The sequence below is a fragment of the Nitrosomonas sp. Nm33 genome, assembly GCF_900107265.1.
Lineage (GTDB): Bacteria > Pseudomonadota > Gammaproteobacteria > Burkholderiales > Nitrosomonadaceae > Nitrosomonas.
Genome location: NZ_FNPJ01000022.1, coordinates 1 through 41,628, shown reverse-complemented (window position 1 = coordinate 41,628; position 41,628 = coordinate 1). Strand labels below are relative to the sequence as shown.

The 41,628-nt window shown below is 44.8% G+C and carries 38 protein-coding genes; 12 read left to right on the top strand and 26 right to left on the bottom strand.

Features of this window, described 5'->3' with window-relative positions:
* Positions 1–447: 447 nt before the first annotated feature.
* Positions 448–849 carry a hypothetical protein gene (locus tag BLV54_RS06650; protein ID WP_090569556.1) on the top strand — a complete coding sequence of 134 codons (402 nt, stop codon included), beginning with the start codon at positions 448–450 and terminating at the stop codon, positions 847–849.
* 348 nt (positions 850–1,197) lie between these two features.
* Here BLV54_RS06650 and BLV54_RS06645 read toward each other — a convergent pair whose 3' ends face one another.
* Both BLV54_RS06645 and BLV54_RS06640 read right to left on the bottom strand, forming a co-directional pair.
* Positions 1,198–1,434: a hypothetical protein gene (locus BLV54_RS06645; RefSeq protein WP_090569553.1), complete on the bottom strand. Its 237-nt coding sequence runs from the start codon at positions 1,432–1,434 to the stop codon at positions 1,198–1,200.
* Positions 1,435–1,681: 247 nt separating this feature from the next.
* A complete protein-coding gene (locus BLV54_RS06640; protein ID WP_090569550.1) occupies positions 1,682–1,909 on the bottom strand; it encodes a hypothetical protein in 228 nt (75 codons plus the stop codon).
* Between the two features lie 305 nt (positions 1,910–2,214).
* On the opposite strand from BLV54_RS06640, the gene BLV54_RS06635 reads away from it, so the two are divergent.
* A complete protein-coding gene (locus BLV54_RS06635; protein ID WP_090569546.1) occupies positions 2,215–2,523 on the top strand; it encodes a hypothetical protein in 309 nt (102 codons plus the stop codon).
* Positions 2,524–2,840: 317 nt separating this feature from the next.
* Here the strand turns inward: BLV54_RS06635 and BLV54_RS06630 are convergent, their stop codons facing one another.
* The gene (locus tag BLV54_RS06630) at positions 2,841–3,374 is read right to left on the bottom strand and encodes a YaeQ family protein (RefSeq protein ID WP_090569543.1); all 534 of its coding nucleotides are present in this window, start codon (positions 3,372–3,374) and stop codon (positions 2,841–2,843) included.
* A gap of 85 nt (positions 3,375–3,459) precedes the next feature.
* Positions 3,460–5,064 carry an ABC-F family ATPase gene (locus tag BLV54_RS06625; protein ID WP_090569540.1) on the bottom strand — a complete coding sequence of 535 codons (1,605 nt, stop codon included), beginning with the start codon at positions 5,062–5,064 and terminating at the stop codon, positions 3,460–3,462.
* Positions 5,065–5,371: 307 nt separating this feature from the next.
* Here BLV54_RS06625 and BLV54_RS06620 point away from each other — a divergent pair, with 307 nt between their 5' ends.
* From BLV54_RS06620 to BLV54_RS06610, 3 genes are all read left to right on the top strand, one after another.
* Positions 5,372–5,620: a hypothetical protein gene (locus BLV54_RS06620; protein WP_143032438.1), complete on the top strand. Its 249-nt coding sequence runs from the start codon at positions 5,372–5,374 to the stop codon at positions 5,618–5,620.
* A gap of 283 nt (positions 5,621–5,903) precedes the next feature.
* Entirely contained in the window at positions 5,904–6,125 is a 222-nt protein-coding gene (locus tag BLV54_RS06615) for a type II toxin-antitoxin system HicB family antitoxin (protein ID WP_090569535.1), read from the top strand.
* Positions 6,118–6,291, top strand: coding sequence for a type II toxin-antitoxin system HicA family toxin (locus BLV54_RS06610; RefSeq protein WP_090569532.1), 174 nt, complete (start codon positions 6,118–6,120; stop codon positions 6,289–6,291). Before BLV54_RS06615 ends, BLV54_RS06610 begins: the two co-directional genes overlap by 8 nt.
* Positions 6,292–6,474: 183 nt before the next feature.
* Here the strand turns inward: BLV54_RS06610 and BLV54_RS06605 are convergent, their stop codons facing one another.
* On the bottom strand, positions 6,475–7,305 hold the full coding sequence (locus tag BLV54_RS06605; RefSeq protein WP_090569529.1) for a posphoenolpyruvate synthetase regulatory kinase/phosphorylase PpsR: 831 nt from the start codon (positions 7,303–7,305) through the stop codon (positions 6,475–6,477).
* Positions 7,302–9,674 carry a phosphoenolpyruvate synthase gene (gene ppsA, locus BLV54_RS06600; RefSeq protein ID WP_090569526.1) on the bottom strand — a complete coding sequence of 791 codons (2,373 nt, stop codon included), beginning with the start codon at positions 9,672–9,674 and terminating at the stop codon, positions 7,302–7,304. Before ppsA ends, BLV54_RS06605 begins: the two co-directional genes overlap by 4 nt.
* Positions 9,675–10,059: 385 nt before the next feature.
* Here ppsA and BLV54_RS16755 point away from each other — a divergent pair, with 385 nt between their 5' ends.
* Positions 10,060–10,188, top strand: a complete 129-nt coding sequence (locus BLV54_RS16755; protein ID WP_256329225.1) for a hypothetical protein — start codon at positions 10,060–10,062, stop codon at positions 10,186–10,188.
* 336 nt (positions 10,189–10,524) lie between these two features.
* Here BLV54_RS16755 and BLV54_RS06595 read toward each other — a convergent pair whose 3' ends face one another.
* The 9 genes from BLV54_RS06595 to BLV54_RS06560 all read right to left on the bottom strand — a co-directional run bounded on the left by BLV54_RS06595 (position 10,525) and on the right by BLV54_RS06560 (position 21,155).
* Positions 10,525–11,088: a hypothetical protein gene (locus BLV54_RS06595; RefSeq protein WP_256329223.1), complete on the bottom strand. Its 564-nt coding sequence runs from the start codon at positions 11,086–11,088 to the stop codon at positions 10,525–10,527.
* A 320-nt stretch (positions 11,089–11,408) separates the two neighbouring features.
* Positions 11,409–13,985 carry a cyanophycin synthetase gene (cphA, locus tag BLV54_RS06590; protein ID WP_090569521.1) on the bottom strand — a complete coding sequence of 859 codons (2,577 nt, stop codon included), beginning with the start codon at positions 13,983–13,985 and terminating at the stop codon, positions 11,409–11,411.
* Positions 13,986–14,005: 20 nt separating this feature from the next.
* Positions 14,006–16,309 (bottom strand): cyanophycin synthetase, encoded by a 2,304-nt coding sequence (gene cphA / locus BLV54_RS06585; protein ID WP_090569518.1) that lies wholly within the window; start codon positions 16,307–16,309, stop codon positions 14,006–14,008.
* 329 nt (positions 16,310–16,638) lie between these two features.
* The gene (locus BLV54_RS06580; protein ID WP_090569514.1) at positions 16,639–17,109 is read right to left on the bottom strand and encodes a cyanophycin metabolism-associated DUF1854 family protein; all 471 of its coding nucleotides are present in this window, start codon (positions 17,107–17,109) and stop codon (positions 16,639–16,641) included.
* On the bottom strand, positions 17,106–19,409 hold the full coding sequence (locus BLV54_RS06575) for a cyanophycin metabolism-associated ABC transporter (protein WP_090569509.1): 2,304 nt from the start codon (positions 19,407–19,409) through the stop codon (positions 17,106–17,108). Before BLV54_RS06575 ends, BLV54_RS06580 begins: the two co-directional genes overlap by 4 nt.
* Positions 19,410–19,539: 130 nt before the next feature.
* On the bottom strand, positions 19,540–19,734 hold the full coding sequence (locus BLV54_RS15480) for a hypothetical protein (RefSeq protein WP_143032437.1): 195 nt from the start codon (positions 19,732–19,734) through the stop codon (positions 19,540–19,542).
* Positions 19,735–19,834: 100 nt separating this feature from the next.
* Positions 19,835–20,161: a DUF3106 domain-containing protein gene (locus BLV54_RS06570; protein ID WP_256329219.1), complete on the bottom strand. Its 327-nt coding sequence runs from the start codon at positions 20,159–20,161 to the stop codon at positions 19,835–19,837.
* A gap of 38 nt (positions 20,162–20,199) precedes the next feature.
* Positions 20,200–20,577, bottom strand: coding sequence for a DUF3619 family protein (locus BLV54_RS06565; RefSeq protein WP_090569504.1), 378 nt, complete (start codon positions 20,575–20,577; stop codon positions 20,200–20,202).
* Positions 20,574–21,155: an RNA polymerase sigma factor gene (locus BLV54_RS06560; protein WP_090569501.1), complete on the bottom strand. Its 582-nt coding sequence runs from the start codon at positions 21,153–21,155 to the stop codon at positions 20,574–20,576. Before BLV54_RS06560 ends, BLV54_RS06565 begins: the two co-directional genes overlap by 4 nt.
* Before the next feature lie 459 nt (positions 21,156–21,614).
* Here BLV54_RS06560 and BLV54_RS06555 point away from each other — a divergent pair, with 459 nt between their 5' ends.
* Together BLV54_RS06555 and BLV54_RS06545 are read left to right on the top strand one after the other, a co-directional pair.
* Positions 21,615–22,169 carry an acyltransferase family protein gene (locus BLV54_RS06555; protein WP_256329218.1) on the top strand — a complete coding sequence of 185 codons (555 nt, stop codon included), beginning with the start codon at positions 21,615–21,617 and terminating at the stop codon, positions 22,167–22,169.
* A 1,127-nt stretch (positions 22,170–23,296) separates the two neighbouring features.
* On the top strand, positions 23,297–24,307 hold the full coding sequence (locus BLV54_RS06545) for a magnesium transporter (protein ID WP_090569491.1): 1,011 nt from the start codon (positions 23,297–23,299) through the stop codon (positions 24,305–24,307).
* Positions 24,308–24,527: 220 nt separating this feature from the next.
* On the opposite strand, the gene BLV54_RS06540 is transcribed toward BLV54_RS06545, so the two are convergent.
* Positions 24,528–25,547: a sodium:calcium antiporter gene (locus BLV54_RS06540; protein ID WP_090569488.1), complete on the bottom strand. Its 1,020-nt coding sequence runs from the start codon at positions 25,545–25,547 to the stop codon at positions 24,528–24,530.
* Positions 25,548–25,819: 272 nt separating this feature from the next.
* Here BLV54_RS06540 and BLV54_RS06535 point away from each other — a divergent pair, with 272 nt between their 5' ends.
* The 3 genes from BLV54_RS06535 (at position 25,820) to BLV54_RS06525 (ending at position 27,142) form a co-directional block, all read left to right on the top strand.
* Entirely contained in the window at positions 25,820–26,110 is a 291-nt protein-coding gene (locus BLV54_RS06535; protein WP_090569485.1) for an HMA2 domain-containing protein, read from the top strand.
* 170 nt (positions 26,111–26,280) lie between these two features.
* Entirely contained in the window at positions 26,281–26,637 is a 357-nt protein-coding gene (locus tag BLV54_RS06530) for a DUF5132 domain-containing protein (RefSeq protein WP_090569482.1), read from the top strand.
* Between the two features lie 4 nt (positions 26,638–26,641).
* Complete coding sequence (locus BLV54_RS06525; protein WP_090569480.1) at positions 26,642–27,142, top strand: HMA2 domain-containing protein; 501 nt, start codon at positions 26,642–26,644, stop codon at positions 27,140–27,142.
* Positions 27,143–27,247: 105 nt separating this feature from the next.
* Here the strand turns inward: BLV54_RS06525 and metK are convergent, their stop codons facing one another.
* The 10 genes from metK to BLV54_RS06475 all read right to left on the bottom strand — a co-directional run bounded on the left by metK (position 27,248) and on the right by BLV54_RS06475 (position 39,782).
* Positions 27,248–28,435 (bottom strand): methionine adenosyltransferase, encoded by a 1,188-nt coding sequence (gene metK, locus BLV54_RS06520; protein WP_090569477.1) that lies wholly within the window; start codon positions 28,433–28,435, stop codon positions 27,248–27,250.
* The gene (locus BLV54_RS06515) at positions 28,432–31,593 is read right to left on the bottom strand and encodes a cation-translocating P-type ATPase (RefSeq protein ID WP_090569475.1); all 3,162 of its coding nucleotides are present in this window, start codon (positions 31,591–31,593) and stop codon (positions 28,432–28,434) included. Before BLV54_RS06515 ends, metK begins: the two co-directional genes overlap by 4 nt.
* An 85-nt stretch (positions 31,594–31,678) precedes the next feature.
* Entirely contained in the window at positions 31,679–32,158 is a 480-nt protein-coding gene (locus tag BLV54_RS06510; protein WP_090569472.1) for an HMA2 domain-containing protein, read from the bottom strand.
* A gap of 276 nt (positions 32,159–32,434) precedes the next feature.
* Positions 32,435–33,271, bottom strand: a complete 837-nt coding sequence (locus tag BLV54_RS06505) for an EcsC family protein (RefSeq protein WP_090569469.1) — start codon at positions 33,269–33,271, stop codon at positions 32,435–32,437.
* 174 nt (positions 33,272–33,445) lie between these two features.
* Positions 33,446–34,147: a phosphate signaling complex protein PhoU gene (gene phoU, locus BLV54_RS06500; protein ID WP_176969698.1), complete on the bottom strand. Its 702-nt coding sequence runs from the start codon at positions 34,145–34,147 to the stop codon at positions 33,446–33,448.
* Between the two features lie 29 nt (positions 34,148–34,176).
* Entirely contained in the window at positions 34,177–35,076 is a 900-nt protein-coding gene (gene pstB, locus BLV54_RS06495) for a phosphate ABC transporter ATP-binding protein PstB (RefSeq protein ID WP_090569463.1), read from the bottom strand.
* A gap of 23 nt (positions 35,077–35,099) precedes the next feature.
* Positions 35,100–36,398 (bottom strand): phosphate ABC transporter permease PstA, encoded by a 1,299-nt coding sequence (pstA, locus tag BLV54_RS06490; protein ID WP_090569460.1) that lies wholly within the window; start codon positions 36,396–36,398, stop codon positions 35,100–35,102.
* Positions 36,391–37,773, bottom strand: a complete 1,383-nt coding sequence (gene pstC / locus BLV54_RS06485; RefSeq protein WP_090569457.1) for a phosphate ABC transporter permease subunit PstC — start codon at positions 37,771–37,773, stop codon at positions 36,391–36,393. The genes pstA and pstC overlap by 8 nt, the downstream gene beginning before the upstream one ends.
* Positions 37,774–37,845: 72 nt before the next feature.
* Positions 37,846–38,883 carry a PstS family phosphate ABC transporter substrate-binding protein gene (locus BLV54_RS06480; protein ID WP_218132333.1) on the bottom strand — a complete coding sequence of 346 codons (1,038 nt, stop codon included), beginning with the start codon at positions 38,881–38,883 and terminating at the stop codon, positions 37,846–37,848.
* A gap of 365 nt (positions 38,884–39,248) precedes the next feature.
* Positions 39,249–39,782: an Hsp20/alpha crystallin family protein gene (locus BLV54_RS06475; RefSeq protein ID WP_090569455.1), complete on the bottom strand. Its 534-nt coding sequence runs from the start codon at positions 39,780–39,782 to the stop codon at positions 39,249–39,251.
* A gap of 1,643 nt (positions 39,783–41,425) precedes the next feature.
* Here BLV54_RS06475 and BLV54_RS06465 point away from each other — a divergent pair.
* A complete protein-coding gene (locus BLV54_RS06465) occupies positions 41,426–41,536 on the top strand; it encodes a PIN domain-containing protein (RefSeq protein ID WP_218132332.1) in 111 nt (36 codons plus the stop codon).
* Positions 41,537–41,628 lie beyond the last annotated feature (92 nt).

The following is a 41,628-nucleotide window of genomic DNA, read 5'->3' as shown; positions in this document are numbered from 1 at the left end:
GCTTACACGTTCCGCGAGAAGAAACCTTCACTTAATATCAGATTCACTCAAGCTCTTCCACTTGTAGGGTTGTGATTCTTATGTCGAACTCACGTTAAATAATTTCAGGCGAAGAATTACTCCTTACTTAAAACCAGATATAGGAATTCTTTGTAACGTTTATCCTTCAGAAGACGGAGGAGCTATTCTCGAATTTATTATCGGCTTAAATATCGAAAATGATGATATCTACCAAGAACAAAGCAAATCGTTGGGTTCTGCTCTATCAAAGATCAAACAACATGCATTTGGCGGGAACTTAGAGGGATTTTCCTTTGGAGGAACAAACACAATTCTTGAAGATAATCGCATAATTTATATCAAGGAGAGCAACCCTAAACAGTGGAGTGATTCCGCCGCAGAAAAAGACGTATCAGATCTTCTTCCCAACTCGGGGAGAGCCTCAAAATGAAAATAGGGCCAGTTGAAGGAACGCCCGAAGAAGTAAATAATTTTTTCCAAAACAATGGACTTAATCCTTTAGATTACTTTCAGAAGCCAGAACCTGCCCTGCAAAAGCGCTGGCTTATTATTCCGTCTGTATTGTTTGTAGTTTCATTTACAGTTTTAGTGTTTGTTACAGATGAGCATACAAAAATAAGAATAATGCTATTTTTATTCGGATTTTGCTCTAGTTTATGGCTGGCTGTGAGTATTCATATTAGGTTTAAGTCTGCTTGGGGTTCTGGCTCAATCATCTTGGCCGGCCTGCTCATAATGCTTGTGGCATTGGGTGTGCTGAAGCCAGAGCAGATACCAAGTTTCTATCAAGGAGAAGCGCATAACAAACAGGTCAAGCCAACGCATTAAACTACGCGGCTTACCCAATGAGGGTGGTCAGGTCTTGCATTACAACAGGTATTGAATTACTCTTTGGCTCGTAGAAATTAAGGAATCTACTATGACGAGACCACTAAGAGCAGATCGCGGATGAATTTAGATCGCATTACGTTACTGTCACTCGGATCGTTAAAAAGTAGAGAAAGTTAGGTGTTGCATCGCAAGATTTGATCCCATTATTTCTAATTTTTAAACTCAAAATTTAATCTCTTCGGGTTTAATTCCCCGCTCCCTTGGGGCGTTAAAAACATCAAAGGCGGTCGCCCCGTAGGGAAAAGCGGCGTAATTCCCCGTTGCTTGCAGCGGAGATAATTGTTTTTAGGTCGCCGCAATTTTATTCCTGTTTTTGCTACTTTTTTGCAATTTCGTAATTATCACCCTTGTTTCTACAGCTGCATTTGCCCGCGCAAGTGCACGAGTAGCAGCATCACGAGCTACTTCTTCCACTATGCAGTCCATGCCACCGGCATCTGCAATTCTTCGATTTCTAGCAGCACCACCAGATATTTTACGGCCATTAGGCAACCGAAGAGACTCACACCATGAATCAACCATTTTCAGATCCTTTAAAAATTAAAATTTGATAATTTTTGACACCATTGCTTGTGCACACAGAGGTGTCAAGTCTTGCAATGCAATACTCTCCCTTTTTGCATTTGTTGCAATACAAGACTTGAACACTTTGTGCTTTTTGTTGCTGTTAATTCCAAAAGTATGGAAGATATATAAAAATTATGGAATCGCTCGTTATAGCAACTAGAAGCAAGGCATTAATAGCGGAGGACTTTCATCCTTCACCCTGTTATTTCGTTTTGATTTTTGAATAAATTGTGCTTTTAGGAACTCCAGTCATTGTGGATAATTTTTCCACAGACATTCCATTGTTATAAGCATTTTGAAGAATTTGATTCTGAATATCAGGCGGTTGAGAATCGTAAAGCGCCCGATTGTATTTGTTCTGCGATGACTCAAGGGCGTTTGCTAAACTCTGTACCGCCTCTTGAATCGGTGACCGTGTCTCTTCTGCCATAATAAAGCCTTGTTTTTGTATATGGTGGTTTTTGCTGCTATCGTACAGTTAGCAATGGCGTCATTCTATGCTAGACATTCCTGTATGTCAATAAATTAATATTTTCATTTAAATCAATAGATTAAAATAAATCAATTTTACATATATACATTTTGTTCAAAAAAACCATATATTTATAAATTCTAATAATTATTGCTGCTAGGCGTAGGGCAAAATGCTATAACGAGTAAAGTTAGGTCGTGCTAGCATAAAATAGGGCTTACCATTGTATTTTGAAGTAAGAGGTATCAGTCATTGCATAGTGCATGCAGGAAACAAAAGGTATCAGTCATTGCATAGTGCAACAAACCTATTTAGGCGATAATGCTTTTATTGGTGAAGTACAAAAACATATTAGCTTGAAACAAAGTGATAGTATTCATATTACAAAGCGATCGAAGAAATCGCCCAAGAAACCAATGGACGAAATTGTTGCTGACATTACTGACAGAGGAGAGGCAATGAATGCGATATACAAAACGGGACATTACACAATGTTTGAAATTGCAGTGTATTTTAATGTTCATTACAGTACTGTTAGTCGGTCAATTCGTTCATTTTGCAAGATACAATGACTGACACCTTTTCATGTTAGTCCGGCAACGGCTGAATTCCCTGTAGAGGTTGCTGGTGGTTCATGGTAACTTGCCCACAACCCATCCATCAAGCGGGACGCGCTAAAGCGCGCCCCTTATGTCAAACGTTAGGCGCTTCTAGCCACACCTGAAATATGAAGCACGACGTTCGACATCACTCGCATTGGAAGCGCAAGGTAACTCACAGACAATGGGGTCAGGTCGCTAATCAAGAAAATGAGTGAGCACTGGAACCAGGGGCAAAACCCAGAATTCAGCACAAAAAATACACACACCACTAGATTCCACAAAAATCACTAACCCTTCAACGTCACCCAGCTCACTTCACACTCCCCCGATTCCGCGGCCACATAAGCCGATTCCTCAGTAATCGTGACGGAAATATCCATCGTGCGTTGCATCAGTTTTGCCAATGTCTGGATATTTGACCATTGAAACTGAAAAATAGCCGCGGTCAGTGGGGCGAATTTTGCTTGTTCTTGCATCCACCAGACATTCGATTTGGAATTGAAACTATACACTTTGACGGTTTGTGCGACCCGAGTGGCTTTCTTGATTCGATCCGGGGCGGGCTCTCCGACATCGATCCATAAGGCAATCCGACCATCCGGGGTATGTGCCCATAGGTCAGGTTCTTCTACGGTACTCAATCCTTTGGTGAGCGCCAGAGATTCCTGTGCATTGATACAAAATGCGAGCATGCGCACCATCATGCGCTCAAGCGTTTCGGATGGATGCTGGGCAATGGTCAGGTTGAGCGTATCGTAATAATTGCGATTGAGGTCGGTCAGCGCAATTTTGAATTTATAAATGGTTGGTTTTAATGCCACGGGCTCATCCACGGGTTCATAAGCAAAGCCGGTACGTTACTGAAAATGCTGAAAAAATAGGATAATTCATGCCCATCGTTTCTATTTATTCAATTCCTTGTGATTGAAGATAATCTTCGTAATTACCTTTGAAGTCATTAATACCATCCGGTTTCATTTCAAGAATTCGCGTGGCCAGTGAAGAAACGAATTCCCGGTCATGGGAAATAAAAATCAAAGTACCGGTAAATTTCTCAAGCGCGCTATTCAGTGATTCGATGGATTCCATATCCAAATGATTGGTCGGTTCATCCATCAGCAAAATATTCGGTTTCAGGAGAATCAACTTGCCAAAGAGCATGCGGCCCTGCTCTCCGCCGGAAATCACGCGGGTGGATTTTTTTACGTCATCACCTGAGAACAATAATCGGCCCAGTGTGCCGCGTATCGTTTGATCATCATCATTGCCTTGCCGCCACTGATCCATCCACTCGGTCAATGACAGGGTTTCTTCAAAATCAGCTGCATGATCTTGCGGGAAATAACCGGGGCGCGCCTTCTCGGCCCATTTTATTTCTCCGGAATCTGGTGTCAGATCGCCTGCAAGGCAACGCAGTAGCGTGGTTTTTCCGATTCCGTTAGGGCCAATGATGGCCACTTTCTCGCCGGCTTCTATGTCGAGGCTTAACCGATCAAATAAAGGTTTATCCAATCCTGGGAAACCCTTGCTGATTGCTTTGATGGAAACAGCCAGACGATGCAGCTTATCCCTGTCATCCACTTCAAACCGGATAAAAGGATATTGGCGACTGGATGGTTTTACATCTTCAAGTTTTATTTTCTCAATCTGCCGCACACGGCTAGTTGCTTGTTTGGCTTTCGACGCATTTGCAGAGAAACGGCTGACAAAAGACTGCAAATCCGCAATCTGCGTTTTCTTCTTGGCATTATTGGCCAACATTTGCTCGCGAACCTGAGTCGAGGCGATCATATATTCATCATAGTTGCCGGGATAGATCCGTAGCTCACCGTAATCCAGATCAGCCATATGCGTGCAGACGCTGTTTAGAAAATGCCGGTCATGGGAGATAATGATAATGGTATTTTTGCTGGCATTGATGACATCTTCCAGCCAGCGGATCGTATTGATATCGAGGTTATTGGTCGGTTCATCCAGTAATAAGATATCCGGATTGGAAAACAAAGCCTGTGCCAATAACACGCGTAACTTGAATCCTGGTGCAATCGCGCTCATCAATCCATGATGCTGGGAAGATGGAATGCCTACCCCAAGAAGCAGTTCCCCGGCGCGCGCTTCCGCAGAATACCCATTCAGTTCGGCAAATTGAGACTCAAGTTCGGCGGCATGCAGATAATCGTCTTCAGTGGCGTTCGGGTTATCATAAATGGTGTCACGCTCTTGTTTGACGTGCCATAATTCTGCATGTCCCATGAGTACAGTATCAATGACGAAACAATCTTCAAAAGCGAATTGATCCTGACGCAGCTTTCCCACCCGTTCACCGCTGTCAACTGCGACATTACCGGAAGTGGGCTCAAGATCCTTGCCAAGAATTTTCATGAATGTGGATTTGCCGCAACCATTAGCGCCAATCAAACCATAGCGATTACCACCGCCAAATTTTACGGAAACATTTTCAAAGAGTGGCTTGGCACCAAATTGCATGGTGATATTGGCTGTTGTAATCAAAGTGTGTACCTAAGGGTTATAATTTCAAGAAAAGGGCCGACATTCTAAAGGTTTTTTTAGGGATACGGTGAGGGTTAATCCACGGATTCAACTATAAATTTCACGAAACGACGGTTGATGGTTATGCTTCGCAAGAATAGAATTCTTGGTTATGGATCTAACACCTTCTTGTGATGAAACCTAAATCGGTGGTAATTCCATAAAAAATAAGGAGACAAAATGAATTCTGCAGTATTGGATATTACTTCTGACGTAATATATCACATCATTTCGGATGTCTAATTGTAGTTGGACGACATAAATCAACATGATGAACTGGCTCTCGAATATTTTATCAGAACCCAAGGATACTGAATCGGTCCTAGATGCAATACCTTCCCCTCCAGTGCCAGAGCGATTAGAGGGTGATCGGCAAGGCATGCTTGCTGCAGATAACCCCGTTCGACAGCTTTCCGATGACAAGCTTGGTCGAACGCACGCAGCGAAATCATTTGCATCAAGTGTTCTCCAACTCGATGCAAGCGAGGGCGTAGTTGTCGGTGTACTCGGAGCATGAAGAAGGTGTCAGTCATTGCATAGTGCAACAAACCTAATTAGTTTGAAACAAAGTGATAGTATTCATATTACCAAGCGATCGAAGAAATCGCCCAAGAAATCAATGGACGAAATTGTTGCCGGCGTTACTGATAGGTGAGAGGTAATGAATGCGTTATACAAGACGAGACATTACACAATGTTTGAAATTACAGCATACTTTAATGTTCATTACAGTACTGTTAGTCGGTTAATTCGTTCATTTTACAAGATACAATGATTGATACCTTTTAAGAGTAAGGATTATGCGAAGACAGCTTACAGCCATTATTGAACGTGAAGGGACTGGATATGTGTCGCTCTGCCCAGAGCTTGATATCGCCAGTCAAGGAGAAACAGTCGCTGACGCCCGTGATAATCTTAGAGAAGCACTTGAGCTTTTTTTTGAAACTGCATCTCAAGAAGAAATTCAGGCACGGTTACACGAAGCAGTATATATAACCCAAATCGAGGTTACCGTTGGGTAAGCTACGCGTTCTTTCTGGGAAGCAAGTCTGTATTATTCTTGCACGTCATGGTTTTCTGGAAGTACATCAGCGGGGCAATCATATCGTCATGCAGAAGAGACTCCCGGGGACAACGATCACCGTGCCAGTTCCAAACCATGACGAACTCCGTATTGGTACGCTTTAGTCAATCATCCGTCAATCCGGGATTTCCAAGAGTGAATTCGAGTCATGATCAAGTAAGAAACAAGAAAGTAATGTGGAGCTTTGCCTTTTACGTAAACTGGACAGGACACCCCAGGGTTAACCCCTAGCGCTGTCACCTTGCGCTGCGACTACTCAGAGCATAACGATTAACGAAATAGGCAAACTAACCATACAACTGTCTTTTCAAACCACTGCGATCAAGGATAATGGCACTAATTTCTTCAATAGAGATGTGCGTCGTATCCAGGTAGGGAATATGAAATAGTTGAAACAAGGATTCCTGCCATTGAATCTCACGCTGACACTGGGCGAGCGACGCGTACTGACTATGAGGGCGACGTTCCTCGCGAATAAAATGCAGTTGTGCTGCGCTGAGTGTCAAGCCAAAGAGCTTACTTCTGACAGGTTCAAGCACTTTGGGAAGCTGGTTAGCAGACATGTCTTCCTGTGTGAGTGGATAATTTGCGGCAGCAATGCCGTACTGTAATGCCAGATAGAGACAGGTAGGTGTTTTACCGGCGCGAGAGACACCCACCAGAATAATGTCGGCATCGGTAAAATTTTTCGGATTAACCCCGTCATCATGCCCCAGCGCGTAATTGATCGCCGCAATCCTCTTAAAATATGATAAAGGCTGCTGAAGACCATGAGAGCGTCCAGCCATTCGGGCAGATGGTTGCTGAAGTTCCTGCTCGATTGAGCTAATGAATGTTTCAAAAAAATCATACACTCGGCAGTTTGCCTGCCGGATAACTTCCAGAATGTCCGCTTTAAGTAGCGTACTAAAAACCAGTGGTCGATAGCCATCGCATTCTGCAGCATGATTAATTCGTCCCACCAAAGTACGGGCTTTTGCCATATTATCCAGAAAGGGTATATTGGTTTTTTTCCATTCAACCCCGTCAAACTGGGTCAGTAAGCTGTGTCCAAGCGTTTCCGCAGTAATGCCAGTCCGATCCGACAAATAGAAGACAGTGCGCTTCTGCTTGATCACTGTTTGTTCAAACTGGCAAGATGCAGCCAGGTATCTACAATGGTATCCGGGTTGAGCGATATGCTCCCAATCCCCTGCTCAACCAGCCAAGCTGCAAAATCCGGATAATCGGACGGCGCTTGACCACAGATGCCGATATATTTCCCCTGTTTGTGACAGGCATCTATCGCCATCTTTAGAATCCTTTTAACGGCCGGATTGCGCTCATCGAACAGATGAGATACGAGACTGGAATCACGATCGATCCCCAGTGTTAACTGGGTCATATCATTCGAGCCAATGGAAAAACCGTCAAAGAATTGCAAAAACTCCTCTGCCAGCATCGCGTTGGAGGGAATCTCGCACATCATAATCAAACGTAAATTATTCTGACCTCGCGCAAGTCCCTGTGAGGCAAGCAGCTCCGTAACCTGCCGAGCTTCTTCCACAGTCCGGCAGAATGGGATCATGATCTCAACATTGGTCAAACCCATCTCATCACGTACTTTGCGCAATGCCTGGCACTCCAGCTCAAAACAATCGCGAAATGCAGCTGCCACATAACGTGATGCGCCACGAAAACCAATCATGGGGTTTTCTTCCTGCGGTTCATAACGATCCCCTCCAAGCAGGTTGGCATATTCATTGGATTTAAAGTCGGAAGTGCGTACGATCACAGGATGAGGATAGAAGGCTGCTGCTAATGTAGCAATGCCTTCCGCCAGTTTATCTACGTAAAAGCTGACCGGATCTGCATAACCAGCGATTCGCTGCCCAATCTCGTCTTTCAATTCTTGCGGTAAATGAGCAAACTCCAGCAATGCTTTCGGGTGAATGCCAATAATATTATTGATGATGAATTCCAGTCGCGCTAACCCAATCCCTTGATTGGGCAAGCGAGAAAAAGCAAATGCATGGGATGGGTTACCGATATTCATCATGATTTTAACTGGCAGATCGGGTAACTTGCCGGTATCGGCAGTCGTGTGCTCAAAGCGGAGCAACCCCTCATAAACATAACCGGTATCTCCTTCAGAGCAGGAAATAGTGGTTTCCACTCCATCCTTGATTTGCGTCGTGGCATCGTCACAACCCACCACTGCCGGAATCCCCAGCTCGCGTGCCACAATCGCAGCATGACATGTGCGCCCACCACGATTGGTGACAATCGCGGCAGCACGTTTCATGATCGGTTCCCAGTCCGGATCAGTCATATCGGTAACCAGCACCTCTCCTGCTTGAAGACTTTGCATCTGGTCAGTTTGCATGATCAGACGCGCCACCCCCTGCCCTATTTTCTGCCCGATAGCGCGGCCTTCGGCCAATACCTTTCCTTGCTCGCTCAATTTAAAACGCTCTACTGTCGGGCTCTTTCGACTTTCAACCGTTTCAGGACGGGCCTGAACGATATAAAGCTGTTTATCGAGCCCATCCAGAGCCCATTCAATATCCATCGGATGACCATAATGCTTCTCGATGAGCAATGCCTGCTGGGCTAGCGCTTCGACTTGCGCATCAGATAAGCAGAAATGCTGACGCCGCGCTGCTTCCACTTCACGTATCAGCGTGGATAAGCCCTTCTCACCCTTTTCATCATAAATCATTTCAATGGCCTTAGTTCCTAAACGTCGCGAAAGAATAGCCGGACGACCTGCCTCTAATCCTCGCTTATAAACATAGAATTCATCTGGATTGACCTTTCCCTGCACTATGGTTTCTCCTAAGCCATATGTTGCCGTGATGAAAATAACATCCCGAAATCCTGACTCAGTATCCAATGTAAACACTACGCCACTCGCTCCCAGGTCGCTGCGTACCATTTTCTGAATCCCTGCGGACAGGAATACCTTGTCATGCTGAAAATGATGATGAACACGATAGGCAATGGCACGATCGTTATACAGCGATGCAAACACAACTTTGATCGCCGCAAAAATTTGATCGAGGCCACGAACATTCAGCAAAGTTTCCTGTTGCCCGGCAAATGAGGCATCGGCCAAATCCTCTGCTGTCGCTGACGAACGCACAGCAAACGAAACCGTATCATCACTATCAGCGACCAGCTGCTGGTAGGCCTGAGTAATTGCTTGCAGCAAAGCATCGGGCAACGAGGCAGCCAGTAGCCAACCACGAATTGCTTTGCCTGCAGTCGTCAGCGCGTTGATATCACTGACATCCAGTTGATCCAGTAAGTGCTTAATGCGCTCAGTGAGACCATTACTCGCCAGAAAATCACGATAGGCGTGCGTAGTGGTGGCAAAACCATTCGGCACATTGAGCCCTGCTTTGCTGAGATGGCTGATCATTTCACCCAATGAGGCATTCTTACCACCGACAACGCCAACATCATCCTTACTCAACTGATCAAACCACATAATATAATCATTCATCGTGACCTCCTGATTTTTTGGAATAAAAGTCTCCAGTTACAATCATTATAACTATGGATACCAGCGCCCCGTAATTGTCTTCTAATTCAAAATATGATCCAGCTAACAGTTCTTCTTGCACCTAATTCCATTTCTAAATCAAACATGATGCAAGAGCGAGCTGCAGACAGTATAAATAATACGGCAAGGAGAAGCCGATAAAGCCAGGTTTGATTTAGATAATGGAATAACCTTTTTGACAGCCATAGACTATCAATATCCCAGCGTTAAAAGTAGCTTGGCGCTGCACCATTCACTTATTGACTCAACAATAGTTGATTAGGCAAGGTGCAGGAGCCTATCCGGTCGAGTTTTGCATGCATTAATCGCCTGCATTACGACCACCATGGTTTGTCACGCAGCCGCACGTGAAATTAAAATTGAAGCGGTCGATTCCGAACTTGAAGGTAATCTCGATTTGCGCGGATTCCTTGATCTTGCAAAAGATGTGCGTAAGGGATGTAAGGGATATTAGGAGATCCGTATCAAAATGCGCGTCAAATCTCAGCGACAGCTGATACCTTAAAAGAATTAACCAAATTTTCGCCTGTATTTGATGTGGTGTCCAATTCAGTATTGGTAAAGGTTAATATCGAGACTTATTAATACTATCGGGAGCAGACGCTGGTAAGTGAAATCAGAAATCAACATAGTATTACGGTATTGAGGAGGCGACTAGCCTGACTCAGGTATCAATGGTGAAACGAGCTTTTGGTCTCACTTGAGACAGCATAAAAAAGCCCCCGGCTAACGGAGGCAATTAACTTCTCTTATCATGTGATCATTAATGTGGTTTAACTACCTGATTTATCTATGGGTGACGAGAATCGAACCATGCACGCCAGCGTCCGGATTGTACCAGCCGATACATCAACCAAGATAAGAATAGCATCGCTATTAGAGGGCCTGCCCAGGCACGTGCTACCTTTCCATAATCGACCATTTCCACGCGAAGTTGATAAGAATAATTCAAAGGTGGAATACCTTCTGCTGTAACTACTACTGAGTAGAGTCCTTTATCCAGTTTACCTATTCCGCTGATCACGCCCTCAGGATGATAATCGGCCTTAACCTGGGCAATAGTCTCACCCTCACCCTCATTATCATTGCCACGAAAAACCTTTAAGCTCACTGGCATATTACGCAGGGGCTGGTCAACCAGATCTACCACAAGATAGGTATCTCCTGCCACTGGAATCTCTGTACAGTATTGTTCCTTTTGGTCATACTGTGGCTGGTATGCAGTTAAGTGCACCATATTTCCACCTACATAGCGCGTACAGACATCTTCTGCTAGTGGAATTTTTCCGTGCCCCATAGCTGTGCTTGCATAAAACGTCACGACTAAAACGCAAGTTGTAATAATTGATTGCATTGATTGCCTCATCAGAACTAACTCTCCCTTAAAATATAATTAATAATTGTTCTCTTGCCATCTGAACAAGATAGCACCTTCCATTTTTATAGGGTTCTTTCCATTTAGTGCTCAAGAAATCCGACAATACAAATAATATTTTGTTCTGAAAAAAAACAATAAAAAATATCAACACACCTTTTGCCTTACGGTCAAATCCCAACTTACTCTACTTGAAAGGCAAAGCAAGACTCTTCTGCAGCCCCGCGATGTATTTACAAAAATCATGCAATCTATTAATGCCAGTTTGGTAGCACCTCTTTTATTGACTGATTATTACTTTAGCATGCGTTAGCTATCCGATTATAGATGTGGCCAAGCGCCTGCTCCACCTGGTCAACCAGGATGAGGCAAAGTTCGCCTGCCTGCAGATTGGTTAGCGCCGTATCAATTGCTTTGAACTCACCATGTATTTCGCTCACTTTGCGCACACGCTTGGCATTCTCCAACCCTTCTCGTAATAATCCCAGTACTTCACCGTCAGCACGTCCACGTTGGCATTTGTCCTGATAAAGTACAACTTCATCAAACACGTCACCTAGAATCTGGGTCTGTAACCGAATATCTTCGTCACGGCGATCACCCGCTGCGCTGATGACGACCGTCCGTCTTTTTGCGGGTATGCGATTAATCGCACTTGCCAGCGCTTCTATTGCATCCGGATTGTGTCCATAATCTGCGATCAATGTTGCATTCCGGTAATTGAAAAGGTTAAATCGCCCTGGAGCAGTCTGCATATCACTGATGAAATTAGCCAAACCGGCACGAATAACAGGCCAGTCCAGCCCCAGTGCCCACCCCACACCAATGGCTGCCATGGCATTCTCAATCTGAAAACTGACGAGGCCATTTTTGGTAAGCGGGATCTCGCTCAGTGGTATTCGTTGCTCAATTTCTGCTTCTGATGCAACAATGAAATGGTCTTCAAGATAGATCACACGTTTACGTTGCGCACGTTGCGTCAGTACTACTGGATTATGGCTATTTCTGGAAAAGAATATGACAGCGCCTGGGCAATGATCAGCCATTTTGACGATCAGAGGATCATCTGCATTGAGCACAGCGGTACCGCTCCCAGGCGTAACATTCTCTACCACAAGTCGTTTAACGACTGCCAATTCATCGGTTGTATTGATATTAGCAAGACCGAGATGATCACCCCTGCCGATATTGGTTACTACAGCCACCTGGCAATGATCAAAACCTAATCCTTCGCGCAGCATACCTCCTCGCGCAGTTTCCAGTACGGCAGCATCGACATCGGGGTGAAAGAGAACATTTCTGGCACTTTTGGGTCCACTGCAATCCCCGGTATCTACACATTGGCCATTGATGAAGACTCCATCAGTACACGTCATGCCAACGCGCAGCTGGTTACTTTCAAGAATACTGGCTATCAGGCGCACCGTTGTCGTTTTGCCGTTGGTGCCCGTTACAGCAACAACAGGAATACGCGCATCATCACCTTGCGCAAACATATTATCGATAATTGCCTTTCCTACTGGACGCCTCTGACCGTATGAAGGTTGCAAATGCATACGCAAACCAGGCGCTGCATTGACTTCGACGACTGCACCGCCTTGCTCCTCCAACGGTTGCATGATGCTCTCGCAAATCACATCAATCCCGCAGATATCAAGCCCCGTCATTTGTGCAGCAGCAATCGCGTTTGCCATAATTTCCGGATGAACATCATCTGTTACATCTGTTGCCGTGCCACCTGTGGACAAATTGGCATTATTGCGCAACACAACCCGCATACCTTTAGCCGGAATAGTTTCTGCTGTCAGTCCTTGACTAGCGAGGTGGGTCAGCGAAATCTGATCCAGGTGAATTTTGGTCAGTAAATTTGCATGACCTTCACTACGCAGCGGATCGCGATTAATTTGCTCCACCAATTGATAAATGCTATGAACACCATCCCCCACTACCTGAGGTGGATCACGCCTCGCTGCAGCCACCAGCTTATTGCCCACGACCAGCATACGATAATCATGCCCGATCACATATCGTTCAACCAGCACATTGTCACTAATTTCAGCAGCTTTCACATAAGCAGCTTTGATCTGTTCATAATCAACGAGATTGGCTGTCACGCCTTTGCCCTGATTGCCATCCTGGGGTTTAACAACCACTGGTACACCAATTTCGCAGGCAGCAGCCCATGCATCCTCAGCGTCATTGACTGGTCGCCCAATCGGAACAGGAATTCCCGCCGCATGCAGAAGAGCTTTGGTCAGTTCCTTATCTTGCACAATGGATTCTGCGACTGCACTGGTTAAATCGCTTTCAGAAGCTTGGATACGCCGCTGCTTACTTCCCCAGCCAAACTGCACCAGACTTCCGTTTGTCAGACGACGGTAGGGAATGCCACGCGCGACAGCAGCTCGCACAATAGCACCGGTACTTGGTCCGAGACGGATATCCTCATAAAGCTCTCGTAGACGGTGTAACGCCTTGGACAGATCAAAGGATGTATTTTCCATTGCAGCGTGATAAAGTTCTAAAGAGAGTTCAAAAGCAAGCCTTCCCACTGCTTCTTCACTATATTCAACGACGATCCGGAAAGTATTGGCTTCCGATGTCTGAGTAGTATGACTGAATGTAACTGGACAACCTGCTTGCACTTGCAAACCGAGCGCGGCAAATTCGAGAACATGGGCCACAGTCACCATTTCAGGGCGGCTGGCGGGCTGGAGCAGCGCGATCTCCGGAAAGCGTTCACGCAGGCGCATTTCAAAACCTGGGATTCTGTCGATAGTATATTCGGTCTTGCTAAAAACAACTGTTGCTTCAATGGATGTATGTTTACTCCATAGATTAGGACCACGCAATGCACGGATTTGTATCACTTTCATAGTAAATTTCCTTAAATCTCTTATTTTTTTGGAGAATACTGATATTGAGGTTTACTTTTCTCTTGGCCGAATCCGAATGTTTCAATGCCCAGCCGAATAAGCTGAAGCGCAATACCGAGTGCCCAGGCAGCGCCTACCGCAGCTAATACATGCTCTATTTCTCTTACTGCACGATCACCCACAGCAGGATGCAAATCAGCCAATTTGATTAATGGCGTTTCATCTGGTCCATTAGCCAATACAATTCTTCCGTTACGGACAATGACAGCTCGCTTGCCTTGTGTGGGGCCTGTCCCTTGCTGGCGATGCGCGTTGACAGCCGGTAACTCTGGATCACAGCTGAAGTAAATGACTTCACCATGACATAACTCAGACATCTCGATTAGCATAGGATCTTTTGCATTGAGAACCGCTACACCTGTCGGCAAAACCACGTCTTTCAGAATATCGTCAATCGCAGCTGCGGTCGGTGTCACGACATCAACCTGGGTACGCAGTACAGTAAAAACTTGTTTGGATGTTTCAATGTCATGCCGACCATAATGCAAAGTCGGCTCAACATTGGTCACGACACCTACCTGACAGCTATCGTAAGCCAATCCTTCTTGCAGAATGGTATCGAAGCCGTTTTCAAAAACCGCCGCTTCAATCGTACGATTCATTAATGTGCGATTAGCTGCTTGCCACTTGGCACAATCGCTTTTATCAATTTGCTTATGATCAAGATAGAGTCCACTGCTGCATGCCAACCCTGTGCGCTTACCTGAAAGCGTGAGTAATCGAGCGACGAGATGCGCTACCGTGGTTTTTCCATAACTGCCGGTAATGCCAACAATGGGAATGCGACCATGGTCTTGATTCGGAAAAAGATGATCTACAATCGCCTGACCAACGGGTCTGGACTTTCCTACGGCTGGTTTAATATGCATCAGCAGACTAGGACCAGCGTTTACTTCCACAATTGCCCCACCTTGCTCAGCTAATGGACGTGAGATATCACTGACCACCAGATCGATACCGGCAATATCCAGACCAATCACACGCGCTGCTAAGGCTGCCGTTTTAGCAATGCTTGGATGAACATCATCCGTTACATCAAAAGCATGATTACCATTGCGTTGAATCAGCACTTTGGTCCCAACTGGTACAACAGAATCAGGCGTATATCCTTGATGAGCAATCTCCATCTGGGCTGCACTATCTAGACGAATGATGTTGAGTGGATGGTCTTCAGTGGTTCCTCGCCGTGGATCTGAATTAATCTGCTTATCAATCAAGTCAATTATAGTGGAAATACCATCACCGGCGACCGATACCGAATCACCCCTCGTCGCTGCTACAAGTTGTCCTCCCACAATGAGTAAACGATGCTCAGTACCCGGAATGTAGCGTTCAACCAGCACACCCGTTCCTTCTTCTAATGCGATAGAAAAGGCTGATTCGATTACTTCACGCTTGCTTAGCTCGATAAATACGCCCCGCCCGTGATTGCCATCACATGGTTTGACAACTACTGGCAAGCCTATTTCCAAAGCCGCTTGCCATGCATCCTCAGGACTGTTGACCATACGTCCTTCCGGAACAGGTACACCGCACGTGCTAAGCAATGTTTTGGTTAGATCTTTGTCACGTGAAATACTTTCAGCAATGGCAGGTGTCCGATCTGTCTCAGCCGTCCAAATATGCCGACTGCGTGCACCATGCCCCAACTGAACGAGGTTTCCTTTGGAAAGCAATCGCATAGCCGGAATATTGCGGGCTATAGCTGCATCCACAATGCACGCAGTTGATGGACCGAGCCATAGCGAATCGACCATGTCACGCAAATGATCAATAGCCCCCTCCACATCATAAGACTGTTGATGAGGATCAAATCCCATTGCCGCTAAAATGAGCTCCCTGGCTAAGAATAAGGCCTTCTGTGTAATCTCCGCATGCCAGGCACTCACAACCACTTTGTAGACGCCCCTTGTCGAAGTTTCGCGCGCTCTGCCAAATCCACCGCGCATACCTGCAAGATTTTGCAGTTCGAGCGTCACATGCTCGAGAATATGGCAAGGCCATGTTCCTTCCTTGACACGGCGCAGAAAGCCACCACGTTCTTCGTAACTGCAGCGATGCTCAATCAGGGTTGGTAACCACGAAGACAAACGTTCATAAAAGCCAGGAATGATATCTGACGGAAAATCCTCAAGTTCACCAATATCGACAATCGCTTCAAGCACCGGGTAGTAGGTCCAGATATTGGGTCCATTCAGGTGGCGAATTTCAAGAAACTTAAGGTCTTTTTTACTACTGCTCTCCAGATTGGAATTATTTGACATAAGTTATAAGTTGAAAACTGGGAATGAGTAACATTTTAATTAACGCATCTAGCGTCAATCGGTTTACATCAATATAAAGATTTACGTTCTTTTCCTATAAATAGGAACGTAGATACAGGAGGGGCGTAGATACAGAAAGAGGAGCGTAGATATAGCTTTCAGCTTGATATTCCATGCCAAGTTCATGTCACCAAAATATCAAAAATAAAAAGGGCTGTAGTAGATGAGCTTAACATCCAAGCTAATCTACTACAGCCCCATATTTAAATTGAACGAGTGTAACTATCAGAAATTCAAGAATCTTAGACAAATAGTATTGTTGTCAAAATTTAAAGAAAACGATCTAGCAATTTGCAGCTGTGACGATCAAGCATCGAACGATCGCGAATCAGGAAATGTATGCCATAACTATCAGTGATCAACAAGGCAGTAGACGATAAACGGCGGATATCTTCTTCACCCTTGAGCATGAAGGTAGTATCTCCCCGATCCGTTTTGACCCACCAGGTGCTCGGAGTGACAAAACTTGACACTTTATCAATACGCTTTATCTCTGGCATAAACTCACGATTAGCAAGCTCTGTCTTGAGCAGGGCACGAAATTCTTCGGGTAACTCAGCCAGACATTCGATCCAGGCCAGTTCTTGACCATGCGCATTGACTAGCGCGATACCCTGATCAGATGCTGTAATTGGAAATGCTCGTACTGGCACGATACCTTCATGCACCTGCTGATCTTTATCCACGAAAACCAGTCGTCCAAAGGCATTTCGACTCAGTTGATAATCAGGCTGACTCATGCTCGCTCCCCCTTTGCACCCCTTCTGGGATCCAGCTCGAGCAAATGATCTTCCATATCGACATTACGCGACTGAGATTGGTAAAGATGGTAATAATATCCCCGGCTGGCCATCAGTTCAGCATGATTGCCTATTTCGATGATTTTTCCCCCATCAAGCACCACCAATCTATTAGCCTCACGCAAGGTAGACAAACGGTGGGCGATGGCGATCGTTGTACGACCATGGACCAGATTATTGAGCGCTTCTTGAATCTCTTTCTCGGTTTTGCTATCAACAGAAGAGGTCGCTTCGTCGAGGATCAGGATGCGCGGATCAATCAGCAAGGCACGGGCAATCGAAATACGCTGGCGCTCGCCCCCTGAAAGTGCTTGCCCGCGTTCGCCCACCAGAGAGTCGTAACCATGAGGTAGTCGCAGGATAAATTCATGCGCATACGCAGCGCGTGCCGCAGCTATAATTTCCTTGCGCGTTGCGTTGGGCTTACCATAAGCAATGTTTTCTGCAATCGTGCCAAAGAAAAGAAATGGCTCTTGTAGCACCAGACCAATATGTTTGCGATACTCGGCTACGGGCAGTGAACGAATATCCACCCCATCGATCAGAATCGCACCTTCGCTCACATCGTAAAAACGGCAGATCAGATTGATAAGTGTACTCTTACCCGAACCGCTATGCCCAACCAGTCCAATCATCTCCCCAGGCTCGATTACCAGACTGATATCTCGCGTGACGCTCCGTGTTCCATAGCGGAAACCGATATTACGCAATTCAATGTGGCCTGTGATCGTAGGTAAATGAGCAGGTTTGATGGGCTCTGGCACACTAGAAACATGATCAAGAATATCAAAAATACGTTTGGTTCCAGCAGCTGCCTTCTGCGTTACTGAAACAATCCGGCTCATTGAGTCTAGTCTTAGATAAAAACGGCCAATATAAGCCAGAAAAGCAGTCAATACACCGACAGAAATCTGATTCTCCGATACTTGCCAAATACCAAAAATCCATACCACCAGCAAGCCAATTTCAGTCAATAGCGTCACGGTAGGCGTAAACACCGCCCAAATCTTGTTGACCCGATCGTTAATTTCCAGATTATGTTGATTAGCCGCACGAAAGCGCGCCACTTCCCGATCTTCTTGCGCGAAAGCCTTGACCACACGAATGCCGGGAATGGTATCGGCCAGCACATTATTGACCTCTGCCCAAACTCGATCGACTTTCTCAAAACCAGTGCGTAATCGGTCACGAACCAAATGAATCAACCAAGCAATAATTGGCAGAGGGAGCAGTGTCACCAGTGCCAGCCAGGGATTGATCGAAACCAGAATGATGGCGGTCATGCTCATCATGATCACATCCGTAGCAAAATCGAGCAGATGGAGTGAAAGAAAAAGATTGAGACGGTCTGTTTCCGCACCAATGCGCGCCATCAAATCACCTGTTCGTTTACCACCAAAATATTCATGTGAAAGCTTAAGAAGATGCTGATAGGTCGTAGTCCGTAAATCTGCGCCAATACGCTCGGATACTTTAGCCAGGATATAAGTTCGTGACCAACCCAATATCCAGGCAAGAAAAGCTGCGCCCAGCAAACCCGAAAGATACATGACAACAAGATCAACATCGATCGGCTTACCGTTCTGATAGGGAATCAGTACATTATCCATCAAAGGCATGGTCAGATAGGGAGGCACGAGCGTGGCCGCCGTACCGCCTAGCATCAGCAGAAAACCAGTGAGCAAGCGCCATCTATAAGGTTTCGCAAAGCGCCATAAACGAAACAAGGTCCAAGTGGAAGGAGGAACATGAGCATCCTGATCACATCCTGGACATGTTTCCTGATCACCTGTTAAAGTTGCTGCACATTTCGGACACTTAGCTGCTATGGGCTGTATCTGGGTGTCCCCGGTTAACTGGGCATTGAGTTGTTGGGTGAAATGCGCGACAAGACGATTTGCTCCAGCATCCCTGCTCAATGTATAGCACCAATGAGCAAGCCGCGCATGTGCATCAAATAGCTCAAGACTACCTACCCCGGCATGATCATGACACGTCAATACTAAACCTGGTTGATACTTCCACTCATGCCAGCTTTCTTCTTCCGCCATTTTTGCCATGAGTCGTCGATTAGTTATCACGACTATCCCGGAAGAAAAATGTAATTGAGTATCAAGATCAATCTCTAGCCAGACTGATACGGTTTCTTCATTTGTCAAACATGCTTCAACTTGAGAAACCCAGACGGGAGGAAGCGTATGCATAGCATCACTATGCAATGGATAAAAATTCTGCTGCATTTGCTCAAGTACAATCAAGAAGAATAGGGAAGAAAAATGGTTTAAGTAAAATACTTTTTATGAATAGAGCTTAAAGCCACAAACAAGCAAGTATGAGCTTTTTTAACTCATTCAAGGCATTCTGTTTAACCTAAAAACCGCAGTTGGACGCGGGGTGGAGCGTGTAGTGATTCAGATACGAGGCAAGGCGCGATGAGACCGCAGGGTCGTCCCCTGCAACGAAGAGCAAGGCCGCATTCGTGCCTGGAGCGACATATGATGCACCTCGTAGCGGTCTCACCATTCTGATGAATGAGAAAATTTCGAAAATGCCTCTATATGTCATGGGCTTAACTCTCCAATCAAGCGGTTAACTGCAGTTTTTAGGTTTAATCATCACAGGAAAGTAATCATCAAGGGAACTTAATTTAATCGATTGATGATTATTACTTACTGTTATTTTCTGGTAATTCCTCTGGCTTACGCCATTTTTGTTTGACTTCCTGACGTTTGTCAGTCGGTAGTTTTTTTATTTTTTTGTATCGTTCTCGAACTTGCTTACGCTGTTCAGGTGTTAAGGCGCTCCAACTACGCATCTGAGATTGTATCCGCTGTTGCTCCTGTGGCGTCTTCTCTAAATAATATTTAGTCATCTTCACCCATTTCTTTTTTTGATTTGGTTCCAGCGTATCCCAATCCTGCTCAAGAGGATGCAAGATTATTTTTTGATAAGGTTTAAGTTCCGCCCATGAAGGCTGCTTTGATTCTGCCAAAGCTCCCGTAGAAAATGTAACACATACATACAATGCCACTATCGAGTGGAATCGAGCCATAGATCAAACTCATTATCAAGATAAGCATCAATTGGTAAATCGTCAGCGAGTAGCATCGTGTCGATTGCAGCATTTTCATCAATTTCGTAATTTGCTTTCCAATGAAGACTTCCCATCAAAATAAGTAATACAGCTATTGATAAAAACAGTTTGTTGGCATGTGCAAAAAACCACCCCTCTCCACTATGTGCAGAAATACCCACACCGACATGAAATATCTTCTTCTCTGGCTGATAGTTCTCCAAGGCAGCTTTGCGTGCCGCTTGCAATCGATGCAGTGTATGCTGGTCAATATCACCTAAACTACGATTCAATAGTGTGGCTACTTCTTTTCCCATCCTATCTTCTTCGTTCATAATTTGACTCCTTTTTCTTTCAATAAAGTAGCAAGCGTATGTGCTGCACGAGAGCAATGTGTTTTCACACTTCCCTCTGAGCAACCCATGACCTTAGCGGTTTCACTTACATCCATTTCTTCCCAATAACGCAGCAGGAAGGCTTCTCGTTGACGCGCTGGTAATGTTTCTAACGCCTTTTCGACTAAATTGATTAATTGCGATTGCTCAAGTTCCCTATGGGGGTCGTTACCCCAAAAACCAGAATCTTTTGAAATTGGCAAAACTTCTAGCAAATCATAGTCATCATTTTCTTTTTCATCATGATTGTTAGGCGAGAAAGCCGAAAATAGTGTTATCCATATTGATCGGGATTTCTGTCTTCGAAAAAAATCACGAATAGTATTCTGCAAAATACGCTGAAACAAGGGGGGGAGCTCTTCTGGCGATTTATCCGCATATTTCTCAGTGAGCTTCATCATTGAATCCTGCACAATATCCAAAGCCGTGTGTTCATCTTGCACTGCAAACAATGCTTGCTTGTATGCACGCAGTTCAACCTTGCTGAGGAAATCTGAAAATTCTTGTTGCGTAGCCAGAATGATTTACCTTAAATGAAGAACTAGAATCATTTTTTGGCACAATAGTAACAAAAAATTTTCAATTCTATTCAGGAATAAATAATAAGCCAAATCCAGGCTTCTATTGAAAGATGGTTTGGAATAGGTAGCAAAATAGATATTAATGCAATAACGATAGAAAATGCTGATCTTTTTGTTATTAACAACGAAAGAGGGTTTGCATAAGTGAGCGAAATGGATACAGAGCAATGCGCACAAAATGCAGAACATGAGACATATTATATAAATAGGCGAATGGGCGAGCACACATAACGAAGCAGCAACTTATTCTTTCATTTCCAAATCAAACATGACGTAAGAGCGAGCCGCAGACAGTATAAATAATGCGGCGGAGAAGCCGACAAAGTCAGATTTGCATCCTTCTTTCATCTCGAATAACCAACAACGATAAAGTCAATGCAAACAGGCTCTTCAAGAATGCCGCTTATTGATGCACTCAAAGCAATTTCATGTTTGCTGATCGTTGGTCATCACCTGGCATTGTATGGTCCCATGCCGAATTTTGCCTATCCTTTGATTCCTAATTCAATTGAGTGGCTTCGCGAATACGGACGACTCGCTGTACCAATCTTTTTTGTCATATCAGGATTTTTGTCAGCCAGGAAACTTGCACCCTATGGAATATCTCTTGTCACTGATCCAATTCATATCATCAAGCAACGCTATGTTCGACTGGTCATTCCGTATCTTGCTGCACTCACTTTAGCAATCGGATGTGCAGCATTAGCAAGAGCCTGGATGATTCATGACTCCATCCCCAACACACCCAATTTCCTCCAGCTTATAACGCATATATTTTTGCTGCAGGATCTGCTCAATCAGGAAGTGCTCTCTGCGGGTATTTGGTTTGTGGCGATTGATTTTCAACTATTTGTCCTTGCAGTCACTGTGCTATGGTTCTCGAACCGAATCGAGAGCCGGTATCCAGATCTAAAATTAATTAACCTAAATTCCTCAGTTGAAGACTCCTAAATCGCTCAAGAACCCTATTGATTAAGGTTCTTTGAAAGATCCATGGCATTACCAATCAGATGAGATTTTAGTGAAATAATCAAAATCTGCTGAAAGTGTTGCCACACCTTGCTCTCAGCTTGTTTACTGTAACTGAGGAGCAGTTAACATTTTTGGCTATGAACCGTTGATAGTATTAGATTACAGCTATTTTCATTCTAAATTCCAACTGAGGAATTTAGGATTAATCCAATTTTGATAACTGTGCTAACCGCGATTTCTCTGTTTATATTCAATAGAGATCATTACTGGGATAAAACTGCTTTCTATTTTTTTGGCTCATACAGTCTTGACATTCTAGTTTATTGGGTTTCCAGCAGGCAAAACTATTTCTTCTGGCTAATGTTGCTAAGTTTATTGGTTATAGGAGCCTTACTAGTGGACTTTCGCTCTCGCATCGCGGTTACCGGCACGGTAACGCTCATACTAGGTTTAGTCAGACCATGTAGCGTTCTGGAAAGTTGGCTCATCCCAAATTTTCTGATTTACCTTGGCCGTATATCTTATTCTATATTCCTCATTCATTTCCCGTTATGCCTAATCATTAATGCGGCATTCTTTCGTTTTTTACCCCACCAACCCAGCATTAATTTATTTGGAATGATTCTTGCCGTGTGTGCCAGTATCGCGGGTGGTCATTTGCTTTTCAAGTGGATTGAAAACCGCCCAATCACGAATAAGATGTGCTTATGGTCGCCTCTGGGCTACATGATAAGCGGTCTCCTGGGAATACTGACAAGTCGTTTAGGTTAAATAGAATTGTTGTTAATTTAATCTAAATTCCTCAATTGGACGGGATGGCGCGTGTGGTTTTGCGAGTACAAGGCAAGGTGCAACACAGCCATGTGCTTGCAAAATCGCGCAATCTGCACCGGAGCAGAAACACCCCCAAGATACAAATGAAATTTATAAGAAAGATTATTATATTCATAACATTAACACCAGAACGAGCGATCGGCTGAGGAATCTAAGTTTAACAAAGCCAGAATCATGCTGATCAAAGCGTTTGGAACAGTCTCATAGCGCTCTTCCTGTATGCATTTACTTAACGCGAGTAAAATCTTATTTCACCTGTATCCCGGAGAATCATGAATAAACACAAAGCTGAGTCCACTCGCCATAAGCTATCGACAGTTCGCCAACATTTTGAAACAGCTGGTCGCTATTTGGTTGCGTCAGTACCACGCGCACTTCCAACCGAAACCGTTGCTGCAGTGCGTGCAAATCTATCTAAACAAGCTTACGAAAATATTGAGTTGATATGTGTAACCGAGCTGGCTGGCAAGTTGATCGGCGTGATATCGATTTCCGAGTTGTTTGCAGCTGCACCTAATGCACATATCGATAATGTCATGCACAAAAATCCGCCATATGTGTATCCAGAAGTTGATCAGGAACGGGTGGCATCGATTGCTCTGCATCATAGGCATAATGCTGTGGCTGTTGTCGACCATCATCACTTTTTGTTAGGCACTGTACCTTCCGATGCGCTGATGCATATCCTGCGACGCGAACACGTCGAGGATTTACACCGCTTGGTCGGTATCGGGCGCGAGACCGATGTCGCACGTGAGGCTCTTGAATTGCCGCCGTTACGGCGCGTACGCCATCGTTTACCCTGGCTGATCGTCGGCTTGCTTGGCTCGATGCTGTCAGCACTGCTAGTTTCGTCATTCGAAGCGGAGCTTACCCGAAATGTTGCGATCGCGTTTTTTGTACCAGGTCTGGTATATATTGCCGATGCGATTGGAACACAAAGCGAAGCTGTGGCGGTACGCGGTCTATCCTTGTCTCAAGCTGATTTGCATCATTTGGTGATGGGTGAGTCGCGTACCGGAATGATTATCGGCGTTATACTGGGCTTGCTAACTTTCCCCTTTATATGGGTGGTTTTTGCCGATTTCAATTTAGCGATAGCCGTCTCGTTGTCGCTAGTCATTGCCTCGTCGTTAGCATCGACGATCGGGATGTTTCTGCCATGGCTGCTGCAACGATTAGGCACTGATCCTGCTTATGGAAGCGGTCCGCTCGCAACAATCATCCAGGATATCTTGAGCTTGATAGTGTATTTCATGGTCGTAAGTATGCTTGTTTTCTAACAGCCTGCCAAGATAGTATTTCAGCATGATCCAGAGCTTCCCCACTTATCGCGCTTGGTCATCCGGGCAACGGGAAAAACCATTCCAGTCAACAATTTTGCCACCTTGGGAAGAGTGATAATGACAACACACGGGATCCCCAGCAGCAGAGTGCAGCACGTGCTGGACATATCTGACTAAACGCAGTTGTGGGAGGAACACCCTGCTTCACTGTCCAGCATCAATGTTCATACAGATAGAGAATATACGTGTTGAGCAGGTAGACAACGAACATAAAGAGACTCGTCCAGCCGACGGTGTGGAGAACACGGCCGTTGGGCCGATAAAAAAGCCCGATAATGGCAAGACTAGTCATCATGACCGCGGAGAATGCCGAAACACCATGCACAGGCGAGACATGAGCCAGTAATGGTCCGCGAGTATAAAGTACATCGTCGATCGCAAGGATGAACATAGTAAACAAGTTGCTGCCCAGCAAACTGGCCATCGCCATATTCAGTGCGCCAATGCGCATGGCAGCGATGGAGACTACCATCTCTGGGATGCTGGTAGCCAAGGCGATAAATACCGTACCCACGAAGCTGCGTTGCCAGCCCATATCCTGCGCGATATGCTCACCTACGAAAGGGAGCGCGATGGCCGCGATCACCACCAACACGGCGGCCGCCGCATAACGTGCCACGGACTGGAAGAGACTCAGGTCTGGCCGCCGATCTGGCGCGTGATCGGCAAAAGCCGCCACATGATTTTTTTCGTATTGGAAAACGCTGCGCACGGCTACACCATACATGATCACTAATATGAATGTGTAAAACCCCATGTGCCCGAAACTTAGCTGATAGCCGTTGTGGGATAGCAGGATACTGAAGCCCACAAAACCTATCATCAACACACCGAAACTGGCCGAGAGGATGTGGCCCTGGCTCGATTCCTGAAAGACAGATTCGCCACGGTGCAAAAAGTCCAATAGTACTAAAATGAAGAGATTGATGACACAGGCACCCAAGGCATTGCCCACAGCAATATCCGGCAGTTCAGCGACAGTCACGGAAATCACACCCGTCACCAACTCGGGCAGCGAAGTGACAGTTGCCAGCATTATCACACCGACCCAGCTACCGCCTAATCCGGTCTTGTCAGCGATAACGTCACCGAATACCGACAGCTTGACGCCGGCATAGCCGATTACTGACAGACAGAGCAGGAACTCCAGCCAAGGTAAGGCGTGGGGCGATATCATCAAGCAGAAGCCCTCCTTTCTTAACAAAGTGTAGTGTTGTAGACGTTTATAGAAAAAATAAACGTCCCTTTGCTTTTTTACTTAAATTCGGATTGGCAGTCAAACACGCCAACGAATTCATAAATTGACAATAAGCTGTCTACTTATATACCATCAATTCGTACAATATATCGATTGCTAACAATAAGACACCAATGTTTAAGTGCATGTACTCAGCAATAATTTAGCTGAATCACTTGCTCTAAATTAAGTTAATCATTAAAGTATCCATCATGTTTAGCTTTCCAGGCATCAGAATCTCGCATTTTTCTCCAGGACGCGTGCGCTTAAAAGTTGATAAAGTAAAAAATAATGAAACTTTTGCAAAAAAAGTAGAAATAGAATTATCGAATACGCTGTGTATTACTGAAGTAGAAATCAATGCACTGACAGGCAGCGTGCTGGTCAAGTATGATAAATATGCCATTAAGGATGCAAAAAATTCTGATCACTTATTAGCAACTTTAAAAAAATTATTTCCGGATTTAGATACGGAAAAATTGCGGCCGTATCTGGTTGAATAACATTGGTATTTATAAATTTGCGCAATGCTTGATGGAATAAGGAAAATTAATCTATAACGTATTGGCTTTAAACTTATGCTGATCTGATAACTTTCAGTATCAGCATCTTATACTGAAAGTTATATTTTTAATTCACCGAACGAACACTGCCCACTTTTTATTTCGAGGTGATGATGTCAGTCGAAGATTTTTTTAAAAGTAGTACTGGCAAGGGTTTTGCAATAGGCATTGCTGCAGCCATTCTGGCGCCGGTCATACTGCCCGCAGTTGTGCAAGCTGCAAGACCTTTAGCGCGTGCGGCGATCAAATCTGGCATTCTGCTTTTGAATAAGGGTCGTGAAACTGCTGCCGAATTGGGAGAAGTAGTTGAAGATCTGGTTGCAGAAGCCCGGGCAGAAATTGATGAGGAACGGGCGAGAGCAGCATCTGCAACGGCAACAACAGAAGTGATTATCGAAGATAGCGTAGATATCTCAGAAGCAGGGTCTGAAACAGTTTCGGAACAAAAAGCGCCTCCCACATCCTAGCTTTATGAAATGGTCAGCGCAAATTATCCATATTACTCCCGGGAGAATTCGTTTCAAAGTACCCGCGAAACGCTACGATCCATCTTTCTTTGAAGATTTGCAGGTATATTGTAGTAGTTTTGATGGTGTCAAGCAGGTCACGGCAAATGTATTAACTGGCAGTGTTTTGCTGCTTTATGGCGAGATCGAACAAGATACGTTGATTGAGCGCATAAAAAACCATCCCTTACTTGACTTCGAATCCAAAGATTATCAAATCGAAAAATCTGGCGAGGTATTTACAGCAACTGACCAACAAACTGCTGCGCAAAAAGCCTCAAACACGTTTGCATCATTAGATTCTACTTTAAAAGAATTCAGTAATGGTTCTCTAGATTTGCGTTCTATCCTGTTTATTAGCTTCGTAATGTTTGCTGCGCGACAACTCACACAAGGTGCTGTATTTGGCAATGCGATCAGCCTGTTCTGGTATGCCATTGAATTGATAAGACCTAAAAAGCCTTAACAACACGAAAAGGGACAATCATTTCATCGCTCGCTAATTTTTGAGCGCTACCCAAAATGCAGCAATTCGCTTGTAAAGACAGTTGTTCAGAGCTCTCTTAGCTCCCTAACTGGATAATAAATTTATCAAATCCGTTTTTTCCCAAGGCAACTCAATATCGTCCCTGCCCACATGGCCATACACTGCAAGTCTCCGGTAAAAACCATCCCTGTTAGCCGGTAAAGTTCGTAAATTGAATTGTTTAATCACAGCGCCTGGCCGGAAATCAATCACATCGAGTAAACGCGCTGCAATGTCATGATCGGAAATATTACCAGTACCAAAAGTATTGACTTGAACTGTTACCGGCTTCGCTAGACCTATGCAGTAACTCACCAACACTTCACATTCTTCTGCCAGTCCTGCCGCGACGATATTTTTCGCAGCGTAACGGGCGATATAATTCCCTGTACGGTCTATGCGCAATGGATCTTTTCCACTCAGGGCAGCGCTGCCCATGCGGCAATATTGACCGTACCCATCAATAGCCACTTTCCTCCCCGTAAGCCCTGCATGCACTTTAGGTCCACCACCAAAAAAAGGACCTTGTGGATTAATGTAAATATTTGTGTCTTTATCAATACGAATACCGGTTTGTTCGACAACTGGTTCAATCACATATTTGATTAATGCAGCATTTAAATCTTTAACATTATCGGAGCGAACTTCATTGTGACTGGCAACCAACACCATGCTGTGAATGCGCTCCGGCTTGTTGTCTATGTATTCAATTGCGACTTCCGACATTCCATCTGGCAACAAACCGGATATACGTTCACTTTCACGCACCTGCGACAATTGCCGTGCGAATCGATGTGCCAGCCAAATTGGCATAGGCAGCATGGTCGGCGTTTGCCTACAGGCATAGCCGAACACTGTTGCATGATTTTCTGCAGTAATGTTGTCCAACTCCGCATCACTCATTTGTGTTTCATCACGTGTGACATATTCATCTGTTGGCAACTCAGCAAAATTGGTAAGAATGGTGCAATCTTTTGCATTAAAGTCAGATTGAGTATAGCCCGCATTCTCAATCACATGGCGGGTAACCTCAGGAATATCCACTACCGCATTCGATGCAAACCGCGCTGCAATGAATATCACACCACTTGCTACCGCACACTCCGCATTAATTCGCGAGTAAGGATCCTGTTGCAGGAATTGATCAACAATGGCGTCGCTGATTTGATCACACAATTTATCCGGATGCCCGGCAGTTACCGACGCGGACGTAAATATAAAATTTGCTGTCATGTTGCCGTCTCCTTAATTGTTTGTGAAACATCAATGGTCAATGTGTTTGCGCCACTTTGTTTGATGATGTGTTTGAAACTGTCATTGATCAGCATGGGGACTGCAGCCCCCCCTAGAACGACTAACAAATCGAGTACATTTAGGGGCGATGATCTAAGCCGGCTTCGCAAACCAGGAACCAGCATTACCATAGCTTGTAATAGACCAGACCCTCCAATAGCATAATTTAAATATGAATTAGGCGGCAATGCGCCACGACTAAATATTGAGTGGGTTTCCGAGCGGCAGGTAATCGAATGGAGCAATTGCCCGAGTGTCAACGAATTGAAAAGTATGGTGTTAGATTGCGGACCAATACCGTAGCGTAAAAATCCGTAGCCATATGCTGCCATAGATCCGGTAGTGATGATTGCGGATTCCCGCGCCATACGTATTAAATCCTGGCGCCTTATGATTTTCTCTTGAGGATCACGTGGCGGTTGCAGCATGATATCTGCAGACGGTGTCTCCATAGATAAAGCAAGCCCTGGAAATATATCGGTTACAAGATTGATCCACAGAAGTTGCATTGGACTTAATACTTCACCTGCCCCCACTGCAATACCGGCCAGCATCACTTCGATTTCGGACATGTTGGTTGATATCAGATAGTGAATGGACTTGCGGATGTTATTATAAATAGTACGCCCATGCTCCACAGCAACGATCATAGTATGCAAGTTGTCGTCTTCCAACACGACATCTGAAACCGAACGCGCCACATCGGAAGATGCGCCACCCATGGCGACTCCGATATTCGCCGCCTTTAGTGCCGGACCATCGTTAATGCCATCCCCGGTCATAGCGACAATCTTGCCGGTCTTCTGGATAGCTTGCACAATTTGCAGTTTGTTGGCTGGGCTAACACGGGCAAATACATGCACATCGTGAATCACGCCGCTTAATATTTTCTGATCGAGTTTTTCCAGGCGAGTAGAATCCAGAATCTGTAGCGGTTTACCGTTGCTCAAATTCAGTTGTTTGCCAATTGCATAAGCAGTACTGGCCTGGTCTCCTGTAATCATGACGGTATGAATTCCAGCTCGATGGAATAAACGCATCAAGTCGGGCATGCCGGTACGTAAGGGATCGGTCATACCTACCAACCCAAGCCAGGTCAAATGGGCAGGGACCTCTTCCTCTTGCATGGGTTTCTCCGCGTAAGCCACACCCAGCACGCGCAATGCATCGCCCGCCATCTGATTATTAATATTAATTACCGAGGTACGAAAAGCATCGTCTATGGGATGTATGCCACCTTGGTCTTGGTAAAAATCACATAAGGCTAATACTTCTTGCGGACTCCCTTTCACGGCAATGAGGTAGCGCTCATGCGGCAAGCGGTGAAAAGTACACATATACGGTTGATTCTCCGCACGGTACTTGATTTTGTAGTAGGGGTATAACTGCCGCAATGATGTAATATCCAAGCCGCTGAATCTGGCTAACTCCAACAGGGCATTTTCTGTGGGTGTACCGTTCAAGCGGGTTTGCTGCCTGCTATTTGGCAGCATCGATTCATTACAAAGGCTGATAATTTCCAGAAAACGCCGATAACTGTCATCGGAAAATCCTGATACAGGTTTATCGCCTATGAGTAATTGTTCACCAGACACGAGATAGCGCTTGCTACCCACATGGGCCGTAACGGCAGTCATTCGGTTTAAGGTTAATGTACCGGTTTTATCCAGGCAAAAAACTTGTACCGAACCTAGCGTTTCTACTGCGTCAAGATGGCGTACCGCTACATTATATTTGCGCATCTTGCGAATGCCGAGTGCAAGCGTGGTAGTGGCCACAGCCGGCAATCCTTCCGGCACTGCTGCTACGGCCAGTGATATAGAACTCTTCAACATTTGCAATAAGCCATAACCGCGCAACATTCCTAGCGCAAACATACCCAAACAGATTGCACCACTCGCGAGCGCTAATTGGGTACCAATATGATCTAATTCCTGTTGCATCGGTGTTTCAGGCGGGCGCGCCTCACCAACGAGACTTTGTATTTGTCCAATTTGTGTATTGACACCGGTCGCGATGACAATACCTACGCCATTGCCGCCGGTTATCATGGTGCCCATGTACACCATGTTGCGCCGGTCTGCGAGCGGCGTATCTTGTCTCGCAAGGGGAAGCGCAATTTTTGAAACGGGCATGCTCTCACCAGTTAAGGCTGATTCGTCCACGGTAAGCTGACTGGTTTTAATTACACGCGCATCTGCAGCGACAAAATCACCGGGCTGCAGCACCACAATATCGCCGACAGTTACACTCGCATGTGGTATGGGCTGGAGCTCACCGTCACGAATGACCTGCGCATTCCGCGGAGTAATTTTTGTCAGTGAACTGATAATTTTTTCCGCCTGCATTTCTGTATAAAAACCGATACTTGCATTAACAAGCACTACACCCATAATAATGCCTGCATCCAATATCCCGCCTGTTGCTAATGAGACTAGCGTGGATGCTGCGAGCAAACCTACCGGTAGCGTAAGCAACTGCTCAAGAAACATGCTAATAGGTGAACGTCTGGCGATTTCCGGCAATTGATTCAAGCCGTACAGTTGCAGCATTCGTTGGACCGAATTTTTATCCAAACCTTGCTGCGCATCCACATGGAATTTTTCTAAGATCTGGTTTGTATCAAGGATATGCCAATCGGTATTATCTTGAGGTGCCCTTGGACTTACGGGGGTATCCTGTGGTGAAGTAAATAAGTTTTGCGTTCGTTTCCACAGCGAATCGAAATAGGTAGCAAAATCAACTAATGCTGCATCGGTTTTGGTTAACGATCCGGTGAAGCGAAGATTTTTAATCGCTCGCTTGCAGGCTTCAAGCAACAAATAAGGTAGTTTATCCAGCGCGATATCTTTGCCATAAACTATCACTACTGACCCAGTCAAACTATTCACTCTAACTGCCCTAATACCTGAGATCGCTCCCATTTGCTGCCCCAGCTCCTGGCCCAAAGCAGATGTACGGTACAAGATATTTATGTGATAGCGCGCTCTGCCCGGTACGCAGGTGTGCACAGGTTTTATCCGGATTTTAATGGATTTCTTACCCGAACTTGGTGAAACTTGCAGCGCTGATTTGGATTCTGTATCGCTAGCCATCATATAAATTTTGCTGCACAGATTATTTTAGTAATTGGACAGTAACTAAAGCGTATTGTGCAGCCACAAAAGGAATAGCTTTTTTAGGCTAGCAGGCTGTTGAAAAACGTATTCGAAGCAGTCGATGATAGGCAAAAACAGGCGAAAAAGCGGAGTTTATATCTGATTTTTGCGTTCGTTTCCACAGCGAATCGAAATAGGTAGCAAAATCAACTAATGCTGCATCGGTTTTGGTTAACGATCCGGTGAAGCGAAGATTTTTAATCGCTCGCTTGCAGGCTTCAAGCAACAAATAAGGTAGTTTATCCAGCGCGATATCTTTGCCATAAACTATCACTACTGACCCCGTCAGGCTATTCACTCTAACTGCCATAATGCCTGAGATCGCTCCCATTTGCTGCTCCAGCTTCTGGCCCAAAGCAGATGTACGGTACAAGATATTTATGTGATAGCGCGCTCTGCCCGGTACGCAGGTGTGCACAGATTTTATCCGGATTTTAATGGATTTCTTACCCGAACTTGGTGAAACTTGCAGCGCTGATTTGGATTCTGTATCGCTAGCCATCATATAAATTTTGCTGCACAGATTATTTTAGTAATTGGACAGTAACTAAAGCGTATTGTGCAGCCACAAAAGGAATAGCTTTTTTAAGCTAGCAGGCTGTTGAAAAACGTATTCGAAGCAGTCGATGATAGGCAAAAACAGGCGAAAAAGCGGAGTTTATATCTGATAAATGAGCATTTTGAGCCTGTTTGTAACACCGCAGCGGCAACGTAGATAGTTTTTCAGCAGCCTGCTAGCCGGGCGTTGCGTTTCTGCTGCATAACCCACATATCACTTTTCTCAGTTCACGTTTATAGATCTGCTAACTGGACTCCGCTCTGCACGGCTATAATTCTCGTATTCCCGACGTATCAGCTCAGGACCGTATTTGCGCTCCAGTCGGCGCACCAAGAAGTGAGCGCGAGCGATGTCCTGAAAGTGCTGGATGAAGATGACATTCACCAGCGCCCCACTCAAGGCACCCAGTATGGGAACCATCTGAACTGCAGCCTTCTCAGTAACCACGACCCCGAACCGGGCAGCAATAGCAGCGATCAATACCACCATGGCTGGGTGGGATGGCTGAAGGATGCCTTTTTCCAAGACCTTCTCCGGAACCCTGGATAAGTGCAGGGCCAAGACTATGCGAACGCCGTAGTAGCCGGCCTCTGCAGCATCATCCTCCTCAGTGCGACCGCCTAGTGCCAGGACTTCCAGGCAAGCAAGGCGGGTGTGCAAATCACTCAGATCTTCACCCTCGCTGCGCGCAATGTCAGCAATAGCCCGTAAAGTAATGATTGTGGACATAGGCAACTCGGCAATAACAGCGGGTAGACCAAAGAATCCCCCAAGAGCCCCTGAAGTGGCCGCCAACAGCTTATGGTACCGTTCTTGAGCAGGTATGCCAGGTTGGCTATCAAAGGGACTGATAACGCTTTCCAGTGCAGTCAGCAGGGTATGGTTCATGCCCTGACGCAGGTTCTCGTGCCAAGTCTTGGGCAACAGCTTGAGGCTGCGCTCAATCGGTAAACCGACAAAATTGGTCAGGCGCGCCGCCATGCTGGGATGCTCCAGACGCTGATGGGCAACACGTAGTGCCTCCGCATCCTCAGGCGTAAGTTGCAAGATTTCAGTCATTTCTTACCTGTAGTTGGTGTAAAAGAAATTTTGTTTAAACTTTAAACCTAAAAACCGTTTTTAGGTTTAATATTCATCGCTTGATTTTAGCAAAAACCAGGAGCAGCGTTATGGCGCTGGATATGAGCAGACGTATCGCAAGGAAAGCTCTAGACTAAACTATGAAGTATTGGCTCAAGCTTGTTCAATCTCGGTATGTCGAATATCCTCACCGCTAACCATATACACTGCATACTCCGCCAAATTGCGAGCGTGCTCACCAACACGCATCAGTGATTTCATGACCAGCACAATATTGATGATGTGCCCAACGTTTCGCGCATCTTCTAGCACGTATGTGGTAAGCCTTCGTAAACCTGCCTGGAATTCTTCGTCAAGATCATCATGGCTGTTTAACAGCTTTTCAGCTCTCTCCAGATCAAGAACATCCAGAATTTCAATCGCTTCTTTTAGCAAGGCACATGCAAGTTTGCCCATTACACTGACGTCTCGGAGCAAATAATTACTTGGGTTAGTGTGCTCATTGTTATACAGGGTTGTAGCAATATAAGCTATTTTAGTAGCTTCATCACCTAAGCGTTCAAGGTCAGTGACTGCTTTTGAGAAAGCCATGACGGCCCGCAAATCACGAGCTACCGGGCTGCGTTTTGCCAGTATTTCAGTGATTGCACTGTCTATATTTTTTTCCAAAGCGTCTACCTGCGATTCTCTTTCATTTACTATCCGTACAATATCCAGATTTTGCTGCTGTAAAGATTCAAGCGCCATTTGGACTTGATCATAAACAAGTCCAGCCATTTGTAGTACCTCAGTATGAAGGCGATACAACTCGCCATCAAAACGTCGAAAGGTATGACCTTCGAGTCGGGTAGACATGTTCATTCTCCTTGATTCGCTTTAAGCATTTAACCAAAACGGCCTGTAATATAATCTTCAGTCAACTGATGCCCAGGCTTGGTGAAAATCTGTTCGGTTGTACCGACCTCGATTAGATCGCCGAGGTGAAAATACGCGGTACGATGCGACACACGCGCAGCCTGTTGCATGTTGTGCGTTACAATAACGATTGAATAATCGGCACACAGTTTATCCATCAACTCTTCAATTTTGGTAGTCGCGATAGGATCAAGCGCAGAACAAGGCTCATCCATGAGAATGACTTCTGGATTGACTGCAATCGCACGCGCGATACACAAACGCTGCTGTTGCCCACCGGACAAGCTCGTTCCTGGCTGATCAAGACGGTCTTTGACTTCTTCCCAAAGCCCTGCTCTTTTCAAACTTGTCACCACGATTTCATCCAGCTCGACTTTGTCTTTGGCTAGACCATGAATGCGTGGTCCAAATGCAACGTTTTCGTATACGGATTTTGGAAAAGGATTGGGTTTCTGGAAAACCATTCCAACCTTGGCACGCAAGGGCACTACATCAATTGACTTGTCATTGATATCTTGGCCATCCATCATGATTTTTCCGGTCACATGACAGTTTTCTATGGTGTCATTCATTCGATTGAAACAACGCAGAAAAGTGGATTTTCCGCAACCGGATGGACCAATCATGGCAATAATCTCTTGGCGACCGATGTCGAGCGTAACATTCCTGACGGCATGCTTGTCGCCATAAAAAACATCGATATCAGTGCAGCGTATGCGAGGATCAGCGACGGTAATCTCTCCTATAGTTTGCCTGTTATCCCGGGTGACTATGGCTGTTTGTAGGTGTATTCTGGTTTGCTTTCTTCGCTCTTTTTTTCGACGTTCAATCTGATTGTCTTGCTGTTCTATTTCAACGATATCGGCCATCAAACCCCCTTTCCTGAATAACTTTACCAGCGCCGCTCGAATTTCTTGCGAAGGATGATCGCCAGCGCATTCATGATAAAAAGAAACCCCAGTAGCACCATAATTGCTGCTGAGGTACGTTCAACGAATGCACGTTCTGGACTGTCTGCCCATAAGAAGATTTGTACTGGGAGTACCGTCGCTGGATCAAATATGTTTGATGGTATATTAACGATAAAAGCGACCATGCCAATCATTAGCAAGGGTGCTGTCTCACCCAACGCGCGAGCCATGCCAATAATCGTTCCCGTAAGAATTCCTGGAATAGCAAGCGGCAACACATGAAAATAGACTGTCTGCATTGCTGATGCGCCCACGCCAAGAGCCGCTTCACGTATGGAAGGTGGAACAGACTTTAAGGCTCCACGGCTGGCAATGATAATCGTAGGCAAGGTCATAAAGGCAAGCACTAATCCTCCAACCAGTGGTGCTGAACGAGGAAAACTCATGAAGTTAATGAACACAGCCAGACCCAGTAGCCCAAAAATGATGGATGGCACAGCAGCAAGATTGTTGATATTAACCTCGATTAAATCTGTCCATTTATTTTTGGGAGCAAATTCTTCCAGATAAATTGCTGTGGCAACGCCCATTGGAAACGATAATATCAAGGTCACGATCAGAGTGTAAATCGATCCCATCAATGCACCCCATATTCCAGCCAGCTCCGGTTCACGTGAATCACCGTTGGTAAAAAATGCCGTATTAAACTTAAGCACCAGCTTTTCTTTGGCTTCCAACTGATCAAGCCACGAAATCTGCACATCCCGCAGACGACGTTCTGTCTCGGGCACATCACGCATCACATGTCCCTTAATTAACATATCTACCTCATCATCCGCCGGCACCCATACCTGTTGGGCTTGCCCAATCAGAGCGGGTTTATCCATAACCATCTTCCTCAACTGATAAGTCGCACCCGTGCTGACAAGACTATATAACAGGCGCTTTTCATTACGATCAGTTACATCAGGGAACATCTTGCCCAAGCTTGCTTTGACTAGACCACTATAGTCGACAGTAGAAAGCGCATCACGGTGTCGTGTCCCTTCCGGATCGAGCAACTGTTCATCAAAATTCATTTCCAGTTGAATGAATGTTTGCTGAAAAGCAGTGTAACCTTTTGACACAATGCCGTAGAACAGCATAAAAAGAAACATCAGACCCATCATGATGGATATCAGACCAATACTCCGAAACAACTTTTCAGATAAGTGTCGTTTAGGCAGGCTTGCATTGATCAGATCAATCGTTTTCGGTCTAGAAGAGGCTAATTTATTCATATTGTTCACGATATTTTTTCACCACATACAATGCAATCACATTGAGTATCAGCGTTACCACAAAAAGCATCAGTCCCAATGCAAATGCAGCCAGTGTTTTCGGACTATCGAACTCCTGGTCGCCAACCAGCAAAGTGACAATTTGGACGGTTACAGTCGTAACGGATTCTAATGGATTGATGGTCAAGTTTGCTGCGAGGCCCGCTGCCATTACCACAATCATGGTCTCACCAATGGCACGTGACACCGCCAGCAGGATACCGGCTACAATTCCAGGAAGCGCTGCTGGTATAACAATTTTTCTGATGGTTTCAGATTGCGTTGCCCCTAGACTGTAAGCGCCATCTCGCAATGATTGGGGCACCGCATAGATCACATCATCAGAAAGTGACGATACAAACGGAATAATCATGATTCCCATCACCACACCTGCAGCCAAGGCGCTTTCAGATGAAATATCCAGTCCCAGCGACTCACCCCAACCTCGAAAAAAGGGAGCAACCGTTAACGCTGCAAAGAATCCATATACGACTGTTGGAATACCAGCAAGAATTTCAAGCATCGGTTTGCTCAAGGCACGCAAACGCGACGACGCATACTCAGATAAATAGATGGCGGACATCAGACCAATGGGCACAGCGACCACCATGGCAATGACAGATACCAGCATGGTGCCAACAAACAAGGGGACAGCACCAAATGCGCCCGATGCACCAACCTGGCCGGGTCGAATGGCAGTTTGAGGACTCCATTGCAATCCAAATAGAAAGTCGGTAATGGGCACCGACTGGAAAAAGCGTATTGCCTCGAATAAAACTGACAATACGATACCCAACGTTGTAAATATCGCGATGGTAGAACAAGCTATCAGAAAAACCAGAATCGTATTTTCAACCTTATTGCGTGCTCTATGTTGCTGATCAACACGAGATAATGCATAGGCAGCGCCAGTCAGACCGAATGCCATCATCACAACGAATAATGCAATATTACTGATAGTCTGCAATTCTCGATAGCGGTCAGCTGCTGCGGCGATTTCCGGGCGAGCCGTGCCAGCTACAATGTTCCCGTTTACTATGTTGCGAATTTCGTTGATTACAAGATTTAATTGTTGTTTTGAAAGTGAGGTGACATCTTCAGGAAGACCTGCAATAACAAGATTTGTGATAATCGCTGATTCAGAAAACTGCCAAAAAGCAAAAATGATAAACGCAGGAATACCACACCAGAGTGCTGTGTAGTAGCCATAGTAAACAGGCAATGAGTTGAGCTTCCGAATATCACCATTCGAAACTACCAAAGCACGCCGGCGCCCAAAATAGAAACAGGCCACCATTAATAAAAGCAAGATAAAAACAAGAGTAAGCGTATGCATATATGCTATCAAGTCTGCAAGGGTGGCGCAGAGTACAACTGCCTCACCCTATTACAATCGGTTAATTACAGATTAATTTGCAATTAGCTGCTTAACAGTCTGAGCAACCTTAGCACGCTCGGCGGTTGGCAAAGGAATCAGGCCTCTGTCTGATAAATAGCCATTATCACCCCAAGCTTTTTCACTGGTAAACTCGTTTAAATATTCCTTGATTCCTGGAATCATGCCAACATGCGCTTTCTTCACATAAAAAAATAGCGGACGGGAAATCGGATAACTGTGATCTGCGATCGTGTCAAACGTTGGTGCAACGCCGTCAATGACTGAACCTTGTACCTTGTCAATATTTTGATCCAGGAAGTTAAAACCGAAAATGCCCAGCGCTTTTGGATTTGCCTGTAGCTTCTGCAAAATCAGGTTATCGTTTTCACCTGCCTCGACATAAGCGCCGTCTTCACGGATTGTTTGACAAATTGCCTTATATTGCTTTTCATCCTTTTTTTCTATCGCTGCAATCCAGTCAAACTTTTTACACCCCCCTTCCATGGCAAGCTCGACAAATGCATCGCGAGTACCCGAGGTGGGAGGCGGACCCAGCACTTCAATAGCAACATTGGGTAATTTTGAATTCACATCCTTCCAGGTCTTGTAGGGATTGGGAACCAGCTTTTCGCTGCCCTTGGGATCGGGTACATTCTTGGCTAGCGCTAAAAACAGATCTTTCCGTGAAAGTTGCAATGGCTCAGTTTTCTTGGAACTGGCAATGGCAATACCGTCATAGCCAATTTTTACCTCAATAGCCTCAGCGATACCGTTTGCTGCACACAAGTCGACCTCTGATTTTTTAATCGCACGAGAAGCATTGGTAATATCAGGATGTTCCACACCTATCCCGCCACAAAAGAGCTTAAAACCACCGCCTGTACCTGTAGATTCAATTTTCGGTGTTTTAAAACCAGATGTTTTACCGAAAGTTTCAGCCACTACAGTAGCAAAGGGATAAACCGTCGAGGAGCCAACAATACTAATATAATCGCGTGCGGCTTGGGTTAAGCCTGAACCGGCAGAAACCATTAGAACAACTGCCAGAATAAATGATTTTCCAGACACTTCTTTCTCCTCGAGAAAACACGCTGATCAGTTTCAGAATGGATGATTACATTTCCCTCACCATGACTAAGTTATACTGCGCTATTGTTACATGATTATGACACTCGAAGTGCATATAGCATCCCAAACAGGATTCGCTTTCCCAGCTATGAAGCCATCTGAATGAACGTTTTTGTAATCTCGATCACATAACTTCACTAAAGCGTGTACCCTAGCTTCTGACCTCAATAAATAAATTCAGTCAGGATAAGGTTAAAGTAGCTTGTCGTTTTACTCTGTATACCATCACCTACAAACTTAGGCGTAATTATCTTCCTTTGCAGAAAAAAATTATTCCCTGTTTACAGGCAGGAGAATTTCCTTAATTATGCGATTTGGAGCTCCTTGATTGTTTTCACATATTTTTTTGGCAATGTCAATTTCAGCACACCATTTTCATATTGGGCTTGAGCCTTATTCAAATCTATTTCCTCATCCAGTCTAAATGTGCGGGAAACTGGTTCACAAGTGCGTTCGCAAGAAATTATTCTTTCACCTTCTTTTTGCTCTGCCTCTTTCTTTTTTTCAACACTAATGACAACACAGCTACTTTCCAATTGAACTTTTATGTCGCTTTTATTTACACCAGGAATATCTGCATGCAGAGTATAAGCAGAAGGATTTTCGATTAAATCAGCTTTCATTTGTGGAATTTCTCCTATATGTATGCCTACATTACCGAGCCAATCTCCAAGAGTAACAAGTAGATCAGTGACATTACTGGGCAGAACTGAAGATGGTTTTATAATAGTGGTCTCTCCAGGAGGCGGTTGTGTGGCTGTTGTCTCACCAAGGGGAGTAGAAGGTGGTTTCTCGGCACTTATTTCACTTGGCTGAGATGGACGTTTGGTACTTGTCATAATAGTTCTCCTTATCTATGAAAGCGACCATTTTTTAAGTCAATTAGCTTCTCAAACCAGAAGCTACAAAAAGAAGCATGAATTACTTAATTGTCGCCTTTTTAATTAGCAGCGTAGTCTTGATTGGAGATTCCGCTATTCCCTTTCTCATTCGATCGATCTCCAAGTTTTAATGTAAGAAAATAAGATGAAATAAGGGTCTAATATTGAAATCAATATCTATAATAAACAATAAATAACAAAAGAATATACGTGCTAACACTTATATAGAAAACAAATAAACTGCTCGGATTTATAGCAATTGATCTGATTGGTTTTATCTGAATCCGACGGCAGGTTTTAGATAAGACGAACGGAGTAGCGACAGAAATGATACGATTTGAAGAAGCATAAGAAGGTTAGGAAAGATATTACCTCACGCAGGTAGAAGCAACGCTGCTGTGGTTTACCGCAACCTAGCAGCAACCGGGCTTATCCATCTATTCAATTAGTTTTGCAGGAATATATTGATGCGATAAAGGTGACAAGCAAGCGTATTGCCGATACAACACTCAATAGACGACCATGGCTATTGCACGGGTACTAATGGATTTTATCTGGAACATTGCATGTCACGACAATCAGACAGTCACTGATTAATCGGAAAAGGTGATAACAGGTATGTTGCGCTGTGGCATGGTTGGACCGATGTGGGGAACCCTGGCCCAGGCTATATCGGCATTAACCAACGGAATGAACATCTCTGCAATTAGAGGAAAGCCAGCTCTGTGACGCAGTGAAGTCAGGTCAAATGAATATGAATTAAATCAACTATTGATAGCTCAAAATATATGAGCCCTACCCTTCCTATACCTCGCCCCCTGGGGGAGGTTCTTCATTTCTTGCTTCTGTATTTATTATTTTTCACATGAAAAGCTTTATTAAAATCATACTCTTAGAATCAAGCCTGAAACCACCAGAATCACTATTTGCGCAACCAATCTTAAATAACAGCGCGCCAGCGTCGTTATTGCTCTTGCTTTTGTATTCATTATTTCCTCACATAAAAAGTTCTATCAAAATCATATCTTCAGGATTAAGCCTGAAACACTAAGATATCTACTTCATGTGACAATTTAATTACACATATAAAAAAACCCTTAATCAACCAATAAACTTGCCCAGGCTTGTAACAAATGATCTGATAATTTTCATCTGAAACCGAAGGGGATTCAGATGAAACGGGTGGAATGATACAGGAGAAACGGAAATATGATTTGAAAAAACATATGGAGATTGGGAAAGACGCTACTTCATGCAAGCGGAAGCAACGCTGCTGTTTGGGTAAGTGATCGAATATTTCGTCGTTAGGTAAACCGTTATGAGAAAGGTTGATTGAAAACGCTGATGGATAAGCGACCTATGCGGATATCACACCAGCGGGCACCAGTAGATGGAGTTATACGATTGACCGAGCAATATCGCAGTTGCCATTCAGATTGGAATGCCAAGCACTTCTATGATCAGGTCAGGGACCCATTGAATCAAAAAATAAAAGTGGCCGGGAATATTTGGGCACAAATTTTTATGTGGTTTTTTTGATAAAAAAGGGTGTATATTTTCTTATGCACCTCTTCTAGTGATAATAAATCACATCAAAAATCATGGCGAAACGCGCTAAAAAAATTTATGTATTGGATACTTCTGTTTTACTTTTCGATCACAACTCCATTAAAAACTTTGAAGAAAATGATGTAGCCATTCCCATTACCTGAAGTGGTCCCCAAAAACTGTACAGATTGTTAAGCTCTGACAAAATTAAAAAGGAGCTTAATGACGATGAGTAAGAAGCGCACTCAATATTCGA

What these genes read in the sequence shown, in the direction of transcription:
- BLV54_RS06650 (WP_090569556.1), top strand. Translation starts at nt 448, where the DNA reads ATGAAAATAGGGCCAGTTGAAGGAACGCCCGAAGAAGTAAATAATTTT.
- BLV54_RS06645 (WP_090569553.1), bottom strand. Translation starts at nt 1,434, where the DNA reads ATGGTTGATTCATGGTGTGAGTCTCTTCGGTTGCCTAATGGCCGTAAA.
- BLV54_RS06640 (WP_090569550.1), bottom strand. Translation starts at nt 1,909, where the DNA reads ATGGCAGAAGAGACACGGTCACCGATTCAAGAGGCGGTACAGAGTTTA.
- BLV54_RS06635 (WP_090569546.1), top strand. Translation starts at nt 2,215, where the DNA reads ATGCAGGAAACAAAAGGTATCAGTCATTGCATAGTGCAACAAACCTAT.
- BLV54_RS06620 (WP_143032438.1), top strand. Translation starts at nt 5,372, where the DNA reads ATGATGAACTGGCTCTCGAATATTTTATCAGAACCCAAGGATACTGAA.
- BLV54_RS06615 (WP_090569535.1), top strand. Translation starts at nt 5,904, where the DNA reads ATGCGAAGACAGCTTACAGCCATTATTGAACGTGAAGGGACTGGATAT.
- ppsA (WP_090569526.1), bottom strand. Translation starts at nt 9,674, where the DNA reads ATGAATGATTATATTATGTGGTTTGATCAGTTGAGTAAGGATGATGTT.
- BLV54_RS16755 (WP_256329225.1), top strand. Translation starts at nt 10,060, where the DNA reads ATGGTTTGTCACGCAGCCGCACGTGAAATTAAAATTGAAGCGGTCGAT.
- BLV54_RS06595 (WP_256329223.1), bottom strand. Translation starts at nt 11,088, where the DNA reads ATGCAATCAATTATTACAACTTGCGTTTTAGTCGTGACGTTTTATGCA.
- cphA (WP_090569521.1), bottom strand. Translation starts at nt 13,985, where the DNA reads ATGAAAGTGATACAAATCCGTGCATTGCGTGGTCCTAATCTATGGAGT.
- cphA (WP_090569518.1), bottom strand. Translation starts at nt 16,309, where the DNA reads ATGTCAAATAATTCCAATCTGGAGAGCAGTAGTAAAAAAGACCTTAAG.
- BLV54_RS06580 (WP_090569514.1), bottom strand. Translation starts at nt 17,109, where the DNA reads ATGAGTCAGCCTGATTATCAACTGAGTCGAAATGCCTTTGGACGACTG.
- BLV54_RS06575 (WP_090569509.1), bottom strand. Translation starts at nt 19,409, where the DNA reads ATGCAGCAGAATTTTTATCCATTGCATAGTGATGCTATGCATACGCTT.
- BLV54_RS15480 (WP_143032437.1), bottom strand. Translation starts at nt 19,734, where the DNA reads ATGACATATAGAGGCATTTTCGAAATTTTCTCATTCATCAGAATGGTG.
- BLV54_RS06565 (WP_090569504.1), bottom strand. Translation starts at nt 20,577, where the DNA reads ATGAACGAAGAAGATAGGATGGGAAAAGAAGTAGCCACACTATTGAAT.
- BLV54_RS06555 (WP_256329218.1), top strand. Translation starts at nt 21,615, where the DNA reads ATGCCGCTTATTGATGCACTCAAAGCAATTTCATGTTTGCTGATCGTT.
- BLV54_RS06545 (WP_090569491.1), top strand. Translation starts at nt 23,297, where the DNA reads ATGAATAAACACAAAGCTGAGTCCACTCGCCATAAGCTATCGACAGTT.
- BLV54_RS06540 (WP_090569488.1), bottom strand. Translation starts at nt 25,547, where the DNA reads ATGATATCGCCCCACGCCTTACCTTGGCTGGAGTTCCTGCTCTGTCTG.
- BLV54_RS06535 (WP_090569485.1), top strand. Translation starts at nt 25,820, where the DNA reads ATGTTTAGCTTTCCAGGCATCAGAATCTCGCATTTTTCTCCAGGACGC.
- BLV54_RS06530 (WP_090569482.1), top strand. Translation starts at nt 26,281, where the DNA reads ATGATGTCAGTCGAAGATTTTTTTAAAAGTAGTACTGGCAAGGGTTTT.
- BLV54_RS06525 (WP_090569480.1), top strand. Translation starts at nt 26,642, where the DNA reads ATGAAATGGTCAGCGCAAATTATCCATATTACTCCCGGGAGAATTCGT.
- metK (WP_090569477.1), bottom strand. Translation starts at nt 28,435, where the DNA reads ATGACAGCAAATTTTATATTTACGTCCGCGTCGGTAACTGCCGGGCAT.
- BLV54_RS06515 (WP_090569475.1), bottom strand. Translation starts at nt 31,593, where the DNA reads ATGATGGCTAGCGATACAGAATCCAAATCAGCGCTGCAAGTTTCACCA.
- BLV54_RS06510 (WP_090569472.1), bottom strand. Translation starts at nt 32,158, where the DNA reads ATGATGGCTAGCGATACAGAATCCAAATCAGCGCTGCAAGTTTCACCA.
- BLV54_RS06505 (WP_090569469.1), bottom strand. Translation starts at nt 33,271, where the DNA reads ATGACTGAAATCTTGCAACTTACGCCTGAGGATGCGGAGGCACTACGT.
- phoU (WP_176969698.1), bottom strand. Translation starts at nt 34,147, where the DNA reads ATGTCTACCCGACTCGAAGGTCATACCTTTCGACGTTTTGATGGCGAG.
- pstB (WP_090569463.1), bottom strand. Translation starts at nt 35,076, where the DNA reads ATGGCCGATATCGTTGAAATAGAACAGCAAGACAATCAGATTGAACGT.
- pstA (WP_090569460.1), bottom strand. Translation starts at nt 36,398, where the DNA reads ATGAATAAATTAGCCTCTTCTAGACCGAAAACGATTGATCTGATCAAT.
- pstC (WP_090569457.1), bottom strand. Translation starts at nt 37,773, where the DNA reads ATGCATACGCTTACTCTTGTTTTTATCTTGCTTTTATTAATGGTGGCC.
- BLV54_RS06475 (WP_090569455.1), bottom strand. Translation starts at nt 39,782, where the DNA reads ATGACAAGTACCAAACGTCCATCTCAGCCAAGTGAAATAAGTGCCGAG.
- BLV54_RS06465 (WP_218132332.1), top strand. Translation starts at nt 41,426, where the DNA reads ATGGCGAAACGCGCTAAAAAAATTTATGTATTGGATACTTCTGTTTTA.